Annotated in this window: 42 protein-coding genes and 1 pseudogene (2 of these 43 only partly in view); 24 read left to right on the plus strand and 19 right to left on the minus strand. The window is 70.6% G+C overall.

Annotated features, from left to right (window positions below; all coding sequences use genetic code 11):
• Positions 1-493: the 5' portion of a diacylglycerol kinase family protein gene (locus ACFOWB_RS23195; RefSeq protein WP_261404686.1), read on the minus strand. It extends 443 nt beyond the left edge of the window; only the first 493 of its 936 coding nucleotides appear in the window; its start codon is at positions 491-493; its stop codon lies off the left edge, out of view.
• Positions 490-1,638, minus strand: coding sequence for a CDP-alcohol phosphatidyltransferase family protein (locus ACFOWB_RS23200; RefSeq protein ID WP_261404687.1), 1,149 nt, complete (start codon positions 1,636-1,638; stop codon positions 490-492). Before ACFOWB_RS23200 ends, ACFOWB_RS23195 begins: the two co-directional genes overlap by 4 nt.
• A gap of 145 nt (positions 1,639-1,783) precedes the next feature.
• On the opposite strand from ACFOWB_RS23200, the gene ACFOWB_RS23205 reads away from it, so the two are divergent.
• The 5 genes from ACFOWB_RS23205 to ACFOWB_RS23225 are packed head-to-tail and all read left to right on the plus strand — an operon-like array spanning position 1,784 to position 6,437.
• Positions 1,784-2,221, plus strand: a complete 438-nt coding sequence (locus ACFOWB_RS23205) for an HIT family protein (RefSeq protein WP_378149646.1) — start codon at positions 1,784-1,786, stop codon at positions 2,219-2,221.
• The gene (locus ACFOWB_RS23210; protein WP_378149648.1) at positions 2,221-3,435 is read left to right on the plus strand and encodes an LptF/LptG family permease; all 1,215 of its coding nucleotides are present in this window, start codon (positions 2,221-2,223) and stop codon (positions 3,433-3,435) included. Before ACFOWB_RS23205 ends, ACFOWB_RS23210 begins: the two co-directional genes overlap by 1 nt.
• A gap of 1 nt (position 3,436) precedes the next feature.
• Positions 3,437-4,567 (plus strand): LptF/LptG family permease, encoded by a 1,131-nt coding sequence (locus ACFOWB_RS23215; protein WP_378149650.1) that lies wholly within the window; start codon positions 3,437-3,439, stop codon positions 4,565-4,567.
• Complete coding sequence (locus tag ACFOWB_RS23220; RefSeq protein ID WP_261405683.1) at positions 4,564-5,694, plus strand: dATP pyrophosphohydrolase; 1,131 nt, start codon at positions 4,564-4,566, stop codon at positions 5,692-5,694. The genes ACFOWB_RS23215 and ACFOWB_RS23220 overlap by 4 nt, the downstream gene beginning before the upstream one ends.
• Positions 5,691-6,437 (plus strand): NTP transferase domain-containing protein, encoded by a 747-nt coding sequence (locus tag ACFOWB_RS23225; protein ID WP_261404692.1) that lies wholly within the window; start codon positions 5,691-5,693, stop codon positions 6,435-6,437. Before ACFOWB_RS23220 ends, ACFOWB_RS23225 begins: the two co-directional genes overlap by 4 nt.
• 13 nt (positions 6,438-6,450) lie before the next feature.
• Here the strand turns inward: ACFOWB_RS23225 and ACFOWB_RS23230 are convergent, their stop codons facing one another.
• Positions 6,451-8,097, minus strand: coding sequence for a cisplatin damage response ATP-dependent DNA ligase (locus tag ACFOWB_RS23230; RefSeq protein WP_261404693.1), 1,647 nt, complete (start codon positions 8,095-8,097; stop codon positions 6,451-6,453).
• Positions 8,098-8,258: 161 nt separating this feature from the next.
• Between ACFOWB_RS23230 and ACFOWB_RS23235 the strand changes: the two genes are divergently transcribed.
• Positions 8,259-8,558: a GIY-YIG nuclease family protein gene (locus tag ACFOWB_RS23235; RefSeq protein ID WP_261404694.1), complete on the plus strand. Its 300-nt coding sequence runs from the start codon at positions 8,259-8,261 to the stop codon at positions 8,556-8,558.
• Between the two features lie 149 nt (positions 8,559-8,707).
• Here the strand turns inward: ACFOWB_RS23235 and ACFOWB_RS23240 are convergent, their stop codons facing one another.
• Entirely contained in the window at positions 8,708-9,766 is a 1,059-nt protein-coding gene (locus ACFOWB_RS23240) for a ligase-associated DNA damage response exonuclease (RefSeq protein WP_261404695.1), read from the minus strand.
• 272 nt (positions 9,767-10,038) lie between these two features.
• On the opposite strand from ACFOWB_RS23240, the gene ACFOWB_RS23245 reads away from it, so the two are divergent.
• Together ACFOWB_RS23245 and pdeM are read left to right on the plus strand one after the other, a co-directional pair.
• Positions 10,039-12,600 (plus strand): ligase-associated DNA damage response DEXH box helicase, encoded by a 2,562-nt coding sequence (locus tag ACFOWB_RS23245; RefSeq protein ID WP_261404696.1) that lies wholly within the window; start codon positions 10,039-10,041, stop codon positions 12,598-12,600.
• A 162-nt stretch (positions 12,601-12,762) separates the two neighbouring features.
• A complete protein-coding gene (gene pdeM, locus ACFOWB_RS23250; RefSeq protein WP_261404697.1) occupies positions 12,763-13,476 on the plus strand; it encodes a ligase-associated DNA damage response endonuclease PdeM in 714 nt (237 codons plus the stop codon).
• A gap of 173 nt (positions 13,477-13,649) precedes the next feature.
• Here the strand turns inward: pdeM and ACFOWB_RS23255 are convergent, their stop codons facing one another.
• The 3 genes from ACFOWB_RS23255 to ACFOWB_RS23265 all read right to left on the minus strand — a co-directional run bounded on the left by ACFOWB_RS23255 (position 13,650) and on the right by ACFOWB_RS23265 (position 18,983).
• The gene (locus ACFOWB_RS23255) at positions 13,650-14,366 is read right to left on the minus strand and encodes a hypothetical protein (RefSeq protein ID WP_378149655.1); all 717 of its coding nucleotides are present in this window, start codon (positions 14,364-14,366) and stop codon (positions 13,650-13,652) included.
• 113 nt (positions 14,367-14,479) lie between these two features.
• Positions 14,480-14,962, minus strand: a complete 483-nt coding sequence (locus tag ACFOWB_RS23260) for a DUF3429 domain-containing protein (protein ID WP_261404699.1) — start codon at positions 14,960-14,962, stop codon at positions 14,480-14,482.
• A gap of 118 nt (positions 14,963-15,080) precedes the next feature.
• On the minus strand, positions 15,081-18,983 hold the full coding sequence (locus ACFOWB_RS23265) for a hypothetical protein (protein ID WP_378149658.1): 3,903 nt from the start codon (positions 18,981-18,983) through the stop codon (positions 15,081-15,083).
• Positions 18,984-19,203: 220 nt separating this feature from the next.
• Here ACFOWB_RS23265 and ACFOWB_RS23270 point away from each other — a divergent pair, with 220 nt between their 5' ends.
• The 4 genes from ACFOWB_RS23270 (at position 19,204) to ACFOWB_RS23285 (ending at position 25,601) form a co-directional block, all read left to right on the plus strand.
• Positions 19,204-21,000: a glucan ABC transporter ATP-binding protein/ permease gene (locus ACFOWB_RS23270; protein ID WP_261404702.1), complete on the plus strand. Its 1,797-nt coding sequence runs from the start codon at positions 19,204-19,206 to the stop codon at positions 20,998-21,000.
• 7 nt (positions 21,001-21,007) lie between these two features.
• On the plus strand, positions 21,008-22,498 hold the full coding sequence (locus ACFOWB_RS23275) for a D-alanyl-D-alanine carboxypeptidase family protein (protein WP_378149660.1): 1,491 nt from the start codon (positions 21,008-21,010) through the stop codon (positions 22,496-22,498).
• Positions 22,499-22,652: 154 nt separating this feature from the next.
• Positions 22,653-23,687 carry a CobW family GTP-binding protein gene (locus ACFOWB_RS23280; protein ID WP_261405684.1) on the plus strand — a complete coding sequence of 345 codons (1,035 nt, stop codon included), beginning with the start codon at positions 22,653-22,655 and terminating at the stop codon, positions 23,685-23,687.
• A 105-nt stretch (positions 23,688-23,792) separates the two neighbouring features.
• On the plus strand, positions 23,793-25,601 hold the full coding sequence (locus ACFOWB_RS23285) for a long-chain-acyl-CoA synthetase (RefSeq protein ID WP_378149663.1): 1,809 nt from the start codon (positions 23,793-23,795) through the stop codon (positions 25,599-25,601).
• Between the two features lie 196 nt (positions 25,602-25,797).
• Here ACFOWB_RS23285 and ACFOWB_RS23290 read toward each other — a convergent pair whose 3' ends face one another.
• Complete coding sequence (locus ACFOWB_RS23290; RefSeq protein ID WP_261404704.1) at positions 25,798-26,598, minus strand: L,D-transpeptidase; 801 nt, start codon at positions 26,596-26,598, stop codon at positions 25,798-25,800.
• A gap of 303 nt (positions 26,599-26,901) precedes the next feature.
• Between ACFOWB_RS23290 and ACFOWB_RS23295 the strand changes: the two genes are divergently transcribed.
• Positions 26,902-27,456 (plus strand): DUF924 family protein, encoded by a 555-nt coding sequence (locus ACFOWB_RS23295; RefSeq protein WP_261404705.1) that lies wholly within the window; start codon positions 26,902-26,904, stop codon positions 27,454-27,456.
• Positions 27,457-27,543: 87 nt separating this feature from the next.
• Here ACFOWB_RS23295 and ACFOWB_RS23300 read toward each other — a convergent pair.
• Positions 27,544-29,099 (minus strand): annotated as a pseudogene (locus tag ACFOWB_RS23300) (alkaline phosphatase D family protein).
• 279 nt (positions 29,100-29,378) lie between these two features.
• Here ACFOWB_RS23300 and ACFOWB_RS23305 point away from each other — a divergent pair.
• Genes ACFOWB_RS23305 through ACFOWB_RS23315 form a run of 3 tightly spaced genes read left to right on the plus strand, consistent with a single transcriptional unit; the run spans position 29,379 to position 33,200 of the window.
• Complete coding sequence (locus tag ACFOWB_RS23305) at positions 29,379-31,988, plus strand: GNAT family N-acetyltransferase (RefSeq protein WP_261404706.1); 2,610 nt, start codon at positions 29,379-29,381, stop codon at positions 31,986-31,988.
• Complete coding sequence (locus ACFOWB_RS23310) at positions 31,985-32,929, plus strand: cupin-like domain-containing protein (protein WP_378149666.1); 945 nt, start codon at positions 31,985-31,987, stop codon at positions 32,927-32,929. Before ACFOWB_RS23305 ends, ACFOWB_RS23310 begins: the two co-directional genes overlap by 4 nt.
• A gap of 43 nt (positions 32,930-32,972) precedes the next feature.
• The gene (locus ACFOWB_RS23315) at positions 32,973-33,200 is read left to right on the plus strand and encodes a hypothetical protein (RefSeq protein ID WP_261404708.1); all 228 of its coding nucleotides are present in this window, start codon (positions 32,973-32,975) and stop codon (positions 33,198-33,200) included.
• Between the two features lie 156 nt (positions 33,201-33,356).
• On the opposite strand, the gene ACFOWB_RS23320 is transcribed toward ACFOWB_RS23315, so the two are convergent.
• Positions 33,357-34,967, minus strand: coding sequence for an AMP-binding protein (locus tag ACFOWB_RS23320; protein ID WP_378149669.1), 1,611 nt, complete (start codon positions 34,965-34,967; stop codon positions 33,357-33,359).
• A gap of 183 nt (positions 34,968-35,150) precedes the next feature.
• Between ACFOWB_RS23320 and ACFOWB_RS23325 the strand changes: the two genes are divergently transcribed.
• Positions 35,151-35,651 carry a hypothetical protein gene (locus ACFOWB_RS23325; RefSeq protein ID WP_378149671.1) on the plus strand — a complete coding sequence of 167 codons (501 nt, stop codon included), beginning with the start codon at positions 35,151-35,153 and terminating at the stop codon, positions 35,649-35,651.
• An 88-nt stretch (positions 35,652-35,739) separates the two neighbouring features.
• Here ACFOWB_RS23325 and ACFOWB_RS23330 read toward each other — a convergent pair whose 3' ends face one another.
• Together ACFOWB_RS23330 and ACFOWB_RS23335 are read right to left on the minus strand one after the other, a co-directional pair.
• A complete protein-coding gene (locus ACFOWB_RS23330) occupies positions 35,740-36,372 on the minus strand; it encodes a Hint domain-containing protein (RefSeq protein ID WP_261405685.1) in 633 nt (210 codons plus the stop codon).
• 43 nt (positions 36,373-36,415) lie between these two features.
• Positions 36,416-36,583 (minus strand): hypothetical protein, encoded by a 168-nt coding sequence (locus tag ACFOWB_RS23335; RefSeq protein WP_261404710.1) that lies wholly within the window; start codon positions 36,581-36,583, stop codon positions 36,416-36,418.
• Positions 36,584-36,806: 223 nt separating this feature from the next.
• Here ACFOWB_RS23335 and ACFOWB_RS23340 point away from each other — a divergent pair, with 223 nt between their 5' ends.
• Positions 36,807-39,767: a bifunctional diguanylate cyclase/phosphodiesterase gene (locus ACFOWB_RS23340; RefSeq protein ID WP_378149673.1), complete on the plus strand. Its 2,961-nt coding sequence runs from the start codon at positions 36,807-36,809 to the stop codon at positions 39,765-39,767.
• Here the strand turns inward: ACFOWB_RS23340 and ACFOWB_RS23345 are convergent.
• A complete protein-coding gene (locus ACFOWB_RS23345) occupies positions 39,674-40,684 on the minus strand; it encodes a LysR family transcriptional regulator (RefSeq protein WP_315855168.1) in 1,011 nt (336 codons plus the stop codon). The two genes, ACFOWB_RS23340 and ACFOWB_RS23345, sit on opposite strands and share 94 nt — an antisense overlap.
• Positions 40,685-40,774: 90 nt before the next feature.
• Between ACFOWB_RS23345 and ACFOWB_RS23350 the strand changes: the two genes are divergently transcribed.
• The gene (locus ACFOWB_RS23350) at positions 40,775-42,031 is read left to right on the plus strand and encodes an MFS transporter (RefSeq protein ID WP_261404712.1); all 1,257 of its coding nucleotides are present in this window, start codon (positions 40,775-40,777) and stop codon (positions 42,029-42,031) included.
• Between the two features lie 232 nt (positions 42,032-42,263).
• On the plus strand, positions 42,264-42,836 hold the full coding sequence (gene moxG / locus ACFOWB_RS23355) for a cytochrome c(L), periplasmic (protein ID WP_261404713.1): 573 nt from the start codon (positions 42,264-42,266) through the stop codon (positions 42,834-42,836).
• 52 nt (positions 42,837-42,888) lie between these two features.
• On the opposite strand, the gene ACFOWB_RS23360 is transcribed toward moxG, so the two are convergent.
• Positions 42,889-43,752 carry a DMT family transporter gene (locus ACFOWB_RS23360; protein ID WP_261404714.1) on the minus strand — a complete coding sequence of 288 codons (864 nt, stop codon included), beginning with the start codon at positions 43,750-43,752 and terminating at the stop codon, positions 42,889-42,891.
• A gap of 110 nt (positions 43,753-43,862) precedes the next feature.
• Here ACFOWB_RS23360 and ACFOWB_RS23365 point away from each other — a divergent pair, with 110 nt between their 5' ends.
• The 4 genes from ACFOWB_RS23365 (at position 43,863) to ACFOWB_RS23380 (ending at position 51,748) form a co-directional block, all read left to right on the plus strand.
• Entirely contained in the window at positions 43,863-45,266 is a 1,404-nt protein-coding gene (locus ACFOWB_RS23365; protein ID WP_261404715.1) for an aminotransferase-like domain-containing protein, read from the plus strand.
• Positions 45,267-45,475: 209 nt separating this feature from the next.
• Positions 45,476-50,587: a putative Ig domain-containing protein gene (locus ACFOWB_RS23370; protein WP_378149677.1), complete on the plus strand. Its 5,112-nt coding sequence runs from the start codon at positions 45,476-45,478 to the stop codon at positions 50,585-50,587.
• Entirely contained in the window at positions 50,584-51,048 is a 465-nt protein-coding gene (locus tag ACFOWB_RS23375) for a hypothetical protein (protein WP_261404719.1), read from the plus strand. The genes ACFOWB_RS23370 and ACFOWB_RS23375 overlap by 4 nt, the downstream gene beginning before the upstream one ends.
• A gap of 13 nt (positions 51,049-51,061) precedes the next feature.
• Positions 51,062-51,748 carry an SCO family protein gene (locus tag ACFOWB_RS23380; protein ID WP_261404720.1) on the plus strand — a complete coding sequence of 229 codons (687 nt, stop codon included), beginning with the start codon at positions 51,062-51,064 and terminating at the stop codon, positions 51,746-51,748.
• A gap of 173 nt (positions 51,749-51,921) precedes the next feature.
• On the opposite strand, the gene pbfA is transcribed toward ACFOWB_RS23380, so the two are convergent.
• The 5 genes from pbfA to phnY form a co-directional block, all read right to left on the minus strand.
• Entirely contained in the window at positions 51,922-53,295 is a 1,374-nt protein-coding gene (gene pbfA / locus ACFOWB_RS23385) for a (R)-1-hydroxy-2-aminoethylphosphonate ammonia-lyase (RefSeq protein ID WP_378149680.1), read from the minus strand.
• Positions 53,292-55,010, minus strand: coding sequence for a putative 2-aminoethylphosphonate ABC transporter permease subunit (locus ACFOWB_RS23390; RefSeq protein WP_378149682.1), 1,719 nt, complete (start codon positions 55,008-55,010; stop codon positions 53,292-53,294). The genes pbfA and ACFOWB_RS23390 overlap by 4 nt, the downstream gene beginning before the upstream one ends.
• The gene (locus ACFOWB_RS23395) at positions 55,007-56,107 is read right to left on the minus strand and encodes a putative 2-aminoethylphosphonate ABC transporter ATP-binding protein (protein WP_378149684.1); all 1,101 of its coding nucleotides are present in this window, start codon (positions 56,105-56,107) and stop codon (positions 55,007-55,009) included. The genes ACFOWB_RS23390 and ACFOWB_RS23395 overlap by 4 nt, the downstream gene beginning before the upstream one ends.
• 195 nt (positions 56,108-56,302) lie before the next feature.
• Positions 56,303-57,322, minus strand: coding sequence for a putative 2-aminoethylphosphonate ABC transporter substrate-binding protein (locus ACFOWB_RS23400; RefSeq protein WP_378149686.1), 1,020 nt, complete (start codon positions 57,320-57,322; stop codon positions 56,303-56,305).
• Between the two features lie 118 nt (positions 57,323-57,440).
• A protein-coding gene (gene phnY, locus ACFOWB_RS23405) for a phosphonoacetaldehyde dehydrogenase (protein WP_378149688.1) crosses the window boundary here: on the minus strand, positions 57,441-57,671 show its 3' end. It continues 1,221 nt past the right edge of the window; the window shows 231 of its 1,452 coding nt (coding positions 1,222-1,452); its start codon lies off the right edge, out of view; the stop codon is at positions 57,441-57,443.

Consider the following 57,671-nt stretch of genomic DNA (forward strand, 5'->3'; position numbering starts at 1 on the left):
GGGCGAAGCCCTTCGAATGCACCCGCTCGTTCACGAGCCGGGTCGCGCGCTCATAGGCGCCGAGGCCGAACACGAAGCCGGCGCGAGTCCAGCCGTCGGTCGTGACGAGGATCGGCCGCCGGACATGGGTCTCGAGCGGAAGGCCGGCGTTCGCCCGACCCGCAAGCCGCGCGAGCGCGCCGGCGCCGCGGCCCACATGGCCGGCGTCGAGCGCGGCGACGTTCGTCTTCCCGCTCGGCATCAGCGCGATGGCGGGGAGCCTGTCGCCATAGGCGGCGGGCAACGCCGAGAGCACGTCGCGCAGCGTGCCGTCGCCGCCGTCGACCGCGAGCAGGTCGACGCCGGCCTCCGCGAACCCCTTGAGCACGCGCGGATAGTCGTCGAGCGTCTCCGGGATCGCGTGCAGGAAGTCGGCCGCGGGCTTTGTGCGGTCGGCCTCCGCCCTGTTGCGCCAACTCCGGGCGTTCGAAACGACGCCGAGGCGCAGGGTCATGCGGCGTCGAGCCAGGACACGAGCGTTCTCGACCGGCTCTCCACCGCGGCCTGCACGAGCTGAAAGAGATGGACGACGAGCGACAGCACGATCCAGGCGCAGACCAGGATCATGCCCCAGTCCGGCCGGCCGATCAGCGTGAAGGCGGTCAGGATCACGAGATTCGGGTTCCGCCGCGCGGTGATGAGGCGGAAGAACGAATCGAACGGCCGCCACACATGCATGTGGAAGCCCCAGAGCCGGATGAACGCGCCCTCGAACAGGCGCTGCACCACGTAGCCGCCGACAATGATCCAGACCAGCAGCTCGGGATGGGCGACCGGCATGCCGGCCTTCTCGAGGCCGATGATCCAGGCGATCCACCAGAACGGCGGGTGGATGAGGTCGATGCCGTGGTCGAGAATGTCGCCGAATTTCGACGAGGTCATCGTGACGCGCGCGAGCTTGCCGTCGACGGTGTCGAGGAAGGTCATGATCCAGGCCGGGATCAGGCCGAGCAGATACCAGCCTTCCCAGAACATGCCGAGCGCCACGAACATCAGCAACAGGCCGAGATAGGTGACCTGGTTGGGCGTGATGCGGCGCACCGCGCACCATTTGGTGACGGCCTTGGCCGGGGCCGGCCACCAGTATTTGGTGACGAAGTCGGTCACGCCCTTGTAGGAGCCGGCGAAGCTGCGGGCCTCGACGTCCTTCACGCTCTGGGAGTTGAGCGGAATGACGAAGGCGATCTCGCGCTTGCGGAGCTTGCGGTTGTAGGAGCCCGCCAGCCCCTCGGAGTCGAGGATCTCGGTTCCGACCGGCGCTTCGCCGCTTGCAAGGACGCCCGACGCGGCTTGCGCGTCGCGTCCGGCGACCGCGGAGGCGATCGCTACGCCGCCCGCGACGAGCGTCGCGCCGGGCCGGGTCGCGAGCGCGTCGATCAGGCGCTGGTCGTAGGCGAAATCAATCCGCAGGATCACCACGGAGCCGACGTTTTCGAGCCCTTCGGCCGAGACGCGCACGTCCTTCACGCCCGCTCGCGCAAGCTGCCGGGTGAGGCGCTCGGCGGAGCTCATGCCCCAGATCTGGACCGTCGACTGGCCGATCAGAACCGCCGTCGTCGCCTGCGCCGCCGCAGCGGCCGCGTTCGCATTCTCCGTCATTCCTCTTGCGCGTCTCCTGTCCCCGGGACTATCCGGGCCTGTCGTTTAGCCGCGAAATCCGTATGGTGCCAGCGCGCGCGCCATCCTTTCGGCGAATGGCTCGCCTTAAAGGATCGCAGTCCTTCCTCGTTCGATGACCCTTCCGATGACCAACGCCACGATGGAGAAGTTCGGCCATCCCCGCTCCGCGGTCGCGGAGATCGGGGCCTGGACCGTGCTCGTGCGGCCGAAGCAGCCGACGCTCGGTTCGCTCGTGCTCGTGTGCAGGGAGCAGGCGACGGCGTTCTCCGATCTCAGCCCGCAGGCCTTTGCGGACCTGCGCGAGGCGGTCGCCGGGATCGAGCGCGTGCTAAAGGGCTTCGTCGATTACGAGCGGATCAACTACCTGATGCTGATGATGGTCGATCCCGACGTCCACTTCCATGTCATCCCTCGCTATGAGGGGACGCGTTCGTTCGGCGGCGTCGAGGTCGCCGACGCCGGCTGGCCAGGGCCGCCCAACCTCGGCTCCGGCGCCGATCTCGACGACGCGGCGCTCGACGCGCTCGCGGCCGAGCTCAAAGCCCGCTGGGTCGCCGCCTGATGGCGTCGATCGGCCTGCCCAGGTTGCGGATTCTCGACCGCTACGTGCTGATGCTCACGCTGAAGCCGATGCTGCTGTGCCTCGGCGTCGTGCTGTCGGCGCTGCTGCTGGAGCGCATCCTGCGCCTCATCGACATTCTGGCGACCGCTGGCGCGCCGGTGTTCATCGCCTTCGCGCTCGCGGCCAATCTCGTGCCGCACTACATGGGCTTCGCGATGCCCGCGGGCTTCGCGCTCGGCATCTACTCGTCGATCTCAAAGCTCAGCATGGGCGCCGAGCTCGAGGCGGGCCTGGCCTCGGGCGTCTCGGTGCGCACGCTGGTGCGGCCGCTCATCATGCTCGGCGCGCTTCTGAGCATCCTCAGCATCGTGATCGTCGGCTACGCCGCTCCCTACTGCCGCTACTCCTACCGCGAGATCATCAACCAGTCGGTCTCCTACGCCTGGCGGGCGCATGCGCCGGCCGCGACCTTCATCAGCGTGAAGGACGGGCTGACGATCACCGCCGACGACGTCGACAAGACCGGCCGCAAGCTGCGCGGCGTGTTCATCCAGAACCGGGAGAACGACGTCGACGTGGTGACGAGCGCCGAGGGCGGCGAGCTCGAGCTCACGCCCGACAAGCTTCAGATCCAGCTCCGGCTGAAGAACGGCGCCGTGATCCGCGACTATGGCGCGGAGCGGCCCTCGACCCTGCGCTTCCAGGACTTTGTTCTCGACCGGAAATTCGACCTGACGGCGCCGCCGTTCCGGCCGCGCGGCGGCAGCGAGCGCGAGCTGACGTTGTCCGAGCTCTGGACCGAGATGGGCGAGCCCGCGCCGTCGGCGCCCTACAACCAGCTGTCGGCCGAGTTCCACTCCCGCATAGCGCGGTCGCTGTCGCTGATCTTCCTGCCGCTGCTGATCGTGCCGCTGTCGATGACCATGCGGCGCAACACCCGCATCGCCAACATGGTGACAGCCGCGGTCGCGACCGTGCTCTACCACAACTCGCTGCAGATCGGAGAGACGCTCGCCGACAAGGGCGTCGCGCCGGCCTGGATCACCTGCTGGACGCCCTTCGCGGCGTTCCTCGCGATGTCGGTCTGGCTGTTCACGACCTCGACCGACCGGCCGGGCGACACCGCGATCTCGCGGATGGTCGACGGGATCGAGGGCGCGATCACGAGGGCGTTCCGAGGCCTCAAGGGCCGCGTCCGGCCGGCGGAGGGCTGACATGCGGTTCGCGCGCTATCTCAGCCTGACGCTGTTCAAGCTCGCCGTCGTCGCGACGCTGATCCTCGCCTTCATCGCGCAGATCCTCGATCTCGTCGACAACGCCGGCGACATCCTCGACCAGGGCGACGGCGTCCCCGGCATCATCGAATATATCGGCCTGCGGCTGCCGACGCTGCTCGTCCATTCGCTGCCGCTCGGAACGCTCGTCGGCGCGCTGCTGACGCTCGCGCTGCTTGCGCGCAACAGCGAGATCGTCGCGATGCGGGCGGCGGGCAAGAGCACCTTCTCGATGTTCGTCGCCATGGCCCCGGGCGCCTTCGCGCTCGTGATCCTGCATTCGACGCTGATTGACGTCGTCGCGCCGCGCGCCGAGGCCAAGCTCGCGATCAAGGTCACGCAGCGCTTCGAGCGCGCCGAACAGCAGGGCAAGACCGCCAAGACCACCTGGCTGCGCGTCGGCGAGGCGGTGGTCTCGTTCGACCGCGTCAGCGACAAGGCCCGAAAGCTGAAGAACGTGCGGATCTACGACCGCAATCCAGACAAGATCGTCACCTCCCGGATCGTCGCCGAAGAGGCGCGCTACCGGAAAGGCGAGTGGACCCTCTCGGGCGCCGAGCGCGTCTCCTGGGAGCGCGCGACGCTCAACGAGCGGTCTTCCGCCGACGGCGTCTGGCGCACGACCATGACGCCCGACGACGTGCTGGCGGCGCTCATTCCGGAAAGCCGCATCTCGCTCACCGCGGCCCGCAAGGTCGTGGCGGGCGAGCAGACCCCGAACGCGCCGCTGCCCTTCTACGAGACGCTGATCGAACGCGTCTACGCTTCCCCCGTTGGACTGATCGTGATGGTGCTGCTTGCGATGCCCGCTTCGCTCCTCAACTGGCGCGACGTGCGCTCGACCCGCCACATGGCCTACGCGCTGCTCGGCGGCCTTGGCTTCCTGCTCATCGACGGCCTGCTGACGACGCTCGGCCTGACCGGCATCGTGCGCCCGGCGGTGGGCGCCTGGGCCGGCATCCTGCTGTTCACCGTCTTCGGCCTCTTCCGCATCTGGCGGATGGACGCCGGCTGGCGCCCGTCGCGCGTTCCGCGTCCGCCCAAGACCGTGCTGGCGGAGGCCCCGCGGTGAGCGCCCTCGAGATCCGTCCCGTCAGGGGCCGGCGGGAGATGACCCAGTTCATCAACCTGCCAAAGCGCCTGCACGCCAATGACCCGACCTACGTGTCGCCGCTCGACATCGAGCGTCATGACGCGCTGTCGAAGACCAAGAACCCGCTGTTCAAGCGCATCGACGCCGAGTTCTTCCTCGCCTGGCGCGGCGGACGGACGGTCGGGCGCATCACCGCGCAGGCCGACCCGAGGCTCGGCGTCGTCGGCCAGTTCGGCATGATCGCGGCCGAGGACGACCCGGAAATCTTCCACGCCCTGTTCCAGACCGTCGAGGACTGGCTGCGGGCGCGCGGCAAGACCTCGGTGCAGGGGCCGTTCAACCTCTCGATCAACGAGGAGACCGGCCTCCTGATCGACGGCTTCGACACGCCGCCGATGCTGCTGATGCCGCACGACCTTCCCTACGTCGCGCCCCGCGTCGAGGCGGAGGGCTACGGCAAGGAGATGGATCTCTTCGCCTATCTGCACGACACCGAAGTGCCGTTTCCGCGCGCGATCGAGCGCATCCTCGATCGTCCGCGCCCGCCCGAGATCACGGTGCGGCACCTCGACATGTCGCGTTACGAGGCGGAGCTCGCCACGGTGATCGACATCTTCAACGACGCCTGGTCGGAGAACTGGGGCTTCCTGCCCTTCGGCAAGGAGGAGCTCGATCATCTGGCCAAGTCGCTGAAGCTGCTGGTCGACGAGCGCCTGTTGTGGTTCGTCGAGGTGGACGGCAAGCCGGGGGCCTTCGGCCTCGCGCTTCCCAACCTCAACGAGATCACCACCGATCTTGACGGCAGCCTGCTGCCGTTCGGCTGGGCCAAGCTCGCTTGGCGGCTGAAGGTGAAGCGCTCCTACACCTCCGGGCGCGTGGTGCTGATGGGCGTGCGCAAGGAGCATCACCGGAGTTATCTCGGTAAGATCATGCCTCTCTACATTTTCGAGAAGTTTCGAGAAGAGGGGCGCGCCCGCAACGTAAGACGGGTAGAAATGTCCTGGGTGCTCGAAACCAACGCGCCGATGCGCCACATCGGCGAAGCGCTCGGCGGAGGGCGCGCCTACAAAACCTATCGCGTCTATTCGAAGGAGCTTCGCCCATGACCGCCGCCCTCATTCTCGCAGGCACACGGCGCGGCGGCGACAAGCTCGCCGAGGCCGAGGGCGTCAGCCACAAGACGCTGATCGAGGTCGGCGGCCGTCCGATGCTCGAGCGCGTCGTCGACGCCCTGCGCGCCTCCGGCCGCATCGACCGCATCCTGGTCTCGATCAACAAGCCCAAGCTCGTGAAGATCCCGGGCGTCGAGACCATCAAGTCGGCGAAGTCGCTCGCCGAGAGCGTGATCGAGGGCGTCAACGCCATCGGCGCGCCGGCCTTCGTGACGACCGGCGACCATGCGCTGCTGGAGCCCGAGTGGATCCGCTACTTCATCGACAACGCGCCTGACGTCGACCTCGCGCTCGGCATCGCGCGCGCCGAGGCCGTGAGCCGCGACGCGCCCGACACCGAGCGGACCTTCATCAAGCTCGCCGACGGCCAGTTCTCCGGCTGCAACATGTTCTATGTGCGCCACATCGAGGCGCTGAGGGGCGTCGAGGTCTGGCGCGAGTTCGAGCAGCTCCGCAAGCGGCCGTTCAAGATGCTGCAGAAGCTCGGCCCGAGCGCCATCTTCGCCTACGCCACCGGCCGCCTCACGACCGAGCGCGTCGCCAAGGAGGTCGGGCGCCTGACCGGCGGGCTGACCGCGGGCATCGTCGACATGCCGTTCGGCCGCTCGGCGATCGACGTCGACAAGCCCGCCGATCTCGAACTCGTCCGCCGGCTGCTGGAGCGCGAGGCCGCCTGAGGCGGCGTCCGCCTCAGCCCGCCGCCTCTTTCTGGGCGATCAGCGCCTCGAGGCTCTCCAGCCGATCGGCCTCTGCGGTCGGCTTGTCCCAACGGATGCGCGCGACGCGCGGGAACCGCATCGCGACGCCGGACTTGTGCCGCGCCGAGCGGGCGATCCCCTCGAAGGCGATCTCCAGCACCAGCCCCTGCTCGGCCGTGTGCGTCACCTCCCGCACCGGCCCGAAGCGGTTCGTGGTGTTCTTGCGCACGAAGCGGTCGAGCTCGGCAAGCTCCTCGTCGGTGAAGCCGAAATAGGCCTTGCCCACCGGCACCAGCCGCTCGCCGTCGGCGTCCGCGGTCCAGACCCCGAAGGTGTAGTCGGAATAGAAGCTCGAGCGCCTTCCATGGCCGCGCTGGGCGTACATCATCACGGCGTCGACCGTCATCGGGTCGTGCTTCCACTTGAACCACAGGCCCTTGGGACGCCCGACCACGTAAGCGCTGTCGCGGCGCTTCACCATCAGGCCCTCGACCGCCGCGGCGTCCTCGCCGGCGCCCGCCGACGCCGGATCGGCGCGCGCCGTCGCTAGGCCGTCCCAGTCCTCGAAGCCGACGAGCGGCGACAGGTCGACGCGCGGATTGTCCTCGCGGGCGATGAAGGCCTCGAGGCGCTTTCGACGCTCCTCGAAGGGCTGTTCGCGCAGGTCCTCGCCGCCATCGAACAGCAGGTCGTAGGCGCGGATATGGGCGGGAAACTCCGCGAGGAGCTTCGGCGTGACGCTCTTCCGGTTCAGCCGCTGCTGCAGCACGTTGAAGGTCTGGACGCGTCCCTCGCGCAGGATCAGCAGCTCGCCGTCGATCGCCCCGTCGAAGGTCAGCGCCTCCACGAGATCCGGGAACGCGCCCGAAACGTTCTCGCCCGAACGGCTCCAGAGCCGCGCGACGTGTTTTCCGTCGGTGCCCGTTCCGGCGGACGCCTGCACCCGAATGCCGTCCCACTTCCATTCGGCGACGAACTCCGCGGGGTCGAAGGCTCGAAAGTTCGAATCCTCCAGCGGATGGGCGAGCATCGGCGGCCGGAACGGCGCCGGGTCCTCGGCGAAGGGCTTGTCCCCCCGCCCCTCCACCCAGGCGAACAGGTCTTCGTAGGGCGGCTCCAGTCCCGGCCAGACGAGTTCGACGTCGTCCGGCTTGATCCCGTCTCCGAGCGTCGCGACCGCGGTCTTGGTCAGCCGCGCGGTGGCCCCCACGCGCAGCGAGCCGGTGATGAGCTTCAGCAGCGCCCAGCGCCCGGTCTCGTCGAGCGCGTCGAGCCAGCCCGCGAGGCGCTTCGGCAGATCGAGCTTGGCGGTCGTCGCCAGCCCTTCCACGATCTCCGAGAGCGGCGGCGTGCGGTTGGCGCGGGTCTCGCCCGGCCACATCAGCGCGACGGTCTCGGCGAGGTCGCCCACATAGTCGTAGGACATCGCGAACAGCTGCGGGTCGACCCGCTCCATGATCAGGCCGCGGATCAATCCGGCCTTGGCGTGCCGAAACGACAGCGCGCCGGTCAGCGCCGCGAGCGCGAAGCCGCGCTCGGGATCGGGCGTCTCGCGGAAATACTCCGCCATCAGCCGGATCTTGGCGTTTCGCCGCGGCTCGTAGGACAGACGATCGAGCAGAAAGGCGAAGCGGTTCATTTGAGCGCGTCCGGAACGCCCGCCATCGTCATGTCCCGGCTTGTCCGGGGCGGACACGCATCCGCTATGCTCGCGTTTCCAAGCCATCCCGCCAGGTCCGACGCCGACGGTGGATGCCCCGGACAAGCCGGGGCATGACGACTGAAGGGAGAGCGTTCTGAATGACAGTGGAGCGCCGTTTCTTCGTCTACATTCTGGCGAGTGATCGCAACGGCACGCTTTATGTCGGCATGACCAGCGATCTCACCCGGCGCGTCTGGCAGCATCGCGAACACGTCGTCGCCGGCTTCACCAAGCGATATGGCGTCGGGAAGCTGGTCTATTTCGAGATCCATGCGACGGCGGAAACCGCGATCCGCAGAGAAAAGCGGATCAAGCACTGGCCGAGAGACTGGAAGCTCAATCTGATCGAGCGCGACAATCCCGATTGGGACGACCTGTTCGACCGGATCGCCGTCTAGATCGACTGACGCCAGCGGAAGGTTCGTCATGCCCCGGCTTGTCCGGGGCATCCACCGGTCGTCGAGCCATCGCCCCATGACGAATGTTGCGTCCGGGTCTGGCTTGAACGCCCCGGACAAGCCGGGGCATGACGATGTTTTTTCTGAAGTCATGAGGATGGACCTTCGGCCGGGACGACAGGCTCTTCCTCGGCCTGGGTCTCCCCCTCCCCCTCGTCGCCATACCCCACCAGCCTCAGCGGCCGCGCCAGGAGCCCCTCGGTCCCGCACCAGTGGACGAGCGCGTCCTCCTCGCCATGGGTGACCCAGATCTCCTCGGCGCCGGTGTCCCGGATCGTCTGACGCAGTTCGTCCCAGTCGGCGTGGTCGGAGACGACGAGCGGCAGCTCCACGCCGCCCTGCTTCGCCCGCGCCCTCACCCGCAACCAGCCGGAGGCGGCCACCGCCACGGGATCCGGAAACTTCCGCGCCCAGAGCTCGCGCAGCGCCGAGGGCGGGCAGATCACGATCGCGCCGGCGAGCCCCTTGCGGTCCTCGGCCATCACCCGGATCGTCTCGCCGAGATCGACGCCGAGCGCCGCGTAGGTCTCCGTCACCCGCACCATCGCGCCGTGCATGTGGATCGGCTTGTCCCAGCCGGCCTCGCGCAGAAGCTTCATCAGCCGCTGGGCCTTGCCGAGCGAATAGGCCCCGACGAGATGCGCGCGTTCGGGAAACAGCTCCACCGAGTCGATCAGTTTCGCGACCTCGCGCTCGGGCGGCGGATGGCGGAAGACCGGCAACCCGAAGGTCGCCTCGGTGACGAAGAGATCGCAGGGCACGACCTCGAAGCCTTCCGCGGTCGGGTCGGGCGCGCGCTTGTAGTCGCCGGAGACGACCGCCCGAAACCCCTTCCATTCGAGCCGGATCTGCGCCGAGCCGAGCACATGGCCCGCCGGATGGAAGCTGACCGTCACGTCGCCGACCTTGGCGCGCGCGCCATAGGCGGCCGGTTGACGAGAGCGGCAGAAGTCTTCGCCGTAGCGCGCCGCCATGATCGCGAGCGTCTCGGGCGTCGCCATGACGGCGTCGTTGCCGGGCCGTGCGTGGTCGGCGTGGCCATGGGTGACGAGCGCGCGCTCCACCGGCCGCATTGGGTCGATATAGGCGTCGGCCGGCGGGCAGTAGAGCCCTTTCGGCGTGGGGAGCAGAAGGTCTTCGGGGCGCATGTTGGTGGGAAGATAAGGCTCAGCGACCGAAGAGGAAGGCGCGGTTCTCCCTCCCTCGCAGAGGGGAGGGTGGCGCGCCGCGGAGCGGCGTCACGGGTGGGGCTGGGGGTAGAGCGGCGCGTGAGACGAAATGTGACGACGGCGCCTCCCCTTTCTGAAGCCCACCCCACCCTGCCCTCCCCTGTCCCAGGGGAGGGAGACGCCCTCTTCGGCGAGGGCGCGCTTCAAGTCTCCCCTCCCCGCGCCGCCTCCCCGCGCCTATCTCCTCACCTGTGACCTCCCCCTCGCCCGGCCCCGCCACGCGCCTTCCCGACCGCTTCGTCCGCTGGTTCGCCGGGCGCGGCTGGACGCCTCGCGCGCACCAGCTCGATCTGCTGGCGCTCGCGCAACAGGACCGCGACGCGCTGCTCATCGCCCCGACCGGCGCCGGCAAGACGCTCGCCGGGTTTCTGCCGAGCCTCGTGGAGCTGGCGGAGAAGCCCGACGACGTCGACGGCCTCCACACCCTCTATGTCTCGCCGCTGAAGGCGCTCGCGGTCGACGTCGCGCGGAACCTCATGACGCCGGTGGCCGAGATGGGACTCTCGATCCGCGTCGAGGGCCGCACCGGCGACACGCCGCCCTCGCGCCGCAAGCGCCAGAAGGAGCGGCCGCCGGACCTGCTGCTCACCACCCCCGAACAGCTCGCGCTGCTGATCGGCGATCCCGGCGCGGGCCGCCTGTTCGAGACGGTGCGGCGGGTCGTGATCGACGAGCTTCACGCGCTCGCGCCGACCAAGCGCGGCGACCAGCTCGCGCTCGCGCTCGCGCGCGTCCGGGCGCTCGCGCCGAAGCTCTCGACCGTCGGGCTGTCGGCGACCGTGAAGAGCCCCGACGAGCTTCGCCGCTATCTCGTCGATCCGCGCCGCGGCCATGCCTTGGCCGATCTCGTCGAGATCCGCGGCGGGGCCGCGCCCGAGATCGCGATCCACGAGACCGACGAGCGCCTGCCGTGGTCCGGCCACGGCGGACGCCACGCGATGGCGGAGATCTACGAGGCGATCCGCGCCCACAACACCACGCTGATCTTCGCCAACACCCGCGCGCAGGCGGAGCTCACGTTTCAGGAGCTCTGGCGCATCAACGAGGAGACGCTCCCGATCGCGCTCCACCACGGGTCGCTCGACGTCGGCCAGCGCCGCAGGGTCGAGGCCGCGATGGCCGAGGGGCGGCTCAAGGCGATCGTGGCCACCTCGACGCTCGACCTCGGCATCGACTGGGGCGACGTCGACCTGGTGGTCCACATGGGAAGCCCCAAGGGCGCCTCGCGCCTGCTCCAGCGCACGGGGCGCGCCAATCACCGGCTCGACGAGCCCTCTCGCGCCATCATCGTGCCCGCGAACCGCTTCGAGGTGATCGAATGCGAGGCCGCGCGCGAGGCCGCGCTCGAGGGCGAGCAGGACGCAGAGTCGACCAAGCCCGGCGGGCTCGACGTGCTCGCCCAGCACGTGCTCGGCTGCGCCTGCGGCGCGCCCTTCGACGAGGACGAGCTCTACGCCGAAGTGACCTCCGCCGCGCCCTACGCCGAGCTCGACCGCGAAACCTTTTCGGACATCGTCCAGTTCGTCGCGACCGGCGGCTACGCGCTCAAAAGCTACGAGCGCTTCGCCAAGATCCGCAAGACCAGGGACGGGCTCTGGCGCGTGTCGAACCCCGCGACCGCCCAGCGCTGGCGCATGAACGTCGGCACCATCATCGAGGCCACGACGCTGAAAGTTAAGCTCGGCAAGGTGCGGCGCGCGGCCGGCGGCGCCGTCGGCCAGCAGGGCTTCGGCGGCAAGATGCTGGGCGAGATCGAGGAGTACTTCGTCGAGACCATGACGCCTGGCGACACCTTCATGTTCGCCGGCGAAATCCTGCGCTTCGACGCGCTGATCGACACCGACGTCATCGTCTCGCGCGCCAAATCCGAGGCCCCGAAGGTTCCGACCTATGTGGGCGGACGCATGCCGCTCACCACCGACGTCGCGGCGCGGGTGCGCGCGATGCTGGACGACCCGGGAAGCTGGGGACGGCTGCCGACCCAGACCCGCGAATGGCTCGGCTACCAGCAGCTCCGCTCGGTGATCCCGGAGCACGACAAGCTGCTGATCGAGACCTTTCCGCGGGCGGGCAAGCACTTCCTCATCGCCTATCCGTTCGAGGGGCGGCTCGCGCACCAGACGCTCGGCATGCTGCTGACGCGCCGCCTCGAGCGCGCCCACGCCCGCCCGCTCGGCTTCGTCGCGAGCGACTATTCGCTGGCGATCTGGGCGCTGGGCGACATCTCCCAGATGATCGGCGACGGCGAGATCTCGCTCGATCGCCTCTTCGACGAGGACATGCTCGGCGACGATCTCGAGGCCTGGATGGCCGAGAGCGCTCTGATGAAGCGCACGTTTCGGAACTGCGCCATCATCGCGGGGCTGATCGAGCGCAACGTCATCGGCGCGAACCGCAAGACCGGGCGCCAGGTCACCATGTCCACCGACCTGATCTACGACGTGCTCCGCCGCCACGAGCCCGGCCACGTGCTGCTGCGCGCGGCGCGGAGCGACGCGGCCCGGGGCCTCATCGATCTCTGGCGCGTGGCCGATTTCCTGAAGCGCGCCAAGGGCGCGATCGACTGGCGCCCGCTCGACCGCGTCTCCCCGCTTGCGGTGCCGATCCTGCTCGAGGTCGGCCGCGAGCCGGTCTACGGCGCGGCGCAGGACGCGCTCCTGAAGGAGGCTGCCGAGACGCTGGTGGCCGAAGCGATGGGCGAGGAGATGGCCAAGCGCGAGAGCGGCCCGCCGGCGTTCCTGAGGTCGCTTTAAGCCGCCTCGCCCCGGCCGGACGCGCGCTGGGATCGGCGTAGGAAAGCGCTTGCAAAAGGCTTCGGAGGGAGAAGCCGGACCGGACTGCGCGCTTCAAGACGCCCGCTTGCGCGGGCTCCCCCGGGATGACGGCGCGATCAAGTTCCTGCTACGTTCCAATCGATGATTCTCTCCGCCCTCCTTCGAGAAGACGAGATCGAGCCGACGCTCTCCGTCGCAGGCGTCGCGCTCGTCGCCGATCCGTCAGGCGCGCTCTACGAGCCGCGCTCCGGCGCGCTGATCGTCGCGGATCTCCATCTCGAAAAGGGTTCGAGCTTCGCGCGCCGCGGCCAGATGCTGCCGCCCTACGACACCGCGACCACGCTCGGCCGCCTCGCTCGCCTGGTCGAGAGGTTCCGGCCGCGCGCCGTGATCGCGCTCGGCGACTCGTTTCATGACCGCGACGCCGCCGCGCGCCTTCGCGACGCCGACCGGGAGACGGTCGCGGCTCTCCAGCGCGGCCGCGACTGGATCTGGATTTCTGGCAATCACGATCCGGAGCCCCCGGCGGGGCTTGCGGGCGAAACCTGCGCCGAGATGGCGCTCGGCGCGCTGACGCTGCGCCACGAGCCGAGAGTCGGCGCGGCGGCGGGCGAACTCGCCGGCCATCTCCACCCCGTGGCCAAGGTCGCGGTGCGCGGTCGCGGCGTGCGCCGCCGCTGCTTCGCCGGCGACGGGGCGCGCGTCGTCCTGCCGGCCTTCGGGGCCTATGCGGGCGGGCTCAACGTGCGCGACCGCGCCTTCGACGGCCTGTTCGCCGCGGGCGGCCTCACCGCCTGGATGCTGGGAGACGCCGGCGTCTACGCGATCGCCGGCTGGGGCCTGAGGCCGGACTGAGGTCTGGAGCGAATCGCCGGACGCTCGACGGTCATCCCGGGCTTGACCCGGGATCCAAAACCGATGTCGGCGGCAAGTTCACGCAGGGCCTCGGTTCTGGATCCCGGCTCTTCGGCCGGGATGACGCGGCGCCTGGATGACAGCCGCGGATCGCGCGCCTCAGGCGCGCCGCCTCACCAGCGGTAGCGCAGGCCGACCGTCTGGTACTGCGAGCCGCCGCCCGTGCCGTTGAAGATGCCGAGATTGCCGCCCGAGCGGTGATGGAAGCGGAACACCAGGTCGAGGTTCGGCTGGCTCGGCAGGCCGAAGGTGATTTCGGGCGAGAGATAATGCAGCACCTTGGACTGGTGCTTCTCGGACTTCTCGACCTCGATCCGCGAGACGTCGCTGGCGTAGTTCACGCCGGTCGACACCGCGATCGTGGTGCGCAGATAGTCGTTCCAGGGGAACGACTTCCAGCGGGCGTAGAGCGCGCCCCACACTTCCCATTCGTCCTGCGCGCCGAAGCGCTTGCCGGCGCCGATCTCGGTCTCGAAGGCGAAGAGGTCGCTGTAGGTCAGGATCTCGCGGTTGAACGCGCCGCTGACGAGGGTCGAGTCCTTCGTCTTCCAGTTCCACGGCGGCGTCTTGTACTTGATGAAGATGTCGGTCATCGGCGTGGAGATATAGCGGCCGACGAAGAGCGTCGCGGTGCAGTTCATCTCGCACGCCTCGAACGGCGAGATGAAGCGCCAGCCGTCGGTCGCCGCCGGGGCCTGGACGGCCGCGGGAGGCGGATCGTAGGGCACGTCGGCGGCGCGCGCGCCCGTGACAGGCGCGACGCCGAGCGCGATCAGAGCCGCCGCAGCGAGAGACGCGAAGCTCCGCGCGAGTTTCACACCGGCATGCACGATTAGGACGCCCCCAACTCTCGATCGTCACTGACAGCAAGCTGACGCTATCAGCTTAAGGCGCAAGAGACCAAACGGCCAGTCATCGAGTCAGGCCGCACAAACGCTTCGTATCACACCTGTTGCGACGCTACGACAACGGCGGCCGCCGCCGTCGCGACCGAAGCGAGCGCCGCGAGCAGCGCGCGCAGCCGCGGATACCATCTGGGAGCGGCGAACCGCGTGGACTTCAGCCCGTCGACCGCGCCCTGCGCGACGAGTCCCGCGGCCACGAGCCCAAGCCCGCCGGCTCCGCCGAGAAGCACGCCCGCGAGCGCCCATGCTGGAGAGATCGCCGCGCCGAGATAGAGGCCGGCGCGCAGCTCGCGCGCGGGATGGCGCAGCGCGAGACCCCAATGGGCGCCGCCGAAAAACGACAGGATGAGCGCGGCGTAAGCGAGGAGCGCGACCGACGCCGACGCCCCCGTCTCTCCGCCGGCGAGCGCGACCGTCAGCGCAAGGCCGATGAAGGGCGCGAGCCCCGCAAGACCCACGGCGAGCGGGATCGGCGGAATTTCGTGGTCGTCGCGGACGGGTTCGGAGGCGATCAAAGTCATGGCGGCACCGCACGACTGGCTCGTCGTGCGGGCAGAATACCGCGTCAGGCGCGGCCGTCACCCCCGGACTGGACCGCCCCCTCGAAAGCCGGTGGGGACAGTCTTCATCGAACCACGTTCAGCGCGGGGTCGAGGCGTCCCTGCGCTCGGCGACCCGGTCCCAGCCGCCGGGGGGCGAGGGAACTTCGTTCGCCGCAGGCTCGACGGCGCGCGGGCGGAACGCGTCGACAGCGACCTTGGCGGCGGCGAGCTGCGAGCCGAGCGCCTTGCCCACCTCGTCTCGCTTCTTGGCCGCGTCCTCGTCGCCCTGGACGGCGGCGAGCGAGAACCACTTGTAGGCGTCGACGAGGTTGCGCTTGCCCGACATGCCGCGCGCGTCGAGCACCGCGAGATTGTACTGGCTGTCGACGAGGCCGCGCTCGGCGGCCATGCGGAACCACACCGAGGCCGCGCTGTAGTCGGGCTTGCCGAGGCCGCCCTCGGCGTAGACCACGCCGAGATTGTGCATGGCGCGCACGTTGCCGGAGGCCGCGGCCTGCTCGTACCAGCGGCGCGCGGTCGTGACGTCGCGGGCGACGCCGCGGCCCTTCTCGTAGAGGCTGCCGAGGCGGTGCTGCGCCGGGGCGAGGCCCTGGGCGGCGGCCTTCTCGAGCCACACCGCGGCGGAGGCGGCGTCGGGCTCGACGTTGCGGCCGTCGAGCAGGCGGTCGGCGACCTCGAGCTGGGCCGACGGATCGCCGGCGGCGGCGCGCATGCGGAGCGTCGGGCCGCCGATGGTGTCGGGCAGTCCGCCGGGCGCGGTCCGGGCGATCGAGCCCGTGGTGACGGGTTCGCCGGCCTTCCATTCGACCGTGCGCGCCTTGGGCAGGGCGCCGGCGTCGGCGAAGGCGAAGTTCTGGGCGGCCGTGCGCGGCGCGGCGTTCGCCTCGGGCTTCGGCGCGGCGGCTGACGCGGCGGCGGAGGGCGCCGGAGCCGCGCCGGGCGGCGGAGGATCGAGCCCTTCCTGCGCGGCGGAGGACCCGTCGGCGGGTTCCGCCGCGGCGCGCGGGCCTTCGATCACGGTCGGCGCGGCGCCGGAGCCGTAGGGCGCGGGGGTCGGCTCGAGATCGGGCGCAAGGCGGCTCTGCGGGGCGGGATCGGCGGCCGGCTCGAACTGGGAGCCCGTCATGCCGTTCGCGACATAGAGCGCGGCGAACACGATCAGCGTCGCGGCGAGGCCGAGCAGGAACGGACGCTTGCGCGCCTTGAGCTTCGAGATCGCGCCCGACAGCCCCGAGCGCGCGGCCGGCTCGGCCGGGGCCTCGGGGGCCTCGGGCTCGACGTCGGGCTGCGGCTGGGCCGAGGCGCGGCGCGCGGCGGCGATGAAGGACGCGGCGCTCGGGCCCGAGGCCTCGACCTTGGGCGCGCCCGCGCCCGGCTCGATCGGATCGTCGCCGAGATCGGAGAACGCCTTGAAGCGCGGCTCGTCGGCGTAAGGCAGGCGCGGCGCCGGCGGCTCGTCGCCGGCCGCGATCTCGGCGAGCGCGCGGCGGGCGGCGGCGCGCGCGGCCTCGGCGGCGTCGGCGCGGGGCTCGGGCTCGCGGCGCGGCTCCGGATCGTAGCGCGTGTCCTCGACGGCGGCCGAGAACATCGGAGCCGAGCGGGCCGGGGCCGTCTCCATCTGCTCCATCCGGTCGAGCAGACGCTCGAGCGTGGCGCGAACGGCGTCGAGCGCGTCGGCGGCGCGGCGCTCGCTCTGGGCCGCGGAGGCGCGAAGCTCTGCGAGCGACCGGACGATCTCGCCCTCGAGCTCGTCGTCGCCGCGCACGCCCTGCGTCGCGGAGGTCTCCTGATAGCGCGCGCCGAGATCGGCGCAGCTGCGCTCGACGCGGGCGGCGAGGCCCGCGAAGGCGGCGTTGAGGTCGTCGAGGCGGCCGTCGTTGCGCTCGAGCCCGTCGACGAGGCGCGTGATCTCGGCCTCGACCGTCAAGGCGCCGTCGCGGGCGGTCTCGCGGGGGTTGAGAAGCTGCTCGGCGATGACGCGCACCGATTCCTCGATGCGGTCGAAGGCGGCGTCGCGCTCCACGGGCTCGGACGCGCGCGGCGCCCGCAGGCGCTCGGAGATCGAGCGGACCTCGCCCTCGATCCGGTCGAAGGCCGCGTCGCGGGCGCCGGTCGCCTGCGCGACCGACAGGAGCCGGTCGCCCAGCCCGTCGATCTTGCCCGACAGCGCCCTCACCTCGTCGTCGCCGCGGTCGTCGCGCTGGCTCGAAAGCTTGGCGGTCAGCGCCGCGATCTGGCGCTCCAGACCGTCGAGCGCCGGCGGACGCGCGGCGGCCGCGATCTCGTCGCGCATCGTGTCGGCGAGCCACTCGGCCTCGCCGGCCCGCACCTTGGCGATCGCCTCGATCTTGCCGTCGAGCGCCTCGACGCGGCCGCTGAGGCCCTCGACCGCCTTCAGCGCGGGGCCGATGGCGGAGCGGTTCTTGAGGCTCTCGGTCAGCGCGTCGATCTGGCGGCCGAGATCGGAGACGGCCTCGGCGCGCGGCAGGTTGTCGAGCTCGGCGCGGATCGAGGCGTTGGCGCGCTCGAAGGCGTCGTCGCGGGCCGAGACCGCCTGCGCCACATTGGCGATGCGGCCGTCGAGCGCCTCGACGCGGGTCGCGAGCCCGACCACCGCCTGGCGGGTCGGGGCGGCGGCGCGCTCGAAGGCGTCCTCGCGGTCGGCGACGGCCAGAGCGACATTGGCGATGCGGTCGTCGAGCGCCTCGACGCGGCTCGCAAGGCCGACGACGGCCTGACGCGTCGGGGCGGCGACGCGCTCCTGGTCGTCGAGGCGGCCGATCAGCGACTGGATCTCGGACGCGAGCGTGTCGACCGCCGAGGCGCGTGGGAACTGCGTGAGTTCGGCGCGGACCTCCTCGACGCGGCGCGCGACCGCGTCGATGGCGGTCGAGTTCGCGGGCCCGAGCGTTTCGAGACGGGCCGAGATCGCGTGGAGCTCCTCGGCGAGGTCGGCGATCATCTGCGGGCTGGCGGCGTCGCGGCGCATGCGGTCGACCTCGCCCACGAGCGCGTCGATCGCGCCGAGCGAAGCCGGGTCGAGCCGGGCGGGACGGTCCGCCGTGATTCGGCCGGCGAGCTGTCCCATCTCGCGCGACAGCGTGTCGACCTCCTGCCGGGTCGGCAGGTCGGAGACGGAGCGGCCGAGCCGGTCGATCTCGGTGCGGAGCTCGCGCACCATCGAGGCGGAGGCCGCCGCGTCGGTCTTCTGCCGCGACGGCAGGTCGGAAACGGCGCGGCCGATGTTGTCGATCTCGGCGCGCAGTTCGCGGACCATCGAGGCGGTCGCGACGTCCGGCTTCTGCGGCTCATAGGTGCGGCGCGGCTCGATGTCGGGCTGGCGGGCGACGTCCTGACGCCGCAGCGGCTCCGGCTGGCGCGCGGGCTCGGGACGCCGGGCGGGCGCGGCCGGACGGGACGGCTCCTGCGCGCGATAGGGCTCAGGGGCGCGATAGGGCTCGGGCGCGCGGTAAGGTTCGGGCCGCGGCTCGGGCTGGCGCGCGGCCGGGCGGCGCGCGGCGGCGTCGCGGGCGGCGGCGTCCTCGGAATCGAGCGTGCGCTGGCGCTCGGAGATTTCGGCGAGCGCCGCGCGCAGCGAGGCGATCGGCGGCGTGCGCTGGTCGGCGCGGCGCTGCGCGGGTGCGGGCTGGGCGCGGTCGGCGAGCGTGCTCGCGAATTCGACGAGGCGGGCCTCGATCTCGGCGGGGACGGGCTGGCGGCCGGGCTGGGACCGGCGCGGGGCCTGCTCCTCGCTCCCGCTCCAGCGCGCGAGGCCTTCGAGCGCCTGGGTGAGGCGCGCGCCAGGTTCGTAATCGCTCTGCGCGAGCAGGCTCACCAGCCGCTCGAGCTCTTCGGGCGCGGGCTCGCCGCGGCGGCGCGCCTCGGCCAGACGATCGGTAAGGTCGGCGAGCGGGCCGCGGCCGCCGCGGTCGTCCCGCTTCGGTTCGTCGGACCAGCCCCTCGGGTCGCGCACGCTCATGGCATCCATCCCGGAGCCCCGGCGCGTCAGCGCGGTCTGGGGCGATATGGCCGGAGACGACGCGACGCGCGCCCTTCCGCCACTCGCGACTTTTGCCGTTTAGGGTAAACAAGCGGTTAACCAGAGCGTTTTTGGTAACGAAGCCTTAGCCGAAGTTAATCGCCGCTCTGCGCCGTTTCGCCTGCTGGCGCGGCGGCCCGCGGCGGTCCAGACATCGTCGATGAACGCTTCGCCGCCCGCCCTGAAAAATCGCCTCAACGCCTTCAGGGTCTACAGGCGCACAATCGCGCTGCTGGGCGAGGAGAAGCGGCTCGCCGCATGGCTCGTCGGCGGCAACGTCGCGCTCGCAGGCGCGGCCTTCGCCGAGCCGGTGCTGTTCGGCGCCATCATCGACCGGTTAACGCGCGGCGGCGAACCGATCCTTGGGCTCGCCGCAATCTGGGCGGGAATCGCCTTGGCGGCGATCGCGGGCCGTGTGGTGGTGGGGCTCAACGCCGACCGCCTGTCGCATCGCCGGCGCCTGGCCGCCATGACCGAGGTGTTCGGCCACGCGCTGACCCTCTCGCTCAGCTGGCACCGGCGCACCCATTCGGGGCGGATCGTGAAGGCGCTGGTGGTCGGCGCGAACGCGCTCGCCGACGTCTGGCTCACCTTTTTCCGATCGGGCTGCGCCACGCTGATCGGGCTTGCGGCGCTTTTGCCGGCGAGCCTCGCGCTCAATCCCTGGCTCGGCGGGATCCTGATCGGACTGCTGGTGGTCTTCGGGATCGCGATCACGATCCTCACGCGCCAGACCCAGAACCGGCAGGAGGACGTCGAGGCCTACCATTCAGACGTCGCCCAGCAGGCCGCCGACGCCATCGCGCAGGTCGCCGTGGTGCAGAGTTTCGCGCGCGCCAAGGCCGAGACCAAGGCGCTCGGCGCGGTCATGCAGCGCCTGCTCGACGCGCAGATGCCGGTGCTCTCGTGGTGGGCCTACGCGGCCGCCGCGACGCCGGCCGCCGGCACGATCACGGTGCTCGGCGTGGTGCTGGCGGGCGCGGAGCTCAACTCCCGGGGGCTCGCGAGCGTCGGCGACATCGTCACCTTCGCGGCGCTCGCGACCCTGACGGTCGGCAAGCTCGGCGAGGCGGTGAGCCTCATCAACATGCTGCTGCTGAACGCCCCGCGCATCGCCGAGCTGCTCGACGTCGCGGACGCAGCCCCCGAAGTCGCCGAGCGCGAGGGCGCGCGCGATCCGGGCCGCGTCGCGGGCCATGTGGCGTTCGAGAACGTGTCCTTCGCCTATGAGGCCGGCCGGCCGACGCTGACCGACGTCTCGTTCGAGGCGCGGCCCGGCGAGACGGTCGCGCTCGTGGGCGCGACCGGCTCGGGCAAGTCGACGGCGCTCGCGCTGCTCCACCGCGCCTTCGATCCGGCCGGGGGCCGGGTGAGCGTCGACGGCGCCGACGTGCGCGACCTGACGCTCGAGGGGCTGCGCCGGAACGTCGGCGTCGTGTTCCAGGATCCGATGCTGTTCGCCCGCTCGATCGCCGACAATCTGCGCGTCGGCAAGTCCGACGCGACGATCGGGGAGCTCGAGGCCGCCTGCGCCAAGGCCGAGGTGCTCGACGTCATCGCCCGCCTGCCGCAGGGCTTCGACTCCGTGCTGGGCGAGCGCGGCGCCTCGCTCTCGGGCGGCGAGCGGCAACGGCTCGCGATCGCCCGCGCGCTCTTGAAGGATCCGCCCATCCTCGTGCTCGACGAAGCGACGAGCGCGCTCGACGCCGGCACCGAGGCGCGCGTCCAGGCGGCCCTCGACGCGGCGCGGAAAGGGCGCACGACGCTCGTCATCGCGCACCGGCTCGCGACGGTGCGGAGCGCCGATCTGGTGCTGGTGTTCGAGAAGGGCCGCATCGTCGAGCGCGGCGGCTTCGAGGAGTTGGCCAACGCCGGCGGAACCTTCGCGCGGCTCGTGGCGGCGCAGGAGCTGACGAAGCCGGCGGCGCCCGCGCAAGTCCGGGTCGAGGCCCCGTGAAGGCGCCGTGATTGGCAAGGACGGCCTCGCGCGGTATGACTGGAGCCCGTCCGGCAGGATGGTTTCGGGGCGTCGCGCCAAGCCTTCGCCGCGGCTTCGCGACGATCAAAGCACGGGTTTCGAGTTGCTGTTCACCACGAAGATCCGCCGCCGCTTCGCGGCCGCCGTCCTCGCGCTCGCCCTTCCGGCGGCGAGCCTCTCCTCCGCCTCCGCCGCGCCGCTTCTGGTCGCCGACGTCGCGAGCGGCGCGGTGATCGAGGCGCGCGAGGCCACCACGCCGTGGTTCCCGGCCTCGCTCACCAAGCTGATGACCACCTATGTGGTGCTGAACGCGGTGAGGGCCGGCAAGATCTCGCTCCAGACGCCGCTCACCTACAGCGAGCGCGCGCAGCAGGAGCCGCCGAGCAAGATGGGCTTCCAGGTCGGCCAGACGGTGACGGTCGACGACGCGCTCAAGATGCTGATGGTGCAGTCGGCCAACGACATCGCCTTTCTGCTCGCGGAGGGCGTCTCGGGCTCGGTCGAGAATTTCGTCGTCGAGATGAACCGCACCGCGCAGCTCATCGGCATGCGCTCCTCGAACTTCGTCAATCCGAACGGCCTTCCGGTTCGTCCCGGCCCCGATCTTCAGCGGACCACCGCGCGCGACATGGCGATCCTCGCGAGCGCGCTCTATCGCGACTTCCCGCAGATGGGCGGCCTGTTCGCGCTCGACGCCATCAAGATCGGCGACCGGACCCTGCGCAACCACAACGGCCTGATGGGCCGCTATCCCGGCACCGACGGGATGAAGACCGGCTATGTGTGCGGCTCCGGCTACAACGTGGTCGCGACCGCGACGCGCGGCGGACGGCGGCTCGTGACGGTGGTGCTCGGCGCCTATTCGCCGCTCGAGCGCTCGGAAGTCGCGGTCGACGCCTTCGAGCGGGGCTTCGCCGCCACCAAGGCCGTCGGCACGCTTGCGAGCCTGCCCGCCGTCACCGCCGCCTTCCCGGTGGACCTGCGCGAAGAGATGTGCGGCAAGGCCGGCGCGAAGACCCGCCAGGCGCGCCGCCTGATGCTCGACGGCCACCCCTGGGCCGAGACGCTGAAGGCCAAGACCGTGGTTTCGCCGGTGATGGTCTACGCCACCCCCGCGCCGAACGCGCCCGCCGTCGCCGCGGCCCCGAGCGGCGTCGACGAGGATTCGCCGACCGCCTTCGCGCCGACGCCCGGAACCACGCCCGCGATCGCCGGCCAGACGGTGAAGCCGGGCTCGGCCAAGGTGAAGCCGTTGCGGGCGACCAAGGAGAAGGCGGCGACGAAGGCCAAGCCGAAGCCCGCGGCGAAGTCGGCCAAGAGCGACGCCTCCAAAAGCGCCGCCTCCAAGCCCAAGACAGGCAAGCAGAAGATCGACCTCAAGCCCGCCGTCGACGCCAACGCCGCCGGCAACGGCGCGCAGCCGACCTCCGGAGCGATCTACCAGAACGCCGCGCCGGCGAACGGCAAGGCGTTCTGAGATTGACCGGACTGCGTGCTTCGAGACGCCTCGGCTGCGCCGAGGCTCCTCAGCATGAGGACCGCGGTGGAATTTTCCCGACAGAGACAATTCTCATGCTGAGGAGCCGTCCGCAGGACGGCGTCTCGAAGCACGCAGTCGGTTTCAGCCGCCCATGAGCGCCGCGCGCCCCGCCCCGATCCCGCTCACCGTGCTCACCGGCTTCCTCGGGGCCGGCAAGACCACGCTGCTGAACCGCCTGCTGCGCGACCCCGCGCTCGCCGACGCAGCCGTCGTGGTGAACGAAGCGGGCGAGATCGGCATCGACCACCTGCTCGTCGAGCATGTCGCCGAGGGCGTGGTGGCGCTTGCGGGCGGATGCCTGTGCTGCTCGCTGCGCGGCGACCTGATCGCGACGCTCGAGGATCTTCTGCGCGCCCGCGACAACAAGCGGATCCCGCCGTTCAACCGCCTCGTGCTGGAGACGAGCGGCCTCGCCGACCCCGCGCCCATCCTCCAAACGCTGACCCTCCACCCCTATCTCGCGATGCGCTACCGGCTCGCCGCCGTGGTGACGGTGGTCTCGGCCGTCGAAGGCCCGCAGGCGGCGGGCGAGCACCTCGACGCCGCGCGCCAGATCGCGATGGCGGACCGCATCGTTTTGTCGAAGCTCGACGTGGCTTCCGGGGACGAAGCCGCCGCGACCCGCGCGCTTCTCGCAAAATTGAACCCGGCGGCTCCGATCGAGGACGCCGGCGTCGTCACCGCCATGTCTCTCATCGCCGAAGCCCCGCCGACGGCGCGCGACCTCTCCGAAGCGCCCGCCGGCCATGGCGACATCCGCGCGATTTCGCTCGCGAGCGAGGCGCCGCTGACGCGCGAGGCCTATGACATGTTCGTCGAGCTGCTGCGCTCGGCCCATGCGCCGAAGCTGCTTCGCCTCAAGGGACTCATCAGGATCGTGGGCGAGCCCGACCGCCCGCTCGTGGTCCAGGGCGTGCGCCACGTCTTCGCCGAGCCGCGCTTCCTCGACGCCTGGCCGGACGATGACCGCCGCACCCGGCTCGTGGCCATCGGCGAAGGTTTGGAGCCGGACCTCATCGCCAAGCTCTACGCCGCCTTTGCGGGACAGGCCTCCGTCGATCGTCCCGACCGCGCGGCGCTTGTCGAAAGCCCGCTCAGCCCGAGATCCGGAGGATTGCTCGGCTGAGGCGCGCCGGCGGCACTGGACAGCCGGCCTGCGCATGAGCTTGATGGGCCGAACCAAAAGACGTCCCCGGCCTTCGGGCGAAAGCGGACGCGAGGGGGAGACGAGATGGCCGCAAGGTCGAGACTGGCCAAAGAGGCCGCGTATCTCGCCGGCATGCTGCGCGCGCTCAAGGCCACCACCCATATCGGCCGCAACCGCAACCGCGTCTTTCCGCACGTCATCGCCGAACTCGCCGACAAGCACCGCGGCCGCACCGCGCTGATCTCCGAGCGCGAGACCTTCACCTATGAGGAGCTGAACGGACGCGCCAACGCCTACGCCCGCTGGGCGCGGGCGAACGGCGTCGAGAAGGGCGACACGGTCGCTCTGATGATGGCCAACCGGCCCGATTATCTCGCCTTTTGGGTCGGAATCCTGCGGATCGGCGGCGCGGTGGCGCTGCTCAACACCAACCTTACCGGCCAGGCGCTCGCGCATTGCGTCTCGATCGTGAAGCCGAAGCACGTCGTGGTCGGGGCGGAGCTCGAGGCGGCCTACGCCTCCGCCCATCCCTTCGTCGCCTCGGACCCGGCCCCCAGGGTCTGGCGCCACGGCCCGGGCGAGGAAGGCTGGCCGCGGGTCGACGAGGCCGCGCTCGAACAGTCGCAGGATCCGATCCCGGCCGACGAACTTCCCACGCTCTCGATCGAGGACCGGGCGCTCTACATCTACACGAGCGGCACAACCGGCCTGCCGAAGGCCGCCAACATCAACCACTACCGGCTGATGGCGATTTCCCACGGCTTCTGCGGCGCGATGGGCATCCGGCCTGACGACCGCATGTACGAATGCCTGCCGATGTACCATACCGCCGGCGGCGTGATCGCGGCCGGCTCGCCGCTCATCGCCGGCGCCTCGGTGGTGATCCGCGAGAGGTTCCAGGCGAGCCGGTTCTGGGACGACGTCGTCGAGAGCGGCTGCACGCTCGCGCAGTATATCGGCGAGCTCTGCCGCTACCTCGTCCACACGCCCGAAACCGCCTCCGAGAAGCGCCACAAGCTGCGGCTCGTCTGCGGCAACGGGCTTCGGCCGGACGTGTGGCCGGAGTTCGAGCGGCGCTTCCGCATCCCGCTCGTGCTCGAATGGTACGCGGCGACGGAGGGCAACGTCGCGCTGTTCAATTTCGACGGCACGCAGGGCGCGGTCGGGCGCATCGCCTGGTATCTGAAGCGCAAGTTCCCCGTGAAGGTGGTGCGCTTCGACGTCGAGATCGGCGAGCCGGTGCGGGGCCCGGACGGCTTCTGCATCGAGTGCGGGCCGGAGGAGGCCGGCGAAGCCGTCGGGCTCATCCTCAACGACCCGTCGAAACCGTCGGCGCGGTTCGAGGGCTACGCCGATCCGGAAGCCACCAAGCGCAAGATCCTGACCGACGCCTTCGAGACCGGCGACCGCTGGTTCCGCACCGGCGACCTGATGCGGCGCGACGAGCGCGGCTATTTCTTCTTCGTCGACCGCATCGGCGACACCTTCCGCTGGAAGGGCGAGAACGTCGCGACGTCCGAGGTCTCCGAGGCCATTTCGGTGTTCCCCGGCGTCAAGGACGTCAATGTCTACGGCGTGGCGCTACCGGGCTATGACGGGCGCGCAGGCATGGCCATGGTGGTGCCGGAGGACGAGGGGATCGACCTCGAAGGCCTCCACGCCCATGTGGCCGCGCAGCTGCCGAGCTTCGCGCGGCCCGTCGTGATCCGGATCGCGCGCGAGCTCGACCTCACCGGCACGCTGAAGCAGCGCAAGGTCGATCTCGTGCGCGAGGGCTGCGACCCGCGGGTGGTCGCCGACCCGATGTTCCTCGCCCACCCTGCGAGCGGCCGCTACGCGCCGCTCGACGCCGAGCTCTATGACGAGGTCGCGACCAAGCGGCTGCGGGTGTAGTCGCGCGCTGGCCGCCCCTTCTCCCGTTTACGGGAGAAGGTAAGGATGAGGGGAAGTGGCGCAGCGGGTCCCAAAAAGAGGCGCGTCCGCTGCGGACGTGCTCATCTTTCAAACGCCGGCGCTGACGCCCCTCACCCTTACCCTCTCCCGCACGCGGGAGAGGGGGTCACGGACGTCGCGCCCTGTCTTGAAGCCCTCACCCCTGCGCGTCGTCGGTCCAGCGGCCGCGGCGGCCGTAGCCGCGATCGCGGCCGTAGCCCTCCGGCTCCACGTACTCGCCCTCGTAGGGCGCGGGCTCGCTGTAGGGCGCCCGCGCGATCGCCGGCTGGTCCTGCAGCACCACGACGCGCGACTCCTTCGGCACGCGGCCGTAGAGGTCGATGATGTCCTGGTTGAGCAGGCGGATGCAGCCCGAGGACACGGCCTTGCCGATCGACCAGGGCTCGGTGGTGCCGTGGATGCGGTAGAGCGTGTCGCGGTTTCCCTGGAAGAGGTAGAGCGCGCGGGGGCCGAGCGGATTGTCGAGGCCCGGCGCCATGCCGCCGGCCGCGGGGCCGTAGCGGTCCGGCTCGCGGGCGATCATGTCGGGCGTCGGCGTCCAGCGCGGCCATTCGGCCTTGCGGCCGACGCGCGCCTCGCCCTCGAACTCAAGCCCCGCCTTGCCGACGCCGATGCCGTAGCGCATCGCCGTTCCGCCGTCCTGAACGAGGTAGAGGTAGCGCGCGCGGGTGTCGACCACGAGCGTGCCGGGAGGCTCCGGCGTGTCGTAACGCACCTGCTGGCGCAGCCATCTGTCGTCGACCTTGGAGATGTCGGTGGCGGGCAGCGGGTAAAGCTCGTCGGGGCGCGCGCCGTACATGTCGACGGTCGCGGGCGAGTGACGCACCAGCATCGGGCCCGGCCCCTGCGTCGTGGAGCAGCCTGCAAGGCCGAGCGCGGCGAGGGAGAGCGACGCTGCGACGAAGCCGCGGCGGGTGGGACGGTTGCTTTCGAGCATTTCGATACTCTCGACACGGCTGCGCGAAGTCGCGCCACGCCAACATTCTCAGGCGTCATCGGTTCCGCCCGGATTCGGGCCGAGATCGGGCGCTCGCGAAGCAAAAGCGTGAACCAGCGACCGGTGATGCTTGCAGGCCACATGGTAAATGCCGGTTAAACGCGTTCCGCCGGGCGTTCACGGCTGCGTTGATCGCGCGGTTGTGAGCGCGCATGGCTGCTATGCTTTCGCCGAACTGCAACCCATGCGCGATCGACCATCGGCGACTTCACGCGCCATGGCCTCGCGCCTAGGCTCGCGCCTATGAGACACGCCGCCCCGCCCGACGCCCTCGCCGTCACGGCCTTCTGGCGCGCCGCCGGTTACGACCGCTGGTTCGCCAGATCCGACATGTTCGACGCCGCGATCCGCGCCCGGATGGAGCGGCTGCATGTGGCGGCCTTCGCGGGCGCGCTCGACCATTGGGACGAGACCCCGACAGGCGCGCTCGCGCTCGTCATCCTGCTCGATCAGGTCCCGCGCAATCTCCATCGTGGGACGGCGCGCGCCTTCGCAAGCGACGAGCGGGCGCTCGCCGTCGCGACCGCCGCGATCGCGCGCCGCTTCGACCGGCGCGTGACCCGGGAGATGCGCTCGTTCTTCTACCTGCCGTTCGAGCACGCCGAGGATTTCGGCGCGCAGGAGGTCTGCCTCGAACTGTTCCGGCGGCTCGGCGACGAGAACGGGCTCGAATACGCGAAACTCCACGCCGACATCATCCGCCGCTTCGGACGGTTCCCGCATCGCAACGGGGCGCTGGGGCGGGCCTCGACGGCCGCGGAGCGGAGGTTTTTGGCCGAGGGCGGGTTTGCTGGGTGAAGGTGCGCCGCCTTCTCCCCTCCCCTTTCGGGAAGGGCCGCGGCGATCGCGACGGCCAGCCGCCGCCGTCAGGCAGCGAGATGCGCTTCACCCCTCTGGGTCGAGATCGACCGAATAGAGCGTCGTCTCGTTGAGATCCCTCAGCGACACGGTGAGCACGCCGCTCTTCCCGTCGATCGCCGCATGGCCGAAGAACTGAAGGCCGTCGAGCGGCGACAGGTTGGCCTGCCCCTCCGGCGGCGCCTTCACGAACTTCACCTGCGGCCCGAACGTCATGTCGAGCGCGCTCGGGCCGAAGGTGCCGGAGTTGATCGGGCCGGCGACGAACTCCCAGAACGGCTTGAAGTCCTGGAACCTGGCGCGGTTCGGGTGATAGCGGTGCGCGGCCGTGTAGTGCACGTCGGCCGTGACCCACACCACGTTCTTCACGTCGCGGCGCTTGATGAAGCCCAGAATGTCGGCGATCTCGAGCTCGCGGCCCTTCGGCTTGCCGTCGTCGCCATTGGCGACTCCCAGTTCTCGCCGTCCGGCACTTCGAGGCCGATCGGCATATCGGAGGCGACGACCTTCCAGAGCGCCTTGCTCGCGGCGAGCTGCTTCTTCAGCCATTTGACCTGCGCCGAGCCGAGGATCGCGGCCTCGTCGGAGCGCGTGGTCTGCAGGTTCTTCGAGTTCGGCCCGCGATAGCTGCGCATGTCGAGGAAGAACACGTCGAGCAGCGGCCCGTAGCTCGCCGCGCGGTAGATGCGCTGCGGATCGCGCTGGTCGACGCGGATCGGCATGTACTCGAAGAACGCCTGCCGCGCCCGGGCGGCCAGCAACGCCACGCTCTTCACGTCGTAGTTTTCGAGGTCGAGGATTTCCTGCGGGTACCAGTTGTTGGTGGTCTCGTGGTCGTCCCACTGGGCGAACATCGGCACTTCGGCGTTCAGCCGCAGCACGTTCTCGTCCAGGAGATTGTAGGCGTGCTGGCCGCGATACTCCTTCAGCGTCTCGGCCACCTTGGACTTCTCCTCGGTCACGAGGTTCTTCCACTTGCGCCCGTCGGCCAGCGTCACCTCGGCCTCGAGCGGGCCGTCGGCATAGACCGTGTCGCCGGAGTGGATGAAGAAGTCGGGCCGCGTCCGGCGCATGGCCTCGTAGCCCTTCATGCCGCCGAAGTCCGGGTTGATGCCCCAGCCCTGCCCCGCGGTGTCGCCGGTCCAGACGAAACTTACGTCGCGCTTGTTGGACGGCGCGGTGCGGAAGCGGCCGACCACGGGCTCGCTCACCGCCGAGACGTCCTTCAGGTCCTCGAAGCTGATCCGGTAGAAGACGTCCTGCCCCGCCGGCAGCTTGCGCAGGTCGACCCGCGCGGTGAAGTCCGAGCCGCCGAGCGCGTCCGGGCCGACGACGCGGTTGGCGTCCTTGAAGCTTTCGGTCGTCGACCACTCGACCACCATGCGCGAGGGCCGGTCGGCCTTGCTCCAGACGATGGCGCGGTCGGCGCCGACGTCGCCCGACTGGACGCCCGAGGCGAGCTTCGGCCGGCGGCCGGCGAGCGAGAGCGCCGGGCGCGGAAAGGCCGAGGCGGCGGCGACCGACGCGGCGCCGGCGAGCACGAGCCGGCGGGACGGCCGCCACAGGGAACGGGAACCGCTCATCGAAAGACCTTTCGGCTGACATCGTCGGGGGCTCTCGGCCGGACGGCCGGTCTGGAACGGTTCTAGACGCCCCATGTGACAGACGTTTTTCAGCGATCGACCACTTGCTGAGCGGACGACATTCCAAAGTCGCGACGCCTGCCGCCCCTCCCCGCAAGGCGGAGGGGTGACCATCGCTTCCCCTCAATTTCGAACGATCCCGTTTACGCTGTTCCCGAACCCATCCTTAAGCGCGGCGGGCCTATGGTCCCCTCCTCCATGGGGACGAAGACGCCGGACATGCAGGCAGACGTGGGAGCGCGCTTGAACGCCGGCCGGACATCGTCGCGCCTCGCCGACCTCGTCGCGCGCGTCCGCGCGCTCATCGCCGACCGTTCGGACACGGCGATGGCCAAGAAGGTCGCGGGCTCCGCCTTCCTGATCCGGGTCGTCAACGCCGGCATCGCCTTCGCGTCGCAGATCCTGCTCGCGCGCTGGATGGGCCAGGGCGAATACGGCGTCTACGTCTATGTCTGGACCTGGGTGCTGCTGCTCGGCGGGCTGACGACCTTCGGCCTCGCCTCGAGCCCGCAGCGCTTCATTCCCGAATACGCCGAACGCGGCGAGGATGCGCTGCTGCGCGGCTTCCTCATCGGCAGCCGCGCGCTCGCGACCGCGATCTCGACCGTGATCGCAGGCCTCGGGCTGCTCGGCGTCTGGCTGTTCTCCGCCCATCTCGAGAACTGGGCGCTCGTCCCGCTTTATCTCGCGCTCGTCTGCGTGCCGATGTACGTGCTGACCGACGTGCAGGACGGGCTGGCGCGCACCTACAACTGGATCGACGTCGCGCTGGCGCCGGCCTATTTCGTGCGCCCGCTGCTGATCCTCGCGCTGCTCGGCGCGCTGTCGCAGTTCGACTTCGCCCCCACCGCCTCGACCGCCATGGCCGCGACCGTGGTCGCCACCTGGGCGACCGGCGTCGCGCAGCTCTGGATGCTGGAGCGGCGGCTCAAGCGCAAGGTGCCGGCCGGCCCGAGGACCTACGCGCCAGGCCTCTGGATGAAGGTCTCGCTCCCGATCTTCATGGTCGAGGGCTTCTACCTGTCGCTCGCCTATGTGGACGTGCTGATCCTCTCGGCCTTCCACGATCCGCACGAGACCGCGGTCTACTATGCGGCCGTCAAGGTGATGTCGCTCGTCGCCTTTGTGTCGTTCTCGGTCGCGGCCGCGGTCGCGCACCGCTTCTCCGAATATGCGGTCACGGGCGACCAGGCCCGCCTTTCCGCCATGGTGCGCGACGCCGCGCGCTGGACGTTCTGGCCCTCGCTCGCCGGCTGCGTCGCGCTGTTCGCGCTCGGCTGGCCGATCCTGTGGCTGTTCGGGCCGGAATTCACCGAGGGCTATCCGCTGCTGTTCGCGATCGCGGTGGGGCTCTTGGCCCGCGCGACCGTCGGCCCGCTCGAGCGCCTGCTCAACATGCTGAACGAGCAGAACCTCTGCGCCGCGATCTATGGCTCGGCCTTCGCGCTCAATGTCGTGCTCTGCCTCGCGTTCGTTCCGAAATGGGGCGCGATGGGCGCGGCGATCGCGACCTCGATCACGCTCGCGGTCGAATCCGTCGTGCTGTTCTGGGCGACGCGGCGCCGGCTCGGCCTCGGCGCGCTGCCCTGGGGCCGCGGGCCCGCCCCCGCCCCGACGCCCCGCGAGATGACCGGCGACGCCATCGCCGACGTGGTGGCGACGCCCTTCGTCGTGGACGAGCCCGTCGCCGCGCCGGCCGCGCCCGCGGGATCGCTCCGCTTCGAGATGCTGACGCCGGCCGAGCTCGGCCGCAGCCGCGCCGCCTGGGAGGCGCTCGCCGGGCGCGCGCTCGAACGCAACGTCTTCGCCGAAGCGGGCTTCGCCATCGCGGCCTCCGGTCTTTCCGGATCGCGCGACGTGCGGATGGCGGCGGTCTGGGACGAGGCCTCGGCCCATCCCCGCCTCGTCGCCGCCGTTCCGCTCGCGCCCCATCGCGCGCTGCCGCTCTCGGGCGGGCTGACGAGCGCGGACTGGGATCACTTCGGCCCGCTCGGCGCGCCGCTGCTCGACCGCGACGTCGCGGCGGAAGCCGCGGCCGCTCTCCTCGCCGGGCTTTCGGCCGAGGGCGCCTCGACGGTGCTGCTGCGCTTCCTGCCGGAAGGCCCGGCCGCGCGCGCGCTCATGGCGGCCGCCGCCGAGGCCGGCCGCGCGGTCGCCCGGGTCGACGGCCACGCCCGCGCCCTGTTGCGCGTCGGCGAGGACGAAGCCGGCCTTCCCGCCCGCAAGCTCAAGGAGCTGCGCCGCCAGTCCCGACGCCTCGCCGACCAAGGCCCCGTGGCCTTCCGCGCGGCCCGCGCCGAGGCCGACGTCGCGGCCGCCGCCGCGCGCTTCCTCGCGCTTGAGGCGAAAGGCTGGAAGGGCGCGGCCGGCACCGCCATGGCCGACGCGCCGGACCAGCGCGCCTTCTTCGAGACGCTTCTCGCCGACCTTGCCCGCTCGGGCGACGCGCTGGTGCTGGAGCTGTTCGCCGGCGAACGGCTCGCGGCCTCCGGCGTCGTGCTGATCGCCGGCGACCGCGGCTGGTTCTACAAGGTGGCCTATGACGAGACGCTCGCGCGGCTCTCGCCCGGCGTCCAGCTCACGCTCGAGCTGACCCGGCTCCTCGCCGAAGAGAAGCGGCTCGTCGAGGTCGACTCGACCGCCGTCGCCGACCACCCGATGATCGATCGCCTCTGGCGCGGGCGCCTTGCGCTCTCGGACGTGCTGGTCGCGCTCGATCCCGACGCCGCCGGCATGGTCGAGGGCGCGGCGAGCGCCGAGCGGCTGCGCCGGAACCTGCGCAGGCGCCTCCGCGACCTCTATCGCGGACTGAAGGGACAGGGCTCATGACGACGCTGCGCGCCGACCCGGCGGACCTTGCGGCCCGCTACCCGACGAAGCCGTTTCCGATCACGCATGATCTCGCCGGCCATCCGCTGCTGACGCTGCCGCGGCTCGCCGAACTCGTCCGCGAGCTGCCCCGCGACCGCATCGAGTACAATTCCGGCGCGGTCTCGGTGAACCAGCGGCCCGAGGACGTTCCGCTCGTCGACCTCGCGCCCGAGGAGGTCGTGCGCCAGATCGAGACCGCGGGCGCCTGGATGGTGCTGAAGCGCGTCGAGACCGTCCCGGCCTATCGCGCGCTGATCGAGGAGGCGCTGCTCTCGATCGGCCGCCAGCTCGGCCATGACAGCTTCGCGTCGATGAAGCTCGCCGACGTCGAGGGCTATGTCTTCGTCTCCTCCGCGAACTCGACCACGCCGTTCCATTGCGACAACGAGGACAACTTCTTCGTCCAGATCCACGGGCCGAAGTTTTTCCACCTGTTCGACAACGAGGACCGCGCGATCGTCTCCGAGGAGCTGCTGGAGAGCGCGCCCTCGAAGCACCGCAACCTGCCCTACGAGGAGCGCTTCGAGGAGCGCGCGACGGTCTACACGCTCGCGCCCGGCGAGGGCGTCTATGTCCCCTACCAGGTCCCCCACTGGGTGCGGACCGGCGACGGCTGGTCGATCTCGCTCGCCGTCACCTGGCGGTCGCAGGCTGTGGTCCGCCGCAACAAGCTGCTGTTCATGAACGCGTTTCTGCGCGACCGCGGCTTTCCGCAGGCGGCGCCCGGCCAGAAGCCGGCGCTCGACGGGCTGAAGGTTGCGGCCTACACCGCCGCGCGCGCCGCGATCGAGCCGCTGCGCAGGAGCGAGGGCATGCGGCGCCTGCTGAGGCGCGCCGTGTTCGGCGAACAGGCGAACTACGCCGACAAGGCGCACGAGGCGGGCAAGAAGGCGGCGTGATCGAGACGCCGCCCGGCGATCGACGTGAATGGAGGATGTCCGCATGAACGACGAGCACCCTTTCATGAAACGCGCGAAGTTCTACGCCGACGAGAGGCTGCTCAGTCTTCTCGTCTTCTTCATCTGCATGCTCAACGCGACCGGCGCCGACCGGAAGATCGTGACCGCCGCCGTCGCCACACTCGCGTTTCAGACGTTCTGGATCTGGCTCCGCATGCGGGGCGAGCGTCTCAGCGAGTCGAGCCCTACCCCCTCGACAGACGCTGGATGATTTTTCTGGTCGTCGTCAGCGGCGACACCGTCATGTGACCAAAGACCGTCATCCGGCCGAAGCGGCGCAGCCGCGAAGAGTCGGGATCGTGCTCCGAAAGAAGCGCCCTTTCCGGAGCACGATCCCGGACGGGTCTTCGCCCGCCCGGGATGACGCCTACCCCCGCTCCCTCAGCGCGCGGCGGATGATCTTGCCGGTGGTGGTCAGCGGCAGCTCGGCCACGAATTCGATCTCGCGCGGATATTCGTGGTGGCTGAGGCGCTCGCGTACGAAGAGCTTCAGCTCCTCGGCGAGCGCCTCGTCGCCCGAGACGCCGGACGTCAGCTGCACGAAGGCCTTCACGATCTCGGTGCGCATCTCGTCGGGCTTGCCGACCACCGCGGCGAGAGCGACCGCCGGGTGGCGGGAAAGACAATCCTCGATGTCGCTCGGGCCGATGCGGTAGCCCGCCGAGGTGATGACGTCGTCGTCGCGGCCGAGGAAGCGGAAATAGCCGTCGGCGTCCGTCACCGCCTGGTCGCCGGTCAGCAGCCAGTCGCCGGAAAACTTCTCCGCCGTCGCCTCGGGCTTGTCCCAGTATTCCAGGAACATGACGGGGTCGGGCCGGCGCACGCGGATCTCGCCCTGCTCGCCGGGCGCGCAGCGCGTCCCGTCTTGCCGGAACAGCGCGACCTCGTGGCCGGGCGTCGGCTTGCCCGTGAACCCGGCCTTCGAGACGCCGAGATGGGCGAAGGAGGCCAGCACGTAGTTGCACTCGGTCTGGCCGTAGACCTCGTTCACCGGCACGCCGAAGGCGCGGCGCGCCCAGTCGAACGAGGCCTCGCCGAGCCGCTCGCCGGCCGCCACCAGCGAGCGCAGCGCCATGCCGGGATGGCGCTCGCGCGGGTCGCCGCTCTGCGCCATGAGGCGCAGCGCCGTCGGCGGGATGAAGGCGTTGCGCACCCCCGCCTCCGCGATCAGAGCGAAGGCGGCCTCGGGATCGAACTTCACCACCGGCTGCGCCACCACCGGAACGCCGTCGTGGAGGCACGGCATCATGAGGTTGAGCAGGCCGCCGGCCCAGGCCCAGTCGGCCGGCGTCCAGCCGAGGTCGCCCGCCCGCGGAAAGCCGTCATGGGTGAGCCGGAAGCCCGGCACATGGCCGAGCAGCACCCGCCCGCCATGGAGCGCGCCCTTGGGCGGCCCGGTGGTGCCGGACGTGTAGATCATCAGCGCCGGATCGTCGGGCGTGGTGTCGGCGGGCGGAACCTCGCCGCCTCGCGCGAGAAGCGCGCGATAGTCGAGCGCGTCGCCGTCGGCTCCGTCGGTCGAGACCACGACGAGATCGGACGGCGGCTCCTCGACGGCGCGCAGCTTCGCCAGGCCCGCCGCGTTGGTGACGATCGCGCGGGCGCCGGAATCCGTGAGGCGGAACGACACCGCGTCCGGCCCGAAGGCGAGCGCGAGCGGCGTCGCCACCGCGGCGAGGCGGGAAACCGCAAGATGCGCGACCGCGGCCTCCGGCCCTTGCGGCAGCAGAACCGCGACGCGGTCTCCGCGCCCGACCCCGCGTTCGGCGAGGCCGGCTGCGAGCGCATGCGAGGCCGCGCGCAGCTCGCCATAGGTGGTCGGTTCGAGCGTCGCTCCCGGCCGCTTGGTCAGGATCGCGATCCGGTCCGGCTCGGGCTCCGCCCAGCGGTCGCAGATCGCCTCCGCGATGTTGAACTTTTCCGGGATCTCCCAGCGGAACGCGCCGCGCAGTCGCCCGAATGCGTCGTCCTGAGACATTCCCGTTTCAAACCCCGACCGTGCGGGCCGGCGCCTCGAGGGGCTAGCGGCTGCGAGGCATCGACGACGAACGCCGCGTGGCGGTCAAGTCGTCTTTCGCCGGGCGGCGTGATGAACCCCGCCCGGAATCGTTCTAGGGTCGGCCGGATTTCGACGCGCGACGAAGAGCGAGGACCACAGGCGATGCGCGAGTGCGGCGGATGCACCATGTGCTGCAAGCTTCTCGGCATCGCGGAGCTCGAGAAGCCGGCGGGGCGCTGGTGCCCGCATTGCGTGCCGGGCCGCGCCTGCAAGATCTACGAGGACCGGCCGAGCGAGTGCCGCACCTTCCACTGCCTCTGGATCCTGCGCGAGAGCTTCGGCCCCGAATGGCGGCCGGACCGCTGCAAGTTCGTCGTCTATGGCAGCCCCGACAAGGCCGCGCTCGTGGTCAATGTCGACGTGACCGCTCCCGACGCCTGGCGCAAGAACCCGTTCTACGACGCCTTCAAGCGCTGGGCCGCGGAGGCCGCGGCCGACAAGACCCATCTCGTCGTGATGGTGGGCGACAAGGCGACCGTGATCCTGCCCGACCGCGACGTGCCGCTCGGCCTCGTCGGCCCCGGCGACCGGATCGTGTCGAAGATGGTGACCGAGGGCGGGCGCCAGCGCGTCGAGCCGCGGGTCGAACGCGCGGAAGCCTGAGCGTCGGCGCTCTGACGCGCGCTCACGAAAAAGCCCGGCCCGTCCCCCGACGCGCCGGGCTTTTCTCTGTCCGAAGCGCGCTGGCGCTTCAGGCCGCCTGCGCCAGCCCCTCGCCCGCCGCGATCGCGATCCTGTCGCGGATGGCGGCCGGAACCTGACGCGGGCTCATGGCGCGCGGCTCGTCGCGCTCGGCGATCGCGTCGGCGGTCGCGCCGTAGAGCGCCTCGAACTCGGCGAAGTTGTCGAAGGCGCGCCGGGTGACGTTGTCCACGAAGGTTTCGGTCGCAGCGCCCTCGGCCAGGATGATCTCGTGACCCTTGGTCTCGATGTGGAAAACCGTGAGACCGTCGCGGATCACAGACTGGGAGAGCCGGGCGATGGTGGAGCCATTGACCAGCGCGCCGGCTTGCACCAGCACGCCGTCGAGCAGCATGGCGTGGTCGGAGGTGACGACGAGATCGCGCAGCGGCAGGCCGTCGCCGAGCGCGCCGGCGGAGATCCTCACCGGCTCGCGGCCCTCGGGCATGCCGGCCGCCCCGCCGATCGCCTGACGGCCGATCCACTTCACGGGAACGGCGCTCCCGTCGGCCGTCGTCACCAGATCGCCGACGCCGAGCGTCTCGACAGCGGTCTCTCCGGACGGCGTCGAGATCAGCGTGCCGGGCGCGAAGCAGAGGATGAAGAGGTCGTCTTCAGGCGATTGGGGGCGCTGAAGGCGGATTACGGAGGCCGGTCCGTCGCCCCTGCGCGGGAGGGCGTGCCGGCTAGCGCTTCGAAAACCGGTCGAACAGCCAGCGGACCGCCGAGCTCGCGGCGCGGTGCTTGACCTGGTTGACGGAAGTGGGCGGCAGGCGACGCGGCCCCTGGCCGGTGCGGGCGTGGCGGCGGGCGAGATACTGCCCGGCCGCAAGTTTCAGAACGGTCTTCAGCATGCGCCGAACTCCTCGCGCCCCAAGGCTGAACTCGCGGAGCCGTCGCGCGATCCATCACGTCGCCGTTATCGGGGCGCAAGTCCGCGCGTCCGGTCGAAGGCGTTCGGCGCCCGAAGAGCTCCCTTAACTTTCAGTCGGTTAGCATCCGGGCGACGCGAAGCGGCCCGCGACGGCCGCGCGGCTTGCGTCATGACGCCCGATACGCGGTGCCCAAGACGACGCGATGCCCAAACCGACCTGGCCCCTCAGCCTGATCTTCGGCTACCTCGTCGCCGCGGCGATCACCGTCTGGCTGACGCGGTTCAGCGGCGGCGTCGCCTTCGTGTGGACCGCGTCCGCGATCCTGACGAGCCATCTGGTGCTGAGCCCGCGCCGCGCCTGGGCGCCGGCGCTCGCCGGCTGCGCGGCCGCGAGCGCGGTCGCCACCGCCTTGCTCGGCCTCGGGCCGCTCGCCGCCGGGCCGCTCGCGCTCGTCAACGTGGCGGAAGCGGCGGTCGCGGCCGTGCTGCTCCGGCGCTGGATCGACCGCCCGGGCGAGTTCTCGTCGATCCGCGAAGTCTTGGGCTTCAGCCTCGTCGTCGGCGTCATCGCGCCGGCCGTCACGGCGCCGGCGGGCGCGGGCGTCGCGACGCTCGTCACCGGCACGCCCTTCGCGGCGAACGCCTTCAACTGGTTCATGGGCCACGGGCTCGGCGCGCTCACCGTGCTGCCGCTCGCGCTGCTCGTCGGCCGCGACCGGTTCGGCGAGTGGCGCCGCGCCGCCGACCGCCGCAAGATCGTAGAGGCGGCGGCGCTCTGCGCCTTCATGGTCGCGGTCACGGTCGGCGTGTTCGCGCAGTCGACGCTGCCGATCCTGTTCCTGCCGCTGCTGCCGGCGCTGTTCCTCACCTTCCGGCTCGGGCGGCTCGGCGCGGTGGTCAGCATCCTGACGCTGATCGCGATCGGCGCGCCGCTCACCTTCAAGGGCGTCGGGCCGATGGCGCTGATGGAGCAGTCGTCCGGCTTCCGCTCGCAGTTCTTCCAGTTCTACATCGCGATGGTGTGCCTCACGGTGCTGCCGGCCGCGGCCGAGCTGCAGCGCCGCATGGGCCTGTTCTCGGCGCTGCGCCAGAGCGAGAGCCGCTTCCGCCTGCTCGCGGAGAACACCACCGACATCATCGTGCTGTCCTCGCTCGACACCACGCGCCGCTACGTCTCGCCCGCCTGCAAGGCGCTGCTCGGCTACGAGCCCGAGGAGCTCGTGGGCACCAGGCCGCTCGATTTCGTCCATCCCGACGACCGCGAGGGCTACGCCGGGCTGCTGGCCTCGCTCTCGGCGAGCGAAGTCGAACGCGCGGTCACGCGCCAGCGCTACCGGCGCAAGGACGGGGCCTGGGTCTGGCTCGAAGTGTCGTTCAGCCTGACCCATGACGAGGCGAGCGGCGCGGCCACAGGCTATGTCGCGTCGCTGCGCGACGTGACGCTGCGCCGGAACGCCGAGGAGGCGCTGCGCGTCAGCGAGGAGCGCCTCGCGCTCGCGCTCGACAGCGGCAGCGACGGCATCTGGGATTGGGACCTCGAAAGCGGCGCGCTCGAGCTGTCCGACCACTGGTTTTCGACGCTCGGCTACGACCCGTCCGAGATGGAGCCGCGCATCGGCACCGTCGAGGAGATGATCCATCCCGACGACGTCGAGCGCGCGCGCCAGCTGCTGGGGAGCTGCCTCAAGGGCCAGACCCCGACGTTCCAGTGCGAGTACCGGCTGAAGACCAAGGCCGGCGGCTACGCCTGGGCGCTCGCGCGCGGCAAGGTGGTGTCGCGTTCGGCCGAAGGCCGCGCGCTGCGGATGGTCGGCACCCACATCGACATCACCCGTCGCAAGCAGGCCGAGCTCCAGATCGAGCACATGGCCCATCACGACGCGCTGACGGGCCTGCCGAACCGCACCCTGTTCCGCCAGAAGCTGCTGGCGGCCGCGGTCTCGGCCGACCGCGGCGGACGCCAGTTCGCGGTGCTCGCCTGCGACCTCGACCGGTTCAAGTCGGTCAACGACACGCGCGGCCACGCGGCCGGCGACGCGGTGCTGCGCGTCGTCGCCGAACGGCTGCGATCCGCGCTCGGCGAGCACGACGTCGCGGCGCGCCTCGGCGGCGACGAGTTCGCCGTGATCCTCGGCCGAATCGACCGCCCCCATGACGCCGCCGTGGTGGCGCAGCGCATCGTCGAGCTCGTCGGGCGGCCGATCGACGTCGACGGGCAGGTCGCGGCGGTCGGCGTCAGCGTCGGCGTCGCGCTCGGCCAGGGCGATCCCGGCGACCAGATCTTCCGGAACGCCGACACCGCGCTCTACCGCGCCAAGGCGGAGGGACGGAACGTCTACCGCTTCTTCGAGCCCGGCATGGACGCCGCGTTCATCGCCCGCAACCAGCTCGAGGCCGACCTTCAGGTCGCGGCCCGCGAACGCGGCTTCGCGCTCGCCTACCAGCCGATCGTCTCGCTCGAAACGGGCCGCGTCGGCGGCTTCGAGGCGCTGATGCGCTGGCCGCACCCGACCCGCGGAATGGTGTCTCCCGCCGAGTTCATCCCGCTCGCCGAGGAGACCGGCCTCATCGTGCAGATGGGCGACTGGGCGCTGCGCGAGGCCTGCGCGGAAGCCGCCGCCTGGCCGTCGGACCTGCGGCTTGCGGTCAACGTGTCGGCCGTGCAGTTCGAGCGCGCGGGGCTCGAACGCAGCGTGGTCGAGGCGCTCGAAAGCTCGGGCCTCGCCCCCTCCCGGCTCGAGCTGGAGATCACCGAAAGCGTGCTCATGCAGGACGCGGTCGGCGTCGTCTCGGCGCTGATGCGGCTGCGCGCGCTCGGCGTGCGGATCGCGCTCGACGACTTCGGCACGGGCTACTCCTCGCTCAGCTATCTGCGGCGGTTCCCGTTCAACAAGATCAAGATCGACCGCTCCTTCATCACCGAGATCGAGGATCCGGAGGTCGCCGAGATCGTCCGCGCGATCGTGGGGCTCGGCCAGCGCAGCGGCGCCTCGATCACGGCCGAGGGCGTCGAGACCGCGCGCCAGCTCGAGGCCGTGCGCGCGCTCGGCTGCACCGAGGTGCAGGGTTTTCATTTCAGCGGGCCGCTGGCGCCGGCCGCAGCACGCGACTTCATCGCGACCGACCTCGCGCTCCCCCGGCCGCGCCGCATCGGGCGGGCCTGAGGCCGCGCCTCACCTGCCGGCGCGCACCGCCTTGGCCGCGGCGCGGCCTGCAGCACGAAATTGCGCACGAGCTCGGAGCGTTCCTCCCGCAGCACCGCGACAGTGAGAGGCACTTTCGGGGCCGGCCGCTCCAGCGACCGGAACACGACGCCTGCGACGCTCAGCTGCCGCATCGAGGCGGGAAAGAGCGCGACGCCGAACTCGGCCGCCACGAGCGCGAGCAGCGTCGCGATCTGCGGCGCCGGCTGGCCGAAGCGCGGCTCGAAGCCCGCCTGCCGGCAGGCCTCCACCACCGTGTCGTAGAGCCCCGCGCCGATCTCGCGCGCGGTGATCACGAAGGTCTCGTTCGCAAGCGTGGCGAGCGCGAGCGGCCCGGTCTGCGCCGCAAGCTCATGGCCGGCCGGCAGCGCGGCCACGAGCGCATCCTCGGCGATGAGATGGAGCCTCAGATCGCGCGCGTCGGCCCGGTTCGGCCGGATCACCGCCGCGCCGAGCCGGCCCTCGCGCAGGCCCGCGGCGAGAACGGCGGAGCTCGACTCCTCGAGCCTCAGCTCGACGTCCGGATAGGCGCGGCGGAACCCGCGGATCGCGGTCGAGACGATCGGATTGACGGCCGCCGAGGCGATGCAGCCGAGGCCGAGCGACCCAAGCTCGCCGCGCGACGCCCGCCGCGCCAGACGGATGGCCTCCTCGGCCTGCCCCGGCATGGCGGCGACCGCGTCGCGGAACGCCCGCCCCGCCTCGGTGAGCTCTGCGCCATGCGGCAGGCGGTGGAACAGCAGCGCGCCGACCTCGGCCTCGAGATCCTTGATCTGGAGGCTGAGCGGGGGCTGGCCGATGCCGACCCGGGCGGCCGCCTTGGTGAAGCTGCCCTCCTCCGCGACAGCCAGAAAATAGCGGATGTGCCGCAGCTCCATGCCATATCCAAAACATATGCAGATCGACTGTCGCATATACTATGAGAATGCAGGCGTGACGGCTACCTCCTCTCCCGAGGAGTCGCCGAAATGCCCGCATCCGCCGCCGTCCAGACGTTTCCCGCACCCGCTTTGCCCTCCGCCGCGTCGCTCGCGCCGTCCTGGGTCACGCGCGGCACCGCCGCCTACGGGCGCACCTCCTGGGGCCTGTTCTTCGTCGGCTTCGCGACCTTCGCGCTGCTCTATTGCGTGCAGCCGGTGATGCCGGACTTCGTCCGGAGCTTCGGCGTGACGCCGGCCGAAAGCTCGCTCGCGCTGTCGCTCGCCACCGGCTTCCTCGCCTTCTCGATCATGGCCTCGGGCGTCGTCTCGCAGCGGATCGGCCGGCGGGGCGTGATCTGCGCCTCGATGACGCTCGGCGCCGCGCTCAACATCGCCGCCGGCCTGTCGCCGAGCTGGGGCGGGCTGCTCGCGGCGCGGGCGCTGGAAGGGCTCGCGCTCGGCGGCGTGCCGGCGGTCGCCATGGTCTATCTCGCCGAGGAGATCGAGCCCAGGAGCCTCGGGCGCGCCATGGGGCTCTACATCGCCGGCAGCGCCTTCGGCGGCCTGATGGGACGCGTCGGCATGGGGCTCATGACCGAGTTCGCCTCCTGGCGGGTCGCGATGGTCGCGCTCGGGCTCCTGTGCCTGATCGCCGCCGCGCTCGCCTACCGGCTGCTGCCGCAGTCGCGGAACTTCCGGGCGAGCGCCGGCCTCGACCTGACGCGCGACCTGCGCTTCTGGGGCGGGCATCTCGCCAACCCTGCGCTGCTGCCGCTGTTCGCGGTCGGCTTCGTGCTCACCGGCGTCTATGTGACGATCTACAACTACGCGGGCTTCAGGCTCGCGGAAGCGCCGTTCAGCCTCGGCGGCGCGGCGATCAGCATGATCTTCCTGTGCGTCGTGTTCGGCATCGTGGCCTCGTCGGTCTCCGGCGCGCTCGTCGAGCGGCTCGGCGGCCGGGCGACGCTGATCTGCGGCTTCCTCTCGATGCTGGGCGGCGTGGGGCTGACCGCGCTCGCCTTTCTTCCGGCCGTCGTCGCCGGCATCGCGCTCGTGACGGTCGGCTTCTTCGTCGTCCACTCGGCGACGAGCTCGATGATCGGCCCGCGCGCCGGGGCCGCGAGGGGCCACGCCGCCTCGCTCTACCTGCTGTTCTATTATGTCGGCTCGAGCGTCGTCGGCTCGGTCGGCGGCTGGTTCTGGCAGCATGGCGGCTGGTCCGCCGTGGCGGCGGGCGCGGGAGCGCTCACGAGCGTGGGTCTGATCGCGGCCCTGCTCGCCACGGCGAAGACCCGCACGGCCTGACCCTGAGGCCCGCTCCAGCGGGCCTTCTCTTTTAGACGCCAGATCCGGGAAGATTATCCCGAATAGTATTGGGATGTATTTCTAAACAGATTTGTGATGACGTCGTTACTATAAATCATTCTAAACCTCGCCAGATATGACAACACGCTGACGTATCGCTTGCGATCCAAGAGAAATCTTGGGCGGCCCGACAGATAAGCGTCGCCTCAGCGTGCGCCTGGGAGGAAACATAATGAAAAAATCAGTTCGCGCCGCGCTTGCGGCCGCGCTCTTCTGCGCGACTGCGGTGTCGGGCGCACACGCGCAGCAGACCTTCAACAACGCCGTCACCGGCGAGACGCTGAACCTCGACGACGCGATGCCGGAGGGAAGGGACACCCAAGCGGTCAAGACCTTCATCGAGTCCGGCGAGAACGTCTATCTCGGCGACAAGAACTGTCTCGCCAAAGGCGAGCAGGCGTTCCTCGCAATGTGCTCCGGCTGCCATGGCCAGAAGGCCGAGGGCAAGCTCGGGCCCGGCCTCAACGACACCCACTGGACCTATCCGCAGGGCCGCACCGACAAGGGCCTGTTCGAGATCATCTTCGGCGGCGCGCAGGGCATGATGGGCCCGATGCACGGCGCCATGACGCTCGACGAGATGCTGCTGGCGATGGCCTGGGTGCGCCACCTCTACAAGGACGATCCCGCGGAAGCCGGCGAATGGTTGACGGCCGATCTCGCCAAGGACTTCAAGCCCTACAAGGGCGAGCCCGCGCCCCAGCCCGGCGCCGACGCGCCCGAAAGCTGCAAGATCGGCGGCTAGCCTCGCGCGAGCCCGGCCGCCCCGGATGGGCGGCGGCCGGGCTTTCGGGGCTTCAGCGGGCGTAGCGCCGCGCGCCCGCCACGCAGGCCACCACCGCGACGGTCGCCGCGATCATCGCCGGGCTCACCGCCTCGTGCAGCAGGACGGCGGCGATCACGAGCCCGAAGAACGGCTGCAGCAGCTGGAGCTGTCCGACCGCCGCGATGCCGCCGAGCGCAAGGCCGCGATACCAGAACACGAAGCCGATCAGCATCGAGAACAGCGAGACATAGGCGAGCCCGGCCCAGGCCGCGCCGCCGACGCCCGAAAACGACGCGGGCATGACCGCATAGGCGATCGCGAGCGAGACCGGCAGCGAGACCACGAGCGCCCAGGAGATCACCTGCCAGCCGCCGAGCCGCCGCGAGAGCGTCGCGCCCTCCGCATAGCCGAGGCCGCAGACCACGACGGCCGCGATCATCAGGAGCTCGCCGCTCCATGACGCCTCGCCGCCCTGAAGGCCGGCGAAACCCGCCGCTACGCCCGCGCCAAGGAGCGAGAACAGCCAGAACGCCGGCCGCGGCCGCTCCCCGCCGCGGATCGCGCCGAACACGGCGGTGGCGAGCGGCAGGAAGGCGATGAACACCACCGACCGCGCCGCGCTCATATGGAGGAGCGCGATGGCGGTCAGCAGCGGAAACCCGACCACCACGCCGAGCGCGACGACCACGAGCGACGGCAGATCGGCGCGCGCGGGGCGCTTGCGCCGGAACGCAGCGAGCAGGGCGCCGGCCACGAGCCCCGCGATCGAGGCCCGGGCGACGGTCAGGAACACCGGATCGAAATCCATCACGGCGACGCGCGTCGCAGGCAGCGACGCGCTGAAGATCAGCATGCCCAGGAAGCCGTAGCCCCACCCCTTCGACTGCCCGTCCATGCGCCGCGCTCCGCGAAACCGTCGCGTCGTATCGCCCGAAGACGGCTGGAGACGCCACGGACAGTCATATACAGTTCGCCAAAACTGTTATGGCGACGGAAGCAGTACGGATGGACCAACCCGAACCGACGGCCCCGCGCGGGACGCTGATCGACGGCGTGATCGAGACCGTGCGCCGGCGCATCGCCTCGCGCAGCCTGACGCCCGGCGCGAAGCTCCCGTCCGTGCGCGCCTTCGCGCGATCGGCGGGCGTCTCGACCTCGACCGTCGTGGAGGCCTATGAGCGGCTTGCGGCCGAGGGCGCGATCAGGTCGCGGCCGGGTTCGGGCTTCTATGTCGAGAGCGCGCTCGCGCCGCTGTCGCTGTCGGATCTCGGGCCGCGGCTCGACCGCGAGGTCGACCCGTTCTGGATCTCGCGCCAGTCGCTCGAGGCAGAGCCCGGCGTGCTGACGCCGGGCTGCGGATGGCTGCCGCCCTCATGGATGCCGGAAGCGGGGCTGAGGCGGGCGTTGCGCACGCTCGCGCGCGGCGAAGCGGAGTCGCTCACCGACTACGGCCCGCCGCTCGGCTTCGCGCCGCTCCGCCGCCTGCTGTCGCGCCGCTTCGCCGACCATGGCGTCGAGGCGCCGCCGGACCAGATCGTGCTGGCGGAGTCCGGCACGCAGGCCATCGACCTCCTCTGCCGCTTCCTGCTCGAGCCCGGCGACACGGTGCTGCTGGACGACCCCTGCTACTTCAACTTCCACGCTTTGCTGCGCGCCCATCGCGCCAAAATCGTCGGCGTGCCCTACGGGCCGAACGGGCCGGATCTCGAACGGTTCGCAGAGGCCTGCCGCGAGCATCGACCGCGCCTCTACATGACCAATTCGGCGATCCACAATCCGACGGGCGCGAGCCTGTCGCCGGTCGTCGCGCACCGGCTCCTGAAGATCGCCGAGGAGGCCGACCTCACCATCGTGGAGGACGACATCTTCGCCGATCTCGGGGATCCCTCCGCCCCGTGCCTAGCGGCTTTCGACGGCCTTTCCCGGGTCGTGCAGGTCGGCAGCTTCTCGAAGACCCTCTCGGCGTCGGTGCGCTGCGGCTACATCGCGGCGCCGGCCGACTGGATCGAAGACCTCGTGGACCTTCGGATCGCGACCTCGTTCGGCGGCGGACGGCTCTCGGCGGAGCTGCTCCACGCCCTGCTGAAGGACGGCGGCTACCGTCGTCATGTCGAGGCTCTTCGCGTCCGGCTCGCCGAGGCGACGGGCGAGACCGCGCGCCGGCTGAAGGCGGTCGGCGTCGTTCCCTGGATCGAGCCGCGCGCCGGCATGTTCCTGTGGTGCCGCCTGCCCGAGGGCGTCGACGCCTCCGAGACCGCCCGCCGCGCGCTCACCGAAGACGTGGTGCTCGCGCCCGGCGACGCCTTCAGCCTGTCGCGCACAGCCGGCGGCTTCATGCGCTTCAACGTCGCCCAGTCGGGCGACCCGCGGCTCTACGACGTGCTAGGACGAGCCATGCAGGCCGCCTGAGTCTTCGCAAGCCGAACGCGCGCATTGACCTTATGAATCATCGTTAGTTTTCAATTGAACACTTTAATGTCCCGTTTTGGATCAAGAAAATGACGTCCTGTTGTTTAGGTTAATTCGTACAACTCGTGTCAAAAATGCGGAAAGTCAGAGAGACTTAAGCGAGACCGGCTCTTAAGGCCGGCGAACGTCGCTGGCTGGGGAGCCGTAGCATGGCTGGGGGTCGGATCGTCGCGGGCGCGCTGGCGGCGCTGGCGTTGGCGTTTTCAGGGGTCTCGGCGAGCGCCCAGCAGCAGGGCCGCTGGGGCCCGCTGACGAGTCTGCCGCTCGTCCCCTCCTCCGGCGCGGTGCTCAAGAACGGCAAGGTGCTGCTCTGGGCCGCCGACGGCGAATTCGCCTTCGCGTCGAACGGACGGGTCTACGGCGCGCTCTACGATCCGGCGACCGGCGCGGTCGAACGGCGCTCGGCGCAGCTCGGCCACAACATGTTCTGCACCGGCACGACGCTGCTGACGGACGGCCGCGTGCTCGTCAACGGCGGCTCGAACGCCCCGGTCACCAGCATCTACGATCCGGCCGCCGACACCTTCACGCGCGCCCAGGACATGCGCATCCCGCGCGGCTACAACGCCAACACCATCCTGCAGGACGGCTCGGTCCTCACCATCGGCGGCTCGTGGTCGGGCAACGGCGCAGCGCGCAAGGACGGCGAGCTCTGGACGCCGGGCCAGGGCTGGCGCCTGCTGTCGGGCCTGTCGGTCGCGGGCATGCAGTCCACGACGCTGACCGATTTCGGCAAGGACAGCCATTTCGCGCTGATCCCGACCGGCAACGGCCGCGTGCTCTACGCCGCGCCCGGCCCGATGATGCAGTGGATCGACACCACCGGCACGGGCCGCGTGACTGAGGCCGGCCGGCGCGGCGACGACGTGTTCGCCTCGTCCGGCAACGCGCTGATGTACGACGCCGGCAAAATCCTGAAGACCGGCGGCTCGACCCAGTACACCGGCGCGGCCGCGAGCGCGGCGTCCTACGAGATCGACGTCTCGCGCGGCGGCGCGGTGACGACGAAGCTCACCTCGATGATCTATCCGCGCGTCTACCACAACTCGGTTGTGCTGCCGGACGGCCGGGTGCTGATCGTCGGCGGCCAGACCTTCGGCGCGAACTTCCAGGACTCCGACTCCGTCCTCGCGACCGAGATCTGGGACCCCCGCACCAAGCGCTTCACGCTCGCGCCCGCGGTCGCGGCGCCGCGCAACTATCACAGCATCGCGCTGCTGCTGCCGGACGGGCGGGTGCTGGCGGGCGGCGGGGGCCTCTGCGGCAACTGCTCCACCAACCATCCTGACTTCCAGCTCTACGAGCCGAGCTACCTGTTCGACGCGAGCGGAAACCGGCTCGCGCGGCCCGTGATCTCCTCGGCGCCGTCAGAGCTCGCGCTCGGCCGCGCCGCCGACGTCGTCACCAACCGCGAGGTGACGTCCTTCGCGCTGATCCGCATGGGCGCGACGACCCACACGGTGAACTCCGACCAGCGCCGCCTGACGGTGCCGTTCACCCGCACCGGGACCAACGCCTACCGGCTCGCGGTGCCGAGCAACGCCGGCAACCTGCTGCCCGGCTACTGGATGCTGTTCGCGCTCGACTCCGCGGGCACGCCGTCGGTCGCCAAGATCGTGAACGTCGCGCCCACCACGGTCGCGACGCTCGTCGCGCCCGATCCGGTGGCGCTCCAGCTCAATCGGGCCGGGACCGCTCAGCCGACCGTCGTTCCGCTCGGCGACGGCGTGCGCTACTCCGCGACGGGCCTGCCGGCCGGCCTTACGGTCGATCCGCTCACCGCGCGCGTCTCCGGCACGCCGACCGAAACCGGCGCGTTCACCGCCTCGCTGATCGCAACCCGCGGCGACGCCGTGGTCTCGACCGACATGTCGATCGTGGTCGACACCCGTCCGACCGTCGGCGAGGGCCTGCTCGGCGAGTATTTCGGCGGCGCGGCGCTCGCCGGGCCCGTGCTCGCGCAGCGGCGCGAGGCGCTCAACTTCACCTTCGCAGAAACCGGTCCGGGATCGGGCGTGCCGGGCGTCTTCTCCGCGCGCTGGCGCGGGTCGATCCGCCCGACGCGCGGCGGCGCGACGCGGTTCCGCGTCGAGTCCGACGACGGCGTCCGGGTGTGGATCGCCGGCAAGCTGATCGTTGACGACTGGACCCCGCACTCGCCCTCGACCCGCGAGGGCCAGGTCGATCTCGCGCAGGGCGTCGATCACCCGGTCTTCGTCGAATACTTCAACTCCGGCGGCGGCGGCGTGCTCCGCCTGACGCAGATGCGGCCGGGCGATAACGGCTTCGCGCCGGTGCCCGCGACCGAACTCTTCGCGGCGCGCGCGGGCTCGACCGCCAACCTCGCGGCCACGCGGCCAGCCACGATGTCGTCGGTCTCGAACGGCGGCCTCGCCTCGCGCGCGGTCGACGGCAACGTCAACGGCGCGATCTCCGCCAATTCGATCGCCCATAGCGGGCTGCAGAGCCAGCCCTGGTGGCAGGTCGACCTCGGCTCCTCGGTCCCGCTCGACTATGTCCGGATCTGGAAACGCACCGACTGCTGCGCGGACCGGGCCCAGGACCTCACCGTGTTCGTCGCGGGCTTCGACATGACGAGCCGCACCCACGCCTCGCTCGTCGCCGACCCGCTGGTCGCGACCCGCACCTTCGGCGCCTCGACGATCAACGACTTCATCGACGTGCCGGTCTCCGCCGCTGGCCGCTACGTGCGCGTCCAGAAGACCACGACGCCGACGTCCTATCTGAACCTCGCCGAGGTGCAGGTCTTCGGCCTCACCAGCGGCGCCCCGACGATCGCGACGCCCGCGGCCCAGTCGACGCGGACCGGAACCGCGGTCTCGCTCGCGCTGACGGCCGCCGACCCCGACAACGACCCGCTGGCGTTCCGCGCCACGGGCCTGCCGCCGGGCCTCGCCATCGACGCCTTCCGCGGCATGATCTCCGGCTCGCCGACGACCGCCGGATCCTACCGGCCGACCGTCACCGTCACCGATCCGATCGGGCTTGCGGCGAGCGCGAGCTTCAATTGGAGCGTGACCGGCGGCCAGCCCCGCGTCACCGCGCTCGAGGCGACGCCCGTGCAGGCCGGCGCGACCAAGTCCTATGCGCCGACGATCGCGGACGGCGCCGGCGCGACCTTCAGCTGGCGCTTCGGCGACGGCGCGGCCGACACGGCGTTCTCCGCCTCCTCCGCGACCTCGCACGTCTTCGCGCGGCCCGGCGTCTTCAGCGTCGTGCTGGTGATGCGCGCAAGCGACGGCGCGATCTCGACCTACGCCTTCGACCAGGCGGTGTTCGCGGTCGGCGCCGGAACGCCGGGCGGCACGTCCTCGGGCGGATCGGCCCACCAGCCGAGCGGCGCGGGCCTCGGCCGGCTCTGGGTCGTCAACCGCGACAACGACACCGTCTCGGTGATCGATCTCGACGGCCGAAGGCTGCTCGCGGAAGTCCCGGTCGGCCGCAAGCCGTGGTCGCTCGTCCTGACCGGCCGCAACCAGATCTGGGTCGCCAACCGCGAAAGCGCGTCGATCACCGTGGTGGACGGCGCGACCTATCAGGTGCTGCGCACCATCGCGCTGCCGGCGGGCTCGCGCCCCTCCGACGTCGCGACGGTCGGCCAGTGGGGCGACGTGGCGGTGACGCTGGAAGCGACCGGCCAGATCATGCTGCTCGGCCCGCTCGGGGAGAATTACGGCGTCGGCGACGCCGGCCCCGGGCCGCGGCGCATCGCGGTGAACGCCGCGCGCGACAAGGCCTACATCTCGCGCTTCATCACCCCGCCGATCCGCGGCGAGTCGACCGCGGCCCCGAGCGCCGAGGCCAAGCCGACGAAGAAGAAAAAGAAGAAGAACAAGAAGGGCGACGACAAGCTCGCCAAGTCCGCCGCGCCTTCGCCCGCAGCGGCCTTCGGCGGCGAGATCCGGGTGATCGGCCTGTCGGGCATGGTCGAGCGAACCATCGTGCTCGGCCCCTCGGACGCGGTCGACACCGAGGTGAGCGGCCGCGGCGTCCCGAACTATCTCGGCGCCATGGCGATCTCGCCCGACGGCAAGACCGGCTGGGTCCCGTCCAAGATGGACAACGTCTATCGCGGCATGCTGCGGGACGGCCAGCCGCTCAACTTCCAGAACACGGTGCGGGCGATCGTCTCGCGGGTCGACCTGACGACCGGGCTCGAGGATCTTTCCTCGCGCATCGACGTCGACAACGCCGGCGTGGTGAGCGCCGTCGCGATCCATCCGAACGGGGCCTATCTCTTCGCCGCGCTCGAGACGACCCGCACGGTCGCGGTGCTCGACCCCGTCGGCAAGCGCGAACTCATGCGCGTCCCCGTCGGCCAGGCGCCCAACGCGCTGACGCTGCTGCCGGGCGGCCGCTGGCTCGTCGCCCACAACCTGATGGACCGCAGCGTCAGCATGATCGACCTGCAGCCGCTGCTGACGAACGGCGACCGGCGCCTCGCCGTCGCCTCGACCATCCGCACCATCGGGACCGAGAAGCTCACGGCCACCGTGCTGCGCGGCAAGCAGCTGTTCTACGACGCGGTCGACACGCGGCTCGCCCGCGACGGCTACATCAGCTGCGCCTCCTGTCATGACGACGGAGAGGGCGACGGCCGGGTTTGGGATCTCACCGGCTTCGGAGAAGGCCTGCGCAACACGATCTCGCTGCAGGGCCATGGCGGCATGGCGCAGGGCTTCCTGCACTGGACCGGCAATTTCGACGAGGTGCAGGACTTCGAGAAGCAGATCCGCGACCTTGCCGGCGGCACCGGCCTGATGACCGAGGCCGCCTATCTCGCCGGCACCCGGGCCCAGCCGCTCGGCGACAAGAAGGCGGGCCTCAGCGCCGACCTCGACGCGCTCGCGGCCTACGTCTCCTCGCTGACCGTCACGCCCCGCAGCCCCTATGCGGCGGCGAACGGCGGGCTGACTGCGGCCGGACAGGCGGGCCTTGCGGCCTTCAACCGCCTGCAATGCGGCACCTGCCACGCCGGCACGCCCTACACGATCAGCGCCGGCGCGACCGCGCTGCGGAGCGTCGGCACCATCAAGCCGGCGAGCGGCAAGCGGCTCGGCGAGACGCTGACGCGGCTCGACGTGCCGACGCTGCGCGGGGCCTGGGCGACCGCGCCCTATCTCCATGACGGCTCCGCCCCGACGCTGCAGGCCGCGATCAAGGCGCACACCACGCTCGCCGTGCCGGACGCCGACCTCGATTCGCTCGCAGCCTTCGTGCGCGAGCTCGGGCCGCAGTGAGGCCCTCGGCCGCGGCGTTCGGCGCCGAGGCGGCGTCCGCGCCGCGGCGCCGGTTCGCGGTCGCGGCGCTCGTCGTCGTCGCGCTCGCCGCGGCGGCGGTCTTGGCCTGGCGCTCGCCGATCGCGCGCGGCTACATGCTCTTTCACGGCCATGCGGCGCTCGAGGCGAAGATCTTCAGCGGCGTCGCTCTGCCGGTTTCGGCTTCGGCCTGCGTGAACTGCCACGAGGGCGCGGCGTCGGGCGGCCCGCGCGCGATCGCGCGGCTCGACCGGACGACCTTCTCGGCTCCCCGCACGCCGCGCGGCGGCGCGCCGGTCTCCTATGACGAGGCCTCGTTCTGCCGCCTGATGCGGGAGGGCGTCGACCCGGCCTCCGTGATGGTGAGCCGGCTGATGCCGCGCTTCGACGTCTCCGACGCCGACTGCGCCGCGCTGTTCGCCTATGTCAGCCGGCGGCCGTAAGATGAGCCCGACCATGCGCTCGCTCCTCCGCCGCCCTCTGGCGCTCGCCGCCGCCGCGATCGTTCTGCTCGCCGCAGGAGCCGCCGCCGCGATGCTCGCGGTCGAGCGCCCCCGGTCCGCGGCCCTGCCCGAACTGCCGGCCGAGGGAGCAGCGGGCGAGACCGAGACCCACGCCATGCCGTTCGGCCCGATCCGGCCGGCGCGTGCGTTGCCCGACGTCGCGCTCACGCGCCACGACGGGAAGGCGACGACGCTGTCGGCCGAAACTTCGGCGGGACGCTTCACGCTGGTGACGCTGTTCTTCGCCGGCTGCTCCACCACCTGCCCGGTGCAGGGCGCGATCTTCAAGGCCGCGCAGGAGCGCATCGCGGCCAGAAACCTGCCGGCCGACCTCCTTTCGCTCAGCGTCGACGCGCTCGGCGACGACCCGGCGCGACTGACCTCCTGGCTCGAGGCGCAGGGCGCGGCCCCCGGCTGGCGCGCCGCCACGCCGACGCTCGAGGGGGTCGGGCGCCTCGTCGACGCGCTCAAGGGGCGCGGCCGCGGCTACGACGTCCACGACGCCCGCATCTACCTCGTCGATCCGCGCGGGCGGCTCGTCTACGTCACCGAGGACATGCCCTCGCCCGACGCGCTCGCGACGCTCGTCGCCGAGGCCCAGGTGGTGATGGCGGAGAAGGGCGCGGCCGGCTTCGACTGAGGAGGGGCGGAAGCCGACTGCGTGCTTCGAGACGGCCCTTCGGGCCTCCTCAGCATGAGGACGGCCGGAGGTCCGAGAAAGCTAAGGTCTGGCAAGCAAGAACGGTCCTCATGCTGAGGAGCCGGCCGGCGGCCGGCGTCTCGAAGCACGCAGACGGCCCGATGCGGCGTTCCCTAACTCCGCCCCGCCACCGCCCCGTCGATCGCCTGTTCGAGGCGGTCGAGCGCGTCGGCCATCTCGTCGCGGGTCAGGGTCAGGGGCGGGGTGAGGGTCACGACGTTTCCCATCGTGGTCTTGAACGACAGGCCGAGATCAAGCGCTCGGTAGAGGACCTCCTCGGCGAGGTCGCCGTCGGGCGCGCCGTCCGGGGTCACGATGTCGAAGCCGATCAGCAGTCCCCGGCCCCGGACGTCGCGCACGACGTCGAGGCGATCCGCCAGCTCCGACAGGCGCTCGAGCGCGTAAGCGCCGACCGCGGCGGCGTTCTCCACCAGACCCTCGTCCTCGATGATCTCGATCGTGGTGAGCGCCGCGCGGGTCGTCACCGGGTTCTTCTCGTGGGTGTAGTGCCCGAACGCCCAGTCCTGCGCGACGTCGAGCTCGGGCCGCGCCACGACGGCCGCGATCGGCAGGATGCCGCCGCCGAGCGCCTTGCCGAGCACGATGATGTCGGGGACGACGCCGTCATGCTCGCAGGAGAACATTTTTCCGGTCTTGCCGAGCCCGGTCGGGATCTCGTCGAAGATCAGCTTCACGCCGTGGCGGTCACAGATCCCGCGCGCCTGCGCCCAGAAACCCGGCGGCGCGACGTAAGGAACCGCGCGCGTCGGCTCGGCGACGAGCGCCGCGACGTCCGGGTCGCGCGAGAGCACATAGTCGATCATCCGCGCGCAGGCCGCGCCGCTCTCCTCCGGCGTCCGGCCGCCGTAGGGGCAGCGCGAACCGCCGCCGAAGGGCGCGACATGGAGCGCGCCCGCCACCATGGGCGCGGCGGGCCCCGACCGGAACAGCGCCTCGCCCGACATCGCGCCGGCGCCGACGCCCGCGCCGTGGAAGGCGTCCCAGAACGACAGCGTCTTGGTGCGGCCGGTCGCGGCGCGCGCGATCTTGACCGCAAGCTCCACCGCGTCCGAGCCGCCGGTGGTGAACAGCACCTTCGACAATGTCCCCGGCGTGATCTGGCCGAGCTTTTCGGCGAGCATCGCCGCGGGTTCGCAGGCGTAGCGGCGCGGCGCGAACGGCAGCGCGTCCATCTGCGCCGCGATCGCGGCCTTCAGCCTCGGATGGCCGTATCCGATGTGGTGGACGTTGTTGCCGTGGAAATCCATGTAGCGGCGCCCGGCGACGTCCTCGATCCAGATCCCTTCGGCCTTGGCGATCGCGTTGAGGCAGGGCGTCGAGACCGACTGGCGCAGGAAGCCGCGTTCGTCGCGGGCGAGCAGCGCGCGGGTCTCGCCGTCGAGCGCGCTCGCCTGCCAGGCGGCGCGGCGGTCCGTGAGGTTGGTGTCGCTCTCGGATTCGGCGACGAGCCGCGCCTTCGCGCTCACCGCTCGCGCCATTTCTGCAGGCGTCCGAACACGAGCCACGTCAGGACGACGTGGAGGATCTTCACGCCGATGGCGGTCGCCATGATCACGGTCGCCATCGCGGCGGCGGAGGCCACGGCGCCGGCCTCGTCCATGTGCACGATCGCGATCGAGGCGAGCTTGGTGTCTGCGCCGTAGAGGAAGATCACGGCCGAGACCGTCGTCATGGCGTTGACGAAGAGATAGACCGCGATGTCGAGGATCGCCGGCATGCAGATCGGCGCGGTGACGCGGGAGAACGTGCGCCAGAACGGAACTTTCAGCGAGGCCGCCACCGCCTCGAACTCGGGATCGAGCTGCTTGAGGCTCGTCAGCGCCGTGATGTGCGCCACCGTGAAGTAATGCGCGACGGTGTTGATCACCAGAACGGTCAGCGTGCCGTAGAACACGTTGAGCGGGTTCCACGAGGCGTTGAAGAAGAACACGTAGCCGAGGCCGAGCACGAGGCCGGGCACCGCCATCGGCAGCATGGCGAGGAAATGCGCGAAGCCCCGCAGGCGCGGGAAGACGCGGATCTTCTCGATCAGATAGGCCCCGACGAAGACCAGCGGCGCGCCCACGAGCGCGGTGAGGCCGGCGAGTTTCAGCGAATTGAAGTAGCCGTCCCAGCCGGTCGGCTCGACATTGGCGAAGTCGTAATTGGCGAGCGTCAGCGACAGGTTGTAGGGCCAGTAGCGCACGAACGAGCCCCATGCCGCGACGCCGTAGGTCGCGACGATGAGGAGCGCGATCAGGCCCGCGAAAGCGAACAGGCCGAGGTCGCGGCGCCGGTCGGGCTTGGGACGGTAGGGCACGGCGCGTGCCGAGAGCAGCGCCGTCTGGCGCTTCTGCGCTCGGCGATCGACGAAGAACGCGGCGATCGCCGGAACGAGCAGGACGATGCCCACCACCGCGCCCATCGGAAAGTTCTGCTGGCCGACGACCTGCCGGTAGGCGTCGGTGGCGAGCACGTCGAACTGGCCGCCGATCACCTTCGGGATGCCGAAGTCGGTGATGACGAGCGTAAACACGACGAAGGCGGCCGAGATCAGTCCGTAGCGCGCGCCCGGCAGGGTGATGGTCCAGAAGATGCGGGCGCGGCTCGTGCCCATGGCGTCGGCCGCCTCGCGCAGGCGACCGTCGGACAGCGAGAGCGCGGTGGTGAGGATCAGCAGCGCGTGCGGGAAGGTGTAGAGCGCCTCCGCCATCACGATGCCGATCGGCCCGTAGAGCGAGCGGCCCATCATCCAGGACTTCAAAAGCCCCTGGTTGCCGAAGAGATAGATGAGCGAAAGGCCCGCGAGCAGCGAGGGCGCGAAGATCGGCAGAAGCGCGGCGGCGTAAAGCGCCCCCTTGAGCGGCGCGCAGGAGCGGGTCAGCGCATAGGCGAAGCCGAAGGCGAGCGGGATCACGATCGCGGTCGCGAGCCCCGAGACCCACACGCTGTTGACGAGCGACGCCATCAGCGTCGGGTTGCCGGCATAGGCCAGGAAGTTCGCGAGCCCGACGAACTGGCCGTCGGTGTTCTGCGCGCTCTTCGACAGAAGCGCCCAGAGCGGCAGCGCGATGATGAGGACGAGGACGCCGGCGATCGCCGCGATCATCAGACCCGCCGCCTGCCGCTCGCTGACGATCGGCGCCGCGCGCGGGGCCTTGGCCGGAGCGATGGCCGGCATCCGGGCGGCGATCTCGCTCACGACGGCGCGCCCGGGAACACCCGGAGGCTGTCGGGCGGGAACGCCACCGGCCGCACGTCGCCCTCGGCGAGGCCGAGGTCGCGCATGGCGTTGGCGGGCACGTCGGCCGAGATGACGAGGCCGCTGGAGCCGGTCGGCTCCAGCCGCGCGCGACAGAAGGAGCCGAGGAAAGCGAGTTCGCCGATCCGCGCCTCGAAGCGGTTGGGGGTGGCGTCGTCGAGCCCCTGCAGCCGCGCCGTCTCGGGCCGCAGCGCGAGCCGCACGGGCGCGCCGACCGAGCCTTGCGCGTCCTCGGCGACCGTGAACTCGATGCCGCCGACCCGCACCCGGCGCGGACCCGCGAGGACGCCGTCGAGGAACGTCATGTGGCCGACGAAGTCCGCCACGAAGGGGGTTCTGGGCGCGCCATAGATTTCGGACGGCGCGCCGACCTGCTCGATCACGCCGTGGTTCATCACCACGATGCGGTCGGCCATGGCGAGCGCCTCCTCCTGGTCGTGCGTCACCATGATGGTGGTGACGCCGAGCCGCTGCTGGAGATCGCGGATCTGGTCGCGCAGCCGCACGCGCACCTTGGCGTCGAGCGCCGAAAGCGGCTCGTCGAGCAGCAGCAGGCCGGGCGAGGTCGCGAGCGCCCGGGCGAGCGCGACGCGCTGCTGCTGGCCGCCGGAAAGCTGGCCCGGAAACTTCTCGCCCTGATCCGGCAGGCCGACCAGCGCCAGAAGCTCGGCGACGCGCTCGGCGATCTCCTTGCGCGGCCGGCTGCGATTGACGAGGCCGTAGCCGACGTTCTTCGCGACGGTCAGGTTCGGAAACAGCGCGTAGGACTGGAACACGATGCCGAAGTCGCGCTCGGACGGCGGCGCCTTCGAGACGTCGCGGCCCCCGATATGGATCGAGCCCTCGTCCTGCGGGTCGAGGCCGGCGATCGCGCGCAGCAGCGTGGTCTTTCCGCAGCCCGACGGCCCGAGGAAGGACACGAACTCGCCGCGCGCGACGTCGAGGTCGATGTTTTCGAGCGCCGTGAAGGCGCCGTAGCTCTTCCGCAGGCCGCGGACGCTCAGGAACGGATCTGCGATCGGCTGGGATGCGGTCATGGCTCGATCCTCTGTCGCGTCGCTGTCTCGAGGAACTGCGTGCTTCGAGACGCCTCGGCTTCGCCAAGGCTCCTCAGCATGAGGGAGGTGGGCGGATTTCCCACTCCAGAATGGCGTCCTCAACATTCCTCATGCTGAGGAGCCCGAAGGGCGTCTCGAAGCACGCGCAACGCCTGCTCCGAGACGCCTGAGCGCTTACTTCTTCGGCGCGGCCTTGGACTCGTAGCGCTTCGACCACTCGGCGAGCACGCGCTCTCGGTTGTCCGCCATCCAGCCGAGATCGTTCTTGATCATGGCCTTGTCGGCGCCGGCCGGATAGTTGGCGGGCGGGCTGTCGGCGCCCGGATAGGCCACCACGGCGTAGGTCTTGGCGAACAGCTTGTTGGCGTCCTCGGTCGCGACCCAGTCGGCGATCTTCCTGGCGGCCTCGGCGTTCTTGGTTCCCTTCACGATCGCCGCGGCCTCCATGTCCCAGCCGACGCCGCCTTCGGGGAAGATGACCTCGATCGGCGCGCCCTTGGTCTTCTCGGAGGCGCCGCGCATGTCGAGCGCGAGCCCGACGAGCTGCTCGCCGCGCGCGGCCTGGACGCAAGGCGCCGAGCCCGAGTGCAGATAGGCGGCGATGTTCTCGTGCAGCCCGTCCATGAACTGCCAGCCGGCGTCCTCGCCCATCGACTGGAGCCAACCCGCGACCATGAGATAGCCGGTGCCCGACGACGCCGGATGCGGCATCACGATCTTGCCCTTGAAGTCGGGCTTCAGCAGATCCTTCCAGGACTTCGGGGCCGCGACCCCGCCGGCTTCCGCCGTGTTGAAGCAGACCGCGCCGAGGAACGCGTCCATGCCGGTCCAGGCATAGGGCTCCTTGGAGTCGCGGAACTCGGGCTTCAGCTTGTCAACGCCGGCGGGCTTGTAGGGCTCGAGCAGGCCCGCCTTCTCGAACATCAGCAGCGAGGAGGCCGCGAGCCCGATCACCATGTCGGCGCGCGGATTGTCCTTCTCGGCGAGGAAGCGGGCGGTGATGACGCCGGTCGAGTCACGCACCCACACCACTTCGGCCTCGGGCACGGCCGTCTCGATCGCCGACTTGAAGGTCTTGAGCTGGTCGTTTTCGAGCGCCGTATAGACCGTCACCTTCGCCTTGTCGGCGAAAGCAACGTTTGGCGTCGAAAGCGCAAGAGCGGCCGTAATGCCGGCCAAGATCCACGTCTTCACCGTCGCATATCCCTGTGTTCGACGCCGCTAAGCGGCCAAATAAAAAGTAACGTCTTCTTATATTGGACCTCTGTGACACTTCATTGACAAGAAGTGTTTTTAGTCACTTCGCCTAAACTTACGCCGCCCAGGGCATCGACCAGGTTCGTACGTTTGTGAAGCTCTTCATCGCCTCCACGACGCCTTCCTTGTAGCCAAGGCCCGAATCCTTGATTCCGCCGAAGGGCGACATCTCGATCCGGTAGCCCGGGACTTCCCAGACATTGACCGTGCCAACCTCGAGCTCGGCCACGAAGCGCGACACGTAGTCGAGCCGATCGGTGCACACGCCCGAGGAGAGGCCGTAGTC

It is taken from the genome of Chenggangzhangella methanolivorans (assembly GCF_042648545.1).
GTDB classification, from domain to species: Bacteria; Pseudomonadota; Alphaproteobacteria; order Rhizobiales; family Methylopilaceae; genus Methylopila; species Methylopila methanolivorans.

Bases quoted from the DNA above. Each gene is read 5' to 3' on its own strand.
- ACFOWB_RS23200 (WP_261404687.1), bottom strand. From the start codon at position 1,638: ATGACGGAGAATGCGAACGCGGCCGCTGCGGCGGCGCAGGCGACGACG.
- ACFOWB_RS23205 (WP_378149646.1), top strand. From the start codon at position 1,784: ATGACCAACGCCACGATGGAGAAGTTCGGCCATCCCCGCTCCGCGGTC.
- ACFOWB_RS23210 (WP_378149648.1), top strand. From the start codon at position 2,221: ATGGCGTCGATCGGCCTGCCCAGGTTGCGGATTCTCGACCGCTACGTG.
- ACFOWB_RS23215 (WP_378149650.1), top strand. From the start codon at position 3,437: ATGCGGTTCGCGCGCTATCTCAGCCTGACGCTGTTCAAGCTCGCCGTC.
- ACFOWB_RS23225 (WP_261404692.1), top strand. From the start codon at position 5,691: ATGACCGCCGCCCTCATTCTCGCAGGCACACGGCGCGGCGGCGACAAG.
- ACFOWB_RS23230 (WP_261404693.1), bottom strand. From the start codon at position 8,097: ATGAACCGCTTCGCCTTTCTGCTCGATCGTCTGTCCTACGAGCCGCGG.
- ACFOWB_RS23235 (WP_261404694.1), top strand. From the start codon at position 8,259: ATGACAGTGGAGCGCCGTTTCTTCGTCTACATTCTGGCGAGTGATCGC.
- ACFOWB_RS23240 (WP_261404695.1), bottom strand. From the start codon at position 9,766: ATGCGCCCCGAAGACCTTCTGCTCCCCACGCCGAAAGGGCTCTACTGC.
- pdeM (WP_261404697.1), top strand. From the start codon at position 12,763: ATGATTCTCTCCGCCCTCCTTCGAGAAGACGAGATCGAGCCGACGCTC.
- ACFOWB_RS23260 (WP_261404699.1), bottom strand. From the start codon at position 14,962: ATGACTTTGATCGCCTCCGAACCCGTCCGCGACGACCACGAAATTCCG.
- ACFOWB_RS23265 (WP_378149658.1), bottom strand. From the start codon at position 18,983: ATGAGCGTGCGCGACCCGAGGGGCTGGTCCGACGAACCGAAGCGGGAC.
- ACFOWB_RS23270 (WP_261404702.1), top strand. From the start codon at position 19,204: ATGAACGCTTCGCCGCCCGCCCTGAAAAATCGCCTCAACGCCTTCAGG.
- ACFOWB_RS23280 (WP_261405684.1), top strand. From the start codon at position 22,653: ATGAGCGCCGCGCGCCCCGCCCCGATCCCGCTCACCGTGCTCACCGGC.
- ACFOWB_RS23285 (WP_378149663.1), top strand. From the start codon at position 23,793: ATGGCCGCAAGGTCGAGACTGGCCAAAGAGGCCGCGTATCTCGCCGGC.
- ACFOWB_RS23290 (WP_261404704.1), bottom strand. From the start codon at position 26,598: ATGCTCGAAAGCAACCGTCCCACCCGCCGCGGCTTCGTCGCAGCGTCG.
- ACFOWB_RS23295 (WP_261404705.1), top strand. From the start codon at position 26,902: ATGAGACACGCCGCCCCGCCCGACGCCCTCGCCGTCACGGCCTTCTGG.
- ACFOWB_RS23305 (WP_261404706.1), top strand. From the start codon at position 29,379: ATGCAGGCAGACGTGGGAGCGCGCTTGAACGCCGGCCGGACATCGTCG.
- ACFOWB_RS23310 (WP_378149666.1), top strand. From the start codon at position 31,985: ATGACGACGCTGCGCGCCGACCCGGCGGACCTTGCGGCCCGCTACCCG.
- ACFOWB_RS23315 (WP_261404708.1), top strand. From the start codon at position 32,973: ATGAACGACGAGCACCCTTTCATGAAACGCGCGAAGTTCTACGCCGAC.
- ACFOWB_RS23320 (WP_378149669.1), bottom strand. From the start codon at position 34,967: ATGTCTCAGGACGACGCATTCGGGCGACTGCGCGGCGCGTTCCGCTGG.
- ACFOWB_RS23325 (WP_378149671.1), top strand. From the start codon at position 35,151: ATGCGCGAGTGCGGCGGATGCACCATGTGCTGCAAGCTTCTCGGCATC.
- ACFOWB_RS23335 (WP_261404710.1), bottom strand. From the start codon at position 36,583: ATGCTGAAGACCGTTCTGAAACTTGCGGCCGGGCAGTATCTCGCCCGC.
- ACFOWB_RS23340 (WP_378149673.1), top strand. From the start codon at position 36,807: ATGCCCAAACCGACCTGGCCCCTCAGCCTGATCTTCGGCTACCTCGTC.
- ACFOWB_RS23345 (WP_315855168.1), bottom strand. From the start codon at position 40,684: ATGGAGCTGCGGCACATCCGCTATTTTCTGGCTGTCGCGGAGGAGGGC.
- ACFOWB_RS23350 (WP_261404712.1), top strand. From the start codon at position 40,775: ATGCCCGCATCCGCCGCCGTCCAGACGTTTCCCGCACCCGCTTTGCCC.
- moxG (WP_261404713.1), top strand. From the start codon at position 42,264: ATGAAAAAATCAGTTCGCGCCGCGCTTGCGGCCGCGCTCTTCTGCGCG.
- ACFOWB_RS23360 (WP_261404714.1), bottom strand. From the start codon at position 43,752: ATGGACGGGCAGTCGAAGGGGTGGGGCTACGGCTTCCTGGGCATGCTG.
- ACFOWB_RS23365 (WP_261404715.1), top strand. From the start codon at position 43,863: ATGGACCAACCCGAACCGACGGCCCCGCGCGGGACGCTGATCGACGGC.
- ACFOWB_RS23370 (WP_378149677.1), top strand. From the start codon at position 45,476: ATGGCTGGGGGTCGGATCGTCGCGGGCGCGCTGGCGGCGCTGGCGTTG.
- ACFOWB_RS23380 (WP_261404720.1), top strand. From the start codon at position 51,062: ATGCGCTCGCTCCTCCGCCGCCCTCTGGCGCTCGCCGCCGCCGCGATC.
- ACFOWB_RS23395 (WP_378149684.1), bottom strand. From the start codon at position 56,107: ATGACCGCATCCCAGCCGATCGCAGATCCGTTCCTGAGCGTCCGCGGC.